This window comes from Leifsonia sp. 115AMFTsu3.1 (assembly GCF_004362795.1).
Taxonomy (GTDB): domain Bacteria; phylum Actinomycetota; class Actinomycetes; order Actinomycetales; family Microbacteriaceae; genus Leifsonia.
The window spans coordinates 12,259-69,929 of sequence record NZ_SNYB01000002.1; the positions used below are offsets into that span (position 1 = coordinate 12,259).

Annotated in this window: 44 protein-coding genes and 1 pseudogene (1 of these 45 running past the window's edge); 23 read left to right on the forward strand and 22 right to left on the reverse strand. The window is 71.1% G+C overall.

Going from position 1 to position 57,671, the window contains the following annotated elements; translation table 11 throughout:
* The 5 genes from AXZ95_RS11030 to AXZ95_RS11050 all read left to right on the forward strand — a co-directional run.
* On the forward strand, nucleotides 1–4,392 hold a 4,392-nt coding region (locus AXZ95_RS11030), incomplete at its 5' end, for a DUF11 domain-containing protein (RefSeq protein ID WP_133638959.1).
* A 58-nt stretch (nucleotides 4,393–4,450) separates the two neighbouring features.
* Nucleotides 4,451–5,383, forward strand: coding sequence for a L,D-transpeptidase (locus tag AXZ95_RS11035; RefSeq protein ID WP_018192760.1), 933 nt, complete (start codon nucleotides 4,451–4,453; stop codon nucleotides 5,381–5,383).
* A gap of 67 nt (nucleotides 5,384–5,450) precedes the next feature.
* Nucleotides 5,451–5,894, forward strand: a complete 444-nt coding sequence (locus AXZ95_RS11040) for a hypothetical protein (protein ID WP_018192759.1) — start codon at nucleotides 5,451–5,453, stop codon at nucleotides 5,892–5,894.
* A 119-nt stretch (nucleotides 5,895–6,013) separates the two neighbouring features.
* Entirely contained in the window at nucleotides 6,014–7,561 is a 1,548-nt protein-coding gene (gene lepB / locus AXZ95_RS11045; RefSeq protein ID WP_018192758.1) for a signal peptidase I, read from the forward strand.
* On the forward strand, nucleotides 7,549–7,905 hold the full coding sequence (locus AXZ95_RS11050; protein ID WP_018192757.1) for a DUF4190 domain-containing protein: 357 nt from the start codon (nucleotides 7,549–7,551) through the stop codon (nucleotides 7,903–7,905). The genes lepB and AXZ95_RS11050 overlap by 13 nt, the downstream gene beginning before the upstream one ends.
* 324 nt (nucleotides 7,906–8,229) lie before the next feature.
* Here AXZ95_RS11050 and AXZ95_RS11055 read toward each other — a convergent pair whose 3' ends face one another.
* From AXZ95_RS11055 to AXZ95_RS11075, 5 genes are all read right to left on the reverse strand, one after another.
* Nucleotides 8,230–9,252: a PD40 domain-containing protein gene (locus tag AXZ95_RS11055; RefSeq protein WP_018192756.1), complete on the reverse strand. Its 1,023-nt coding sequence runs from the start codon at nucleotides 9,250–9,252 to the stop codon at nucleotides 8,230–8,232.
* 98 nt (nucleotides 9,253–9,350) lie between these two features.
* Nucleotides 9,351–10,046 carry a hypothetical protein gene (locus AXZ95_RS11060; RefSeq protein WP_018192755.1) on the reverse strand — a complete coding sequence of 232 codons (696 nt, stop codon included), beginning with the start codon at nucleotides 10,044–10,046 and terminating at the stop codon, nucleotides 9,351–9,353.
* 102 nt (nucleotides 10,047–10,148) lie between these two features.
* Nucleotides 10,149–10,397 carry a hypothetical protein gene (locus AXZ95_RS11065; protein ID WP_018192754.1) on the reverse strand — a complete coding sequence of 83 codons (249 nt, stop codon included), beginning with the start codon at nucleotides 10,395–10,397 and terminating at the stop codon, nucleotides 10,149–10,151.
* 71 nt (nucleotides 10,398–10,468) lie between these two features.
* Nucleotides 10,469–11,509: a Gfo/Idh/MocA family oxidoreductase gene (locus tag AXZ95_RS11070; RefSeq protein ID WP_018192753.1), complete on the reverse strand. Its 1,041-nt coding sequence runs from the start codon at nucleotides 11,507–11,509 to the stop codon at nucleotides 10,469–10,471.
* Nucleotides 11,510–11,586: 77 nt separating this feature from the next.
* Nucleotides 11,587–12,597, reverse strand: a complete 1,011-nt coding sequence (locus AXZ95_RS11075; RefSeq protein WP_018192752.1) for a Gfo/Idh/MocA family oxidoreductase — start codon at nucleotides 12,595–12,597, stop codon at nucleotides 11,587–11,589.
* A 129-nt stretch (nucleotides 12,598–12,726) separates the two neighbouring features.
* Here AXZ95_RS11075 and AXZ95_RS11080 point away from each other — a divergent pair, with 129 nt between their 5' ends.
* A complete protein-coding gene (locus AXZ95_RS11080; RefSeq protein WP_018192751.1) occupies nucleotides 12,727–15,345 on the forward strand; it encodes a hypothetical protein in 2,619 nt (872 codons plus the stop codon).
* A gap of 66 nt (nucleotides 15,346–15,411) precedes the next feature.
* Entirely contained in the window at nucleotides 15,412–16,335 is a 924-nt protein-coding gene (locus AXZ95_RS11085) for a phosphodiesterase (protein WP_018192750.1), read from the forward strand.
* A gap of 195 nt (nucleotides 16,336–16,530) precedes the next feature.
* Here AXZ95_RS11085 and AXZ95_RS11090 read toward each other — a convergent pair whose 3' ends face one another.
* From AXZ95_RS11090 to AXZ95_RS11120, 7 genes are all read right to left on the reverse strand, one after another.
* The gene (locus tag AXZ95_RS11090) at nucleotides 16,531–18,123 is read right to left on the reverse strand and encodes a stealth family protein (RefSeq protein WP_018192749.1); all 1,593 of its coding nucleotides are present in this window, start codon (nucleotides 18,121–18,123) and stop codon (nucleotides 16,531–16,533) included.
* 120 nt (nucleotides 18,124–18,243) lie between these two features.
* A complete protein-coding gene (locus tag AXZ95_RS11095; RefSeq protein WP_018192748.1) occupies nucleotides 18,244–20,091 on the reverse strand; it encodes a protein O-GlcNAcase in 1,848 nt (615 codons plus the stop codon).
* Nucleotides 20,088–21,830: an ABC transporter ATP-binding protein gene (locus tag AXZ95_RS11100; protein WP_018192747.1), complete on the reverse strand. Its 1,743-nt coding sequence runs from the start codon at nucleotides 21,828–21,830 to the stop codon at nucleotides 20,088–20,090. Before AXZ95_RS11100 ends, AXZ95_RS11095 begins: the two co-directional genes overlap by 4 nt.
* Complete coding sequence (locus tag AXZ95_RS11105) at nucleotides 21,811–23,823, reverse strand: ABC transporter ATP-binding protein (protein ID WP_018192746.1); 2,013 nt, start codon at nucleotides 23,821–23,823, stop codon at nucleotides 21,811–21,813. The genes AXZ95_RS11100 and AXZ95_RS11105 overlap by 20 nt, the downstream gene beginning before the upstream one ends.
* 74 nt (nucleotides 23,824–23,897) lie before the next feature.
* A complete protein-coding gene (locus tag AXZ95_RS11110) occupies nucleotides 23,898–24,563 on the reverse strand; it encodes a class II aldolase/adducin family protein (RefSeq protein ID WP_018192745.1) in 666 nt (221 codons plus the stop codon).
* The gene (gene otnK, locus AXZ95_RS11115; protein ID WP_018192744.1) at nucleotides 24,560–25,855 is read right to left on the reverse strand and encodes a 3-oxo-tetronate kinase; all 1,296 of its coding nucleotides are present in this window, start codon (nucleotides 25,853–25,855) and stop codon (nucleotides 24,560–24,562) included. The genes AXZ95_RS11110 and otnK overlap by 4 nt, the downstream gene beginning before the upstream one ends.
* Entirely contained in the window at nucleotides 25,855–26,691 is an 837-nt protein-coding gene (locus AXZ95_RS11120) for a DeoR/GlpR family DNA-binding transcription regulator (protein WP_018192743.1), read from the reverse strand. Before AXZ95_RS11120 ends, otnK begins: the two co-directional genes overlap by 1 nt.
* Before the next feature lie 78 nt (nucleotides 26,692–26,769).
* On the opposite strand from AXZ95_RS11120, the gene AXZ95_RS11125 reads away from it, so the two are divergent.
* The 10 genes and pseudogenes from AXZ95_RS11125 to AXZ95_RS11165 all read left to right on the forward strand — a co-directional run bounded on the left by AXZ95_RS11125 (nucleotide 26,770) and on the right by AXZ95_RS11165 (nucleotide 38,169).
* Nucleotides 26,770–28,260 carry an FGGY family carbohydrate kinase gene (locus AXZ95_RS11125; protein ID WP_018192742.1) on the forward strand — a complete coding sequence of 497 codons (1,491 nt, stop codon included), beginning with the start codon at nucleotides 26,770–26,772 and terminating at the stop codon, nucleotides 28,258–28,260.
* Nucleotides 28,257–29,156, forward strand: a complete 900-nt coding sequence (locus AXZ95_RS11130; RefSeq protein ID WP_018192741.1) for a hypothetical protein — start codon at nucleotides 28,257–28,259, stop codon at nucleotides 29,154–29,156. Before AXZ95_RS11125 ends, AXZ95_RS11130 begins: the two co-directional genes overlap by 4 nt.
* Nucleotides 29,141–30,010 (forward strand): hypothetical protein, encoded by an 870-nt coding sequence (locus AXZ95_RS11135; RefSeq protein WP_018192740.1) that lies wholly within the window; start codon nucleotides 29,141–29,143, stop codon nucleotides 30,008–30,010. Before AXZ95_RS11130 ends, AXZ95_RS11135 begins: the two co-directional genes overlap by 16 nt.
* On the forward strand, nucleotides 30,007–31,479 hold the full coding sequence (gtfA, locus tag AXZ95_RS11140; protein WP_018192739.1) for a sucrose phosphorylase: 1,473 nt from the start codon (nucleotides 30,007–30,009) through the stop codon (nucleotides 31,477–31,479). The genes AXZ95_RS11135 and gtfA overlap by 4 nt, the downstream gene beginning before the upstream one ends.
* Nucleotides 31,480–31,502: 23 nt before the next feature.
* Nucleotides 31,503–33,404 carry a hypothetical protein gene (locus AXZ95_RS11145; RefSeq protein WP_018192738.1) on the forward strand — a complete coding sequence of 634 codons (1,902 nt, stop codon included), beginning with the start codon at nucleotides 31,503–31,505 and terminating at the stop codon, nucleotides 33,402–33,404.
* Nucleotides 33,401–35,263 carry an MBL fold metallo-hydrolase gene (locus AXZ95_RS11150; protein WP_018192737.1) on the forward strand — a complete coding sequence of 621 codons (1,863 nt, stop codon included), beginning with the start codon at nucleotides 33,401–33,403 and terminating at the stop codon, nucleotides 35,261–35,263. Before AXZ95_RS11145 ends, AXZ95_RS11150 begins: the two co-directional genes overlap by 4 nt.
* Before the next feature lie 171 nt (nucleotides 35,264–35,434).
* Nucleotides 35,435–36,490: a hypothetical protein gene (locus AXZ95_RS11155; protein WP_133638886.1), complete on the forward strand. Its 1,056-nt coding sequence runs from the start codon at nucleotides 35,435–35,437 to the stop codon at nucleotides 36,488–36,490.
* A 15-nt stretch (nucleotides 36,491–36,505) separates the two neighbouring features.
* Nucleotides 36,506–36,901, forward strand: a pseudogene (locus tag AXZ95_RS19875) (ricin-type beta-trefoil lectin domain protein); the annotation flags it as partial.
* A 21-nt stretch (nucleotides 36,902–36,922) separates the two neighbouring features.
* Complete coding sequence (locus AXZ95_RS19880; RefSeq protein WP_269209393.1) at nucleotides 36,923–37,348, forward strand: RICIN domain-containing protein; 426 nt, start codon at nucleotides 36,923–36,925, stop codon at nucleotides 37,346–37,348.
* Between the two features lie 59 nt (nucleotides 37,349–37,407).
* A complete protein-coding gene (locus AXZ95_RS11165) occupies nucleotides 37,408–38,169 on the forward strand; it encodes an alpha/beta fold hydrolase (RefSeq protein WP_018192734.1) in 762 nt (253 codons plus the stop codon).
* A gap of 134 nt (nucleotides 38,170–38,303) precedes the next feature.
* Here the strand turns inward: AXZ95_RS11165 and AXZ95_RS11170 are convergent, their stop codons facing one another.
* Nucleotides 38,304–38,798, reverse strand: coding sequence for an SRPBCC domain-containing protein (locus tag AXZ95_RS11170; protein ID WP_018192733.1), 495 nt, complete (start codon nucleotides 38,796–38,798; stop codon nucleotides 38,304–38,306).
* Nucleotides 38,795–39,172: a metalloregulator ArsR/SmtB family transcription factor gene (locus tag AXZ95_RS11175; protein ID WP_051087313.1), complete on the reverse strand. Its 378-nt coding sequence runs from the start codon at nucleotides 39,170–39,172 to the stop codon at nucleotides 38,795–38,797. Before AXZ95_RS11175 ends, AXZ95_RS11170 begins: the two co-directional genes overlap by 4 nt.
* Before the next feature lie 197 nt (nucleotides 39,173–39,369).
* On the opposite strand from AXZ95_RS11175, the gene AXZ95_RS11180 reads away from it, so the two are divergent.
* Genes AXZ95_RS11180 through AXZ95_RS11195 form a run of 4 tightly spaced genes read left to right on the forward strand, consistent with a single transcriptional unit; the run spans nucleotide 39,370 to nucleotide 45,548 of the window.
* Complete coding sequence (locus AXZ95_RS11180) at nucleotides 39,370–40,374, forward strand: ROK family protein (RefSeq protein ID WP_026307333.1); 1,005 nt, start codon at nucleotides 39,370–39,372, stop codon at nucleotides 40,372–40,374.
* On the forward strand, nucleotides 40,367–40,951 hold the full coding sequence (locus AXZ95_RS11185; protein ID WP_018192730.1) for an SIS domain-containing protein: 585 nt from the start codon (nucleotides 40,367–40,369) through the stop codon (nucleotides 40,949–40,951). The genes AXZ95_RS11180 and AXZ95_RS11185 overlap by 8 nt, the downstream gene beginning before the upstream one ends.
* Nucleotides 40,948–43,698 (forward strand): alpha-mannosidase, encoded by a 2,751-nt coding sequence (locus AXZ95_RS11190; protein ID WP_018192729.1) that lies wholly within the window; start codon nucleotides 40,948–40,950, stop codon nucleotides 43,696–43,698. The genes AXZ95_RS11185 and AXZ95_RS11190 overlap by 4 nt, the downstream gene beginning before the upstream one ends.
* Entirely contained in the window at nucleotides 43,695–45,548 is a 1,854-nt protein-coding gene (locus tag AXZ95_RS11195) for a hypothetical protein (RefSeq protein WP_018192728.1), read from the forward strand. Before AXZ95_RS11190 ends, AXZ95_RS11195 begins: the two co-directional genes overlap by 4 nt.
* Nucleotides 45,549–45,616: 68 nt before the next feature.
* On the opposite strand, the gene AXZ95_RS11200 is transcribed toward AXZ95_RS11195, so the two are convergent.
* A complete protein-coding gene (locus AXZ95_RS11200) occupies nucleotides 45,617–45,802 on the reverse strand; it encodes a hypothetical protein (RefSeq protein WP_018192727.1) in 186 nt (61 codons plus the stop codon).
* Nucleotides 45,803–45,890: 88 nt separating this feature from the next.
* Here AXZ95_RS11200 and AXZ95_RS11205 point away from each other — a divergent pair, with 88 nt between their 5' ends.
* Entirely contained in the window at nucleotides 45,891–46,478 is a 588-nt protein-coding gene (locus AXZ95_RS11205) for a CGNR zinc finger domain-containing protein (RefSeq protein ID WP_018192726.1), read from the forward strand.
* A 9-nt stretch (nucleotides 46,479–46,487) separates the two neighbouring features.
* Here AXZ95_RS11205 and AXZ95_RS11210 read toward each other — a convergent pair whose 3' ends face one another.
* The 4 genes from AXZ95_RS11210 to AXZ95_RS11225 all read right to left on the reverse strand — a co-directional run bounded on the left by AXZ95_RS11210 (nucleotide 46,488) and on the right by AXZ95_RS11225 (nucleotide 51,996).
* Nucleotides 46,488–47,045, reverse strand: a complete 558-nt coding sequence (locus AXZ95_RS11210) for a DUF2087 domain-containing protein (protein ID WP_018192725.1) — start codon at nucleotides 47,043–47,045, stop codon at nucleotides 46,488–46,490.
* A gap of 38 nt (nucleotides 47,046–47,083) precedes the next feature.
* Nucleotides 47,084–48,655: a hypothetical protein gene (locus AXZ95_RS11215; RefSeq protein WP_018192724.1), complete on the reverse strand. Its 1,572-nt coding sequence runs from the start codon at nucleotides 48,653–48,655 to the stop codon at nucleotides 47,084–47,086.
* Nucleotides 48,637–49,410 carry an ABC transporter ATP-binding protein gene (locus AXZ95_RS11220; protein WP_018192723.1) on the reverse strand — a complete coding sequence of 258 codons (774 nt, stop codon included), beginning with the start codon at nucleotides 49,408–49,410 and terminating at the stop codon, nucleotides 48,637–48,639. The genes AXZ95_RS11215 and AXZ95_RS11220 overlap by 19 nt, the downstream gene beginning before the upstream one ends.
* A 300-nt stretch (nucleotides 49,411–49,710) precedes the next feature.
* The gene (locus AXZ95_RS11225) at nucleotides 49,711–51,996 is read right to left on the reverse strand and encodes a hypothetical protein (protein WP_018192722.1); all 2,286 of its coding nucleotides are present in this window, start codon (nucleotides 51,994–51,996) and stop codon (nucleotides 49,711–49,713) included.
* Between the two features lie 261 nt (nucleotides 51,997–52,257).
* Here AXZ95_RS11225 and AXZ95_RS11230 point away from each other — a divergent pair, with 261 nt between their 5' ends.
* Complete coding sequence (locus AXZ95_RS11230; RefSeq protein WP_018192721.1) at nucleotides 52,258–53,628, forward strand: extracellular solute-binding protein; 1,371 nt, start codon at nucleotides 52,258–52,260, stop codon at nucleotides 53,626–53,628.
* A gap of 829 nt (nucleotides 53,629–54,457) precedes the next feature.
* Here AXZ95_RS11230 and AXZ95_RS11235 read toward each other — a convergent pair.
* From AXZ95_RS11235 to AXZ95_RS11245, 3 genes are all read right to left on the reverse strand, one after another.
* A complete protein-coding gene (locus tag AXZ95_RS11235; protein WP_018192720.1) occupies nucleotides 54,458–55,711 on the reverse strand; it encodes an MFS transporter in 1,254 nt (417 codons plus the stop codon).
* 134 nt (nucleotides 55,712–55,845) lie between these two features.
* On the reverse strand, nucleotides 55,846–56,820 hold the full coding sequence (locus tag AXZ95_RS11240) for a carbohydrate ABC transporter permease (protein ID WP_018192719.1): 975 nt from the start codon (nucleotides 56,818–56,820) through the stop codon (nucleotides 55,846–55,848).
* Nucleotides 56,820–57,671, reverse strand: partial view of a sugar ABC transporter permease gene (locus AXZ95_RS11245; RefSeq protein WP_018192718.1) — the 3' portion only. 117 nt of this gene lie beyond the right edge of the window; only the last 852 of its 969 coding nucleotides appear in the window; its start codon lies beyond the right edge, outside the window — the gene reads right to left on this strand; it ends in the stop codon at nucleotides 56,820–56,822. Before AXZ95_RS11245 ends, AXZ95_RS11240 begins: the two co-directional genes overlap by 1 nt.

Sequence of the window (57,671 nt, forward strand, 5' to 3'; positions counted from 1 at the left end):
TACGCGCTGACCCAGGCCGACATCGACGCAGGTCACGTGGCGAACACCGCGACCTCGACGGGTACCCCGCCGACCGGTCCGGACGTGACCCCGCCACCCGCGGCGACCGACACCCCGCTGGTGTCGACGTCGAAGCTGACCCTCACGAAGGATGCGGACGCGACAGCGGTCAAGAACCCCGCGCAGGTGGGCGACACGATCACGTACCTGTTCTCCGCTAAGAACGACGGCAACACGACCCTCACCGGTGTCACCATCACGGATGTGCTGCCAGGCCTGTCCCCGCTGACCTACACCTGGGTGAACACTCCGGGCACCCTGCTGCCGGGAGAGGTCGTCACGGCGACCGCCACCTACCAGCTCACTCAGGTCGACATCAATGCCGGGATCGTCACCAACGCGGCGACCGCCACGGGTACTCCGCCGACCGGCACCGATGTCACGACGCCTCCGGCGACGGTGGACACGCCACTGGTGTCCGACCCGGAGCTGACGTTCACCAAGGACGTCGTCCCTGGCGGCATCCAGTCGCCCGCACAGCCGGGTGATGTGGTCACCTTCCAGTTCTCCGCGAAGAACGACGGAAACGTGACGCTCACTGGTGTCACGATCGACGATCAGATGGTCGGCCTGTCGCCCCTGACGTACACGTGGCCGGGTACCCCCGGCATGTTGCAGCCGGGCGAGACCGTCACCGCGACGGCAACGTACGCGCTGACCCAGGCGGACATCGATGCCGGGCACGTGACGAACACCGCGACCTCGACGGGTACTCCGCCGACGGGTCCGGACGTGACGCCGCCGCCCGCGACAACCGACACGCCCCTGGTGTCGACGTCCGAGTTGACCCTGACCAAGGACGCCGATGCGACCGCGGTCAAGAACCCGGCTCAGGTCGGTGACACGATCACCTATCTGTTCACGGCCGAGAACGAGGGCACGACGACGCTGACCGGTGTGGTCATCACTGACGTGCTGCCGGGCCTGTCCTCGCTCACGTACTCGTGGCCGGGCACTCCGGGCACCCTGCTGCCGGGTGAGAAGGTCACCGCGACGGCGACCTACCAGCTCACACAGGCCGACATCAATGCCGGCATCGTGACGAACTCTGCGACCGCGACCGGTACTCCGCCGTCGGGTACGGATGTCACGACGCCTCCGGCGTCCGTGGACACCCCGCTCGTGTCCGACCCGAAGCTGACCTTCGTAAAGGATGTCGTTCCTGGTGGGATCCAGTCGCCGGCGCAGCCGGGTGATGTGGTGACCTTCGCGTTCTCGGCGAAGAACGACGGAAACGTCACGCTGACGAACGTGTCCATCACCGACCCCAAGCCAGGACTCTCCCCACTGACGTATACGTGGCCGGGAACTCCGGGCACGTTGCAGCCGGGCGAGACCGTCACGGCTACCGCGACGTATGCGCTGACGCAGGCCGACCTCAACGCGGGTCACGTGGCGAACGCCGCGACGTCGACGGGAACTCCGCCGATCGGCCCGGAGGTGACCCCGCCGCCTGCGGCGACGGACACCCCATTGGTGGTCGACCCGGAACTGACGTTCACCAAGGACGTTCAGCCTGGTGGCATCCAGTCGCCGGCGCAGCCGGGTGACGTCGTGACCTTCCTGTTCTCGTCGGAGAACACCGGAAACGTCACGCTGACGAACGTGTCGATCACGGATCCGATGCCGGGCCTGTCCGCTCTGACGTACAACTGGCCGGGAACTCCGGGCACGCTGCAGCCGGGCGAGACGGTCACGGCGACGGCGACGTACGCGCTGACGCAGGCAGAAATCGACGCAGGCCACGTGGGCAATGTGGCGACCTCGAAGGGCACCCCGCCGTCCGGCGCCGACGTGACTCCGCCGCCCGCAGCGACGGACACGCCGCTGACGACTTCGGCGACGATCGAGCTCACGAAGGCAGCGGATGCGACCGCGTTCAGCTCGCCGGCGAAGCCGGGCGATGTGATCACCTACACCTTCGTGTCGGAGAACACGGGCACCGTCACCCTGACCAACGTGTCGATCACCGACCCGATGCCGGGCCTGTCCGCCCTGACCTACTCGTGGCCGGGCACGCCGGGCACGCTGGCTCCGAAGCAGAAGGTCACGGCGACGGCCACGTACCAGTTGACGCAGGCGGATATCGACGCCGGACTCGTGACCAACTCTGCGACCACGACGGGCACCCCGCCTACGGGCACCGACGTGACCGACGGTGCGACCGCTGACGTGCCGGTGCCGCCGGCGCCGAGCATCGATCTCACGAAGCTGGCCGATCCGTCGACGGTGCAGACCCCGGCGCAGGCAGGCGACACCGTCACGTACACCTTCGTGGCGGAGAACACCGGCAACGTGACGCTGACCGGCGTCAGCATCACCGACCCGTTGCCGGGCCTGTCCGCTCTGACCTACACCTGGCCGGGTACCCCGGGCACGCTGGCCCCGAAGCAGAAGGTCACCGCCACGGCCACGTACCAGCTGACGCAGGCGGACATCGACGCCGGGCATGTGGCCAACACCGCAGGCACCGAGGGCACCCCGCCCACCGGCACGAAGGTCACCGACGGGGCATCGGCGGACCTTCCGCTGGTGACGGTCCCGAGCATCGACCTGATCAAGGCGGCCGACCTCGCCGCCGTCCAGTCGCCACCCCGGGCGGGCGACACCGTCACCTACACCTTCGAGGCGGAGAACACCGGCAACGTCACCCTCACCGGTGTCGCGATCACCGACCCGAAGCCGGGCCTGTCCGCCCTGACCTACACCTGGCCGGGCACCCCGGGCACGCTGGCTCCGAAGGAGAAGGTCACCGCCACGGCGACGTACCAGCTGACGCAGGCGGACATCGACGCCGGGCATGTGGCCAACACCGCAGGCACCGAGGGCACCCCGCCCACCGGCACCAAGGTCACCGACCAAGCCTCCGTCGACATCCCGCTCACCGTGACTCCGGGACTCGACCTGGTGAAGAGCGCCGAGGCGGGAGCGGTCCAGTCTCCGGCTGCCGTGGGTGACACCATCACCTTCACGTTCGTGTCGCAGAACACGGGCAACGTGACGATGACGAACGTGTCGATCACCGACCCGATGCCGGGTCTGTCGGCCCTGACGTACTCGTGGCCGGGTGCTCCGGGCACGCTAGCGCCGAAGGAGAAGGTCACCGCTACAGCGACCTACCAGCTGACGCAGGCGGATCTCGACGCAGGACACGTGAACAACGCGGCGACGGCGAACGGGACGCCCCCGTCAGGCACGGCCGTGACGACTCCGCCGGCGAGCACGGATACCCCGCTCGTCACCACTGCAGCGATCGATCTGGTCAAGTCGGCCGACCCCGCGCAGATCGGCACACCGGCTCGAGCAGGCGACGTGGTCACCTACACGTTCGTCGCCGAGAACACGGGCACCGTCACGCTCACCGGTGTCACGATCACCGACCCGATGCCGGGCCTGTCCGCTCTGACGTACACGTGGCCGGGCACGCCGGGCACGCTCGCTCCGACGCAGAAGGCCACCGCGACCGCGACCTACCGACTGACGCAGGCGGACCTCGACGCGGGCCACGTGTCGAACACCGCCGGCACGACCGGCACCCCGCCGACCGGCTCGAACGTGACCGATGGCGCAACGGCCGACGTTCCGCTCCAGCCGGCACCCAACCTCACCCTGGTGAAGTCGGCGGGCACAGGAGCCATCGCGAATCCGGCGAAGGTGGGCGACACGATCACCTACACCTTCGTGGCGACGAACGAGGGCAACGTGACCATGACGAACGTGTCCATCGCCGACCCGATGCCGGGGCTGTCGGCCCTGACGTACTCGTGGCCGGGGACGCCGGGCACGCTGGCCCCGAAGGAGAAGGTCACGGCGACGGCGACCTACCAGCTGACGCAGGCGGATCTCGACGCAGGGCATGTGACCAATACGGCGACGTCGACGGGCACCCCGCCGTCGGGCGAAGTCGTGACCACGCCGCCGGCCGGGACGGACACCCCGCTCACCCCGGACCCGAAGCTCGACCTGGTCAAGACGGCCGACACCAGTCGCCTCTCGTCCCCGGCCGCCGTGGGTGACGTCATCACCTACAGCTTCACCGTGAGCAACATCGGCAACGTGACCATCAGCAACGTGGCGGTCGCCGACCTGATGCCGGGCCTGTCCCCGCTGACCTACGCCTGGCCGGGAACCCCGGGCACGCTGGCCCCGGGCCAGAAGGTCACGGCGACGGCGACCTACCAGCTGACGCAGGCCGACCTGGATGCGGGACACGTGGACAACACGGCGTTCGTCACGGGCACCACGCCCGGCGGCGGCAAGGTGACTGCCACGCCACCCGCCACGGTCGACACGCCCCTGCCGCGCAACGCTCTCCCGGGAGTCTCCGGATGATCCGCGCGGGCCGTGAGGCCATGGCGATGCAGGCGCCGTCCTCGGAGGGAGGGATGGGATGACCGAGCTGCCCGAACACCCGCGGCGTGACCGCCGGCGTCGACACCGGCGCCGGCTGGTCATGGCCGTCATCCTCGGGGCGACGGCGGTCGTCCTCGCGGCCGGGGCCGTGGCGACCGTCGTCGCGCAACCGCAGCAGAAAGGCGCCGACCGCGCTTCCGGCTCCTCGACGCACGACGGCGGGGTGGCGGTGCGCGCCGGCGACCATACGGCGCTGACCGCCGAACAGGTCGCGGCACTCCCCGAAGCCCGGTACGACGCGGTCATCCCCGGACTTCTCCCATACGCGAGCTCCGACGTGCCCGTCGTGTCGCACGACGTCTACACCATCGCGACGGACACGCCCATCTACAACGACGAACACGTCGCGGTCGCCCGATTCGCGTTCATGAACTTCACCGGACGCCCGACCGTGATCGTCCCCGTGCGCTCCGACGGCGCGTGGACGCTCGTCATGACACCCGCGCGGCAGAAGCTGCCGTCCCAGTCGAACGGCGCAGCGCCGGCACAGACGGCCGGATGGGTACGGACCGACGCCCTCGACCGGACCACGACGCTCGACCGCCGCGTGGTCGTGTCGACGGGCGAGCAGAAGCTGCGCATCGAGGACTTCTCCGGCGCGGTCGAGCAGACGTTCGACGTCGCCGTCGGAGCGCCGGGCACCCCGACCCCCACAGGAGTGACCGGCTACCTGCAAGAGCGTTACCTCGACCCCCAACAGGGCCAGGCGACCTACCCGATTCAGTTGACATCCCTGCACGCGTCCGCTCAGGACGAACCGTTCCAGGGTGAGGACGGAGGACTTATCGGCATGCACTACTTCCCCTCCCACAGCGGCAGCATCTCGCACGGATGCATCCGCCTGTCCGACGAGGCCGTCACGGCCGTCAACGCTCTGCCCCTCGGCACGAGCGTCACGATCGTCCCCTGAGAGTCCGCTCTCCCGGGGCCCAACCCAGCACCCTGAACAACCGTTCCGTGAAGCAAAGGATCACACCATGACGAAGAGAAGAAACCTCATCCTCCCGATCGCCGCGGCCGCCCTCGCCGTCGCCGGACTCGCGGGCTGCACCGGCACCCCGAGCACGTCGCCGTCGTCGACCAGCGCAGGTGGCAACAAGGCAGCGGCAGGCGGCTCCACGCCGCTGCCGACCATCCCGACCGGCACCGGCGTCATCTCCGCCACGAAGATGGACAGCTGCGAGACGACCGGCTCCAGCGTCACCGCCAAGGGCACGGTCACCATGCCCAAGGACACCGAAGGCGACGTCGTCGTGTCGGTCAGCTGGGTGAACTCCAAGAACTCGTCCGTCTACGGGCGCGGGGTCACCACCGTCAAGGGCGCCGCCGGCGACAAGAAGGAGTGGACCACCACGGCCACCCTCCCCGCCAACGCGGACTCCGTGTCCTGCGTCCTCGGCGCCGTCGTCCCCAAGAAGTAAGGGACCACAACGGCGGCGCTCACATGATCGGAATCTTCGCATTCCGCGTCATGGAGCGCCGCCGGCTCCGTCTAAGTGAGTGAACCCGTGTCTCACCAGCGTTCAGAAAGGGAGGCGAGATGACCGTGATGCCTCGCATCCCGTCGAGGAGGTCGAAGCAGCGACGCTCCTCGTACGTACCGCCGGCGAACCGCTCCAGCGTCGTCCCCGACGCGCTCTCCTGGCGCGAGCAGCAAGACACGACCACGGCCCCGAAAGGTCCGGCGGCCTGGACGGCCGCGAGCATCACCGAATCCGACCGCACCGTCATCGACGCCGGACCGTACGGCGTCATCGACCTCGCCGTGATGGAAGCCGGAGGCGACTTCCACGGCCGCAACCAGCAACTCGGCGTCGTCTGGTGGGACAAGCGCTCCTTCCGCGAAGAAGACGACGACTTCGGCACCATCCAGACCAGCTTCGTACCCGCATCGATCACCGACCACGTCTCACTCGCACCGCCGCAGAGTCGCACGGCCGCTCCGGTGCTTCACGATCCGCGTCACGCCGACGGGCAGGTGCAGACGCCCGGCGCCGCGCCGCTGCCTCCGGAGGTCGCACCGCTGCCCGCCGCTGCGCCCGCAGCCGCCCATATCTCCGTTGCCCCGGCCGCGGCCGCCGTTCCTGCGGCGCCCGCGACGCCCGCCCCGGCACCGGCCGCCACCCGGCAGCCGAGCGAGGATCCCCGGGTCGCTGAACCGCGGCCCACCTCCCGCCGCGCCAACCGACACGCGGCAGCCCCCGCGCAGGCAGTGCCCGCGCAGGCGGCGCCCGATGTCACGGTCCCGCCGATGCCCACGGCGGAGACGCAGGCGTTCGCCCCTCCCGTCTCGGCGAGCAGCCCCATCGCGCTCGACGACTCCGAGCACCAGAGGCACGCGCGGCGGTCCCGCCACGTCGCGCTTGTCCCCAAGACCCGCGGTCGACGGGGGCGCTTGGCCGACAGCAGGCACCCGCGGAGGGCGATGCTGCGCCGCCGCCGCACCCGACGCCGTGTGATCCTCGGCACCCTCCTCGTCGTGGTCGCGTTCGCTGTGACCATCCTCGTCCAGAACATCATCGTCACCCCCTTCACCGTGCCCTCCGTCTCGATGGAGAACACCCTCCACACCGACGACCGCATCCTGGTGAACAAGCTCGCGTACGGCGCAGCACCCATCAGCAGAGGCGACGTCATCGTCTTCAGCGATCCCGGCGGCTGGCTCGACGGCTCGCCCTCCGCGAGTGCGAGCGCCGCGGGTGCAGCGGCGTCGGGCACCGGCGACTACCTCGTGAAGCGCGTGATCGGCATCCCCGGCGACACGGTTTCCTGCTGCAGCACGAACGGTCGGGTCACGGTGAACGGCGTCGAGCTCTACGAGCCCTACGCCATCATCCCCGAAGGACAGCCGGCGTCCGCCGAGTTCGACGTCACCGTTCCTGCAGGAGAGCTCTGGGTCCTCGGAGACAACCGCTACAACTCCCGCGACTCCAGCCACACGCAAGACCTACCCACCAAGGGGTTCGTCCCCATCGTGGATGTGGTCGGCCAGGCAGCACTCAAACTCTGGCCCCTCAACCAACTCGCGCCGATCTCGTCGGCGCGAGAGACTTTCGCGTCCGTTCCGAACCAGACATGTCCCATCTGAAAGCTCGCCCGCTGAGCGACGACGAGGTCGACGGACTCGATGAGTCCGCGGTCGGAGTGCCCGCACCCCACACGGCGTCCGAGTACGTCGCAGACTACGCGCTCCCCACGGTCGTGCCCCGACGGGTCCACCCGGTCGCCGTCGTCGCGCTGATCCTGGCCTTCCTGCTCCCCATCGTCGCCATCCCGCTCGCCCACAAGATCACCCGCACCCTCCAGCACGACGGAGGACGGGGCCGGGCCGTCGCACAGACGGCCATCGTGATCGGCTACCTCAACATCCTGCTGCTCGCCCTGCTGTCGCTGAACGTCGCCGTCGCCGTCTTCCTGCACTCCGCCGTGTGATCGACAGCCCCGCGGCCGGCGGCCGGCGACCGGCAGCCGCGAGACCGGCAGCCGGCAGCCGCGCGACCGGCGACCGACAGCCGCGAGACCAGCAGCCGGCAGCCCCGCGACCGGCAACCGGCAACCGGCAGCCGCGAGACCAGCAGCCGAGCAGACCCGCGGCCGGCAGCCGCGCGGCCAGCAGCCGAGCAGACCCGCGACCGGCAGCCGCGCGAGCGGTAGTCGTGCGACCGGCGGCCGTGCGACCGGCGGCCGCGCGACCGGCGGCCGGCAGCTCGCGGCCCACTGCCGGCAGCCCTCGGCCGCACCCGGCGTCCGCTGCGCTCAGCGCACCACCGACGGCGACCACGCGTGCTCGATCAGCAGCGTCTCCGCGGCCGAACCATCCGCCGGCGCCGAGTAGACGTTGAAGTCCCCGTCCTTCCCCGCAGCGGGCAGGCCGAACAGCAGCGTCCGGTCGTCCAACCACTCGGTCTGGTCGTCGACGTTCCCCTCGAGCGGGAGCACCGTCTCCTTCTCCGACGCGAGGTCGAGCACCGCGAGGGTCCACCGCGGCGCATCCGTCGTCCCGAGGTTCTTCTTGTAGGCGACGCGGGTGCCGTCGGGCGACAGCGACGGACATTCGGCACCCTCGTGGAGGGCCACCAGCGTGCGCCCGCGGAGGTTGCCCTTGACCAGCCAGGTACGGCCGGCCGACGCCGCGGTCGCGTAGAACGTATTGCCGTCGTCGGTGAACGTCACTCCCCAATAGTTGAGGTCGACGGCGGTGTAGGGCTTGGCATCGATGAGGAAGGTGAACGCGTCGAGCGGCCCGTAGTACGTGCCGTACAGCGCCGTGATGATGGTCTGGGTCGAGAACTTCACGCCCTCATACGATTCGCCGTCGACGAACGAGGTCCAGGCGGCCAATTTGGAGTCGGGCGACAGGCGCGTCCGGCTCGGGGCGCCGGGCAGCGGCCAGAACCGTGTCTCCACCCCGTCCGCGTTGTACAGCGTCTCGCGGTAGCCGATCGGGTTCGTCCCGCTCTTGCTCATGCACGACAGCGCCTTGCGGGTCGCGTACACGCGCTCACAGGCGAGGTCGGAGACGGTCCGCTTCGACTGCGGGGACGAGAGGGGAACGGAGGCGACGAGCCCGGAGTCCGGCCCCGGCGCCGTGTTCCGGAACACGATCCGCGGGCCCGAGGGCAGCTTCCACACCGACGCACCGGTGGATGCGGGAGCCGAGGTCGAGGCGGCGGGCGCTGGTGAGGCTCCCGCGCATCCACTCGCTCCGCCGAGCACCGCGGCGATGGCTGCCGCTGTGGCGACAGCCCGCGCGACGCGACGTCTGGTGGCCTTGTTCATCGACGGTCTCCTCCGCTTGAGCGCTCGTTAATAAGGACTCGGGAAGGAGCGGGTGATTACGCAGGAGGACGACATCCACAGGAGGAGTCGCCCACCGTTCAGCCGATCAGCGAGACGGCACGCGCGATCACGAGGGCGAGGAGCGCGAAGCCGGCGAACGACTCCAGCGACATCAGCAGCTTCGCGCGGTGGGTCAGCGGCATGGTGTCGGTCGGGCTGAACGCCATCGAGTTCGACAGCGAGAAGTAGAAGTAGTCGATGTAGTTCGGCACCCAGTCCGCCTGCTTGCTGGATCCGCGCGCCACCTCGTCCACGGCGTCGTGATCCTCGTCCTGCGGGAAACGGAAGTCCGCCAGCGCCAGTCTCGGCCGCGGAACGGTCGCGCGGGCGACCGGGCCACCGCGGTCGAGCACCCAGAACACCAGCGCGAAGGCGATCACGTTGGTCAGCCACACCTGCAGCGACGCGAGCAGCAGCTCGTACCCGTTGCCGTGCTTGTTGAGCAGCCGGACCACCGTCTCCGCGAACGCGATCTGGTTCGCCAGCAGGATGAAGATCGAGAGGGCGATCTCGGCCCGGCGCGACCACCGCGACTCCCGGGTGAGCCGGTGCGGGTTGTAGAGAACGAGCGCGACGACCATGAGCACGCACACTCCGACGACGGCGTACCGCTCCAGCAGGGGGACGACGCTGGGGAGGAACGCGTACGCCGCCAGGGCGACGAGCGTGGCGATCACGGCGGGCCAGCGATGCTCCGGCTGGGCCGACCGCTCCCGCTTCTCGGTCTGGGTCACACGGGCAACAGTACCGCCGGGGCGCGCGGTGGAGCGGGAGGCGGCGCTGGGCGGTGCCGCGACCTCTCCGCCGAGAGAGCCTTCGGCGGAGAGGTCGGACCGTCAGTTGAAGATCGCCCACTCGGAGCGGTCGAGCTTGGCGCGGTTGCCGTTGATGACGAGGTACCACGAACCTTCGTCGCGATGGAGGTACTCCGCGAGGATCGTGGTGTACTTCCACTCGCCGGACACGAGTGACCACCGGATCAGGGAGATCAGCTGGCCCTGTCGCAGGTACGGGACGGCGACGAAATCATCTTGACGATGGGGCTCCAGTGACCGGTTGCGGGCCCCCGTCCGCTGCATGCTCATGCTGAACTGTAACTCCGCGCCCGACCCGCTGGATATACCTGAATTCACCCCAGGGTGAATTTTCTGCGAACTCAGCTCTCGGGCGCGGAGGCGGTCACCAGTTCGCGCACCGAGCGGACCGGCGCGATCGTCCTGTTCTGCGCCGATTCGTAGGCGGCGAGGATGATGCCGAGCACCTCGATCCCCTCCTTCTGCGTGTGGAGGGGGCGCGTGCCGTCGAGGATGCTGCGAGCGAAGTGGCCCACTTCCTCCTGGAACTCGTGCACCGGCGCAAGCTCGAGCACCGCCGGCTCGGACTCGCCGCGCAGCCGGTAGCTGAGGGATGTGCCGTCGCTGGTGAGACTGCCCAGCTCGCCGACCACGGAGAACTTCTCCGTGCCGTCCGCCGGCTGGTAGGCCCAGCTGGTGACGAGGCTGCCGATCACGCCGTTGTCGAAGCGGACCAGCACCTGCGCGGAGTCCTCGCCCTCCATGAACGAGAGACGGTGGGTGGCGAGCATCGCGGTCACCTCGACCGGCGAGCCGCCCGCGAGGTGCAGGAGGAGGTACGTCGGGTGGTAGCCGGTGTCGATCAGCTCGCCGCCGCCGCTCGTGGATGCGTGGGCCCGCCATCCCATGTTCGACGGGTCGAAGTCGTTGTAGAAGCTGTCAGTGGTGCGCACCTCGTAGACCCGGCCGAGCACGCCGGAGCCGATGAGCTCCTTGGCCGTGGCGACGGCCGGGAGGAACAGCTGGTTGTGCGCGCACATCAGGGTGACGCCGGCTTCGGCGACCGCGGCATCCACCTCGGCGGCTTCCTCCGGGGTGAGGCAGAGCGGCTTCTCGCACAGGATGTGCTTGCCGGCGCGGGCGGCGGCGACGATCGCATCCTTGTGCAGGTGGTGAGGCAGGCAGATGTCGACGGCGTCGATGTCGGCCTCGGCGAGCATGGTCGCGTAGTCGGCGTAGACCTCGGCGCCGCTGTCGCCGGCCCGGCGCTCGGCGGCCTCGCGGACCGGGTCGGCGACGGCGGCGAACGTGACGGTCTCCGGGTTGCGGAGGTAGCCGGCGACGTGGGCTCCGGCGATGCCGCCGGCTCCGATGAGACCGATACGGACGGTGTTGCTGGGCATGGTGATGCTCCTTCGGAGAAGTGGATGGGCGTGCTGATGCACGGAATGAGGGGTGGGAGTGGGGATGGTGGGGCGGGTCAGGCGACCGGCGCCGGCTGTCCGGTCAGTGCGACAGCACGGCCGGTGGCGGCGGACTCGTTGGCGGCGACGACCATGCGGGTCAGCTCGACGGCGTGACGCAGGTTGTCGTCGGCGGTCGTGCCGTCGTGGATGTGTTGCACCCACTGCGCGAACGCGCCGGGCCGTCGCTCGGGGAGGGGCAGCTCCTGCCATTCGTCGCCGAACGCGCCGCCCTTCGCGAGAAGGCGCTCGCCGCCGAAGCCGAACATGACCGTCGCGGCGGTGCCGCGCAGTTCGATCGTGAACGCACCCGGCGTGGTGACGACGCTCGCCTCGAAGACGCCGATGCGTCCGCCGGGGAACTCGGCCGTGACGACCGCGTTGTCCTCGACCGCGCGGTCGGTGACGTGCCCGTAGGCCGCCGAGATGGCGAGCGGCTCGGCGCGATGGAACAGCCGCGTCAGGTACGCCGGGTGGCACCCCAGGTCGGTGAGGGCGCCGCCGATCGCGGCCACCGGGTCGGCGAACTGCTCCGGCAGCCAGCCGGCGACCCAGCCGTCGTGCGCGAGGCGCACGCGGGAGTAGGTCAGCTCGCCGAGCGTGCCGTCGTCGAGGATGCGCTCGATGGCGACGGTGTAGTCGTCGGAGAGCCGGGGGAGGGACACCACGAGTGCGACGCCGGCCTCGCGGGCCAGGTCGACCAGTTCCTCCGCTTCGGCGACCGTCGGGGCGAGGATCTTCTCGGTGAAGACGTGCTTGCCGGCCGCGATGGCGCGTCCGATGACGTCGCGGTGCTGGTCGGTCGCCGTGGTGATGGTCACCGCGTCGAGTTCGGGGCGGGCGAGCAGCTCGTCGAGGTCGGCGACGAACTCCACGCCGAACTCGTCTGCGGCCGCGCGGCCGCGCTGCTCGTCGTCGTCCCAGACGGCGACGAGGGTGGTGTCGGGATGCTGCTGGACGTTGCGCACGTAGTCGCCTGCGTGGACGTGCCAGAAGCCGATCGCTGCGACAGCGAGTGGGTGGGACATGCCTGTCAAGGCCTCCTTGCCTGGTATTCGATGCGCGCGAACCACGAAAGCGTACCTTCTGCTCGGGAGCAGTCGATAGTCCCCGGTGCAAATTTCTGGAATCGTTCCCAGATTGGGCATGATCGTGGGGTGAGCTCAACGACGATCACCCTCGACGGCGACGATTGGACCATCCGCGAAGCCCTCGGCGACACGGCCGAGTGGTACCTCGGGGCGCCCCTGCCGGAGGCGGGGAACAACGTGGCCGAGGCGTCTGCGGCGATCGCGGCCGCGCCGGGCTGGCTGCCGGGACGGGTGCCGGGCGCGGTCGTCGACGACCTGCGCCGTGCAGGCGAGCTGCCCGATCCGCGCGTCGGCCGCAACTCCCGCGCGGCCGAGTGGGTGGCTGAGCGCTCGTGGGTGTACCGGCGGGCCGTTGAGCTGGATGCGAACGCAGCTCACGGCGTGGCGGTGTTCGAGTTCGACGGCGTGGACCCGGGAGCCGACGTCTACTGGGACGGAGAGCGCATCGGCTCGGTGCGCGGGCTGTACCACCGCCTGCGGGTGCCGCTGGACGCATCCCTCCGCTCGGCCGGGCGGCACAAGCTGGCCCTACGCGTGCATCCCGCGCCGGACTCCGAGCCGCAGGTCGGACGGACCGAGCACGTGCGCGTTCACACACCGCGTCTCGGCTACGGCTGGGACTTCTCGCCGCGACTCCGCCACCAGGGCGTCTGGAAGAGCGCGCGCCTGCGTATCGGGCGCGCGCTGCTCGGCGACGTGACGGTAAGCGCGTCGGTGGCCGAGCCGTCGAGCCGTGAGCCGGTGCGCGAATCCGGGCCGAATGGTGACGAGATGTCGCACCTGGGCGGGATGGGCCGGGGCGGGGACGGGGTCGTCGCCGTCGCGTGGGAGGCGCCGCTGGCGGAGCGCGGCAACGAGCGGCTCAGCGTCACGGTCACGGTCGCGCGAGACGGACAGGCGGTGGCCGAGCGGCGCGTCCCGGCGGCCGACGGTTCGGCGGAGCTGCGCATCCCGAACCCGGAGCTGTGGTGGCCGGATACGGTCGGCGCCCAGCCGCTGTACACGGTGACGGCCGTCCTCGCGGACGACGAGGGCGAGACCGACCGCACCGAGCGTCGGGTCGGCTTCCGGACCGCCGCGCTGGTGCGGAATCCCGGCGCACCGGCTGATGCCCTCCCGTACACGGCCGTGGTGAACGGCGTGACCGTCCCGCTGCTCGGCTGGAATTGGACGCCCGCCGACGCCCTCTTCGGCTCGATCGACGAGGGCACGGTCGAGCACCTGCTCGGTCTGGCGGCGGCCTCCGGCGCGCGGCTGATGCGCGTGTGGGGCGGCGGGCTGATCGAGACCGAGCACTTCTACGCCACCTGCGACCGCCTCGGGCTGCTCGTCTGGCAGGAGTTCTCGCAGTCGAGTTCCGGGATGCAGAGCGCGCCCAGCAAGGACCCGGCGTTCGTGGCGCTGATGCGCGCGGAGGCCGAGGCGCTCATCCCGACCCGGGTGCACCATCCGTCGCTGCTGCTCTGGGGTGGAGGGAACGAGCTCGACGACCGCGGGGTGCCGCTCTCCGACGACCGCTCGCCCGTGCTGGCCGCGCTCTCCGACGCGGTCGCGCGCCTCGATCCGGGCCGCGGGTGGCTGCCGACGTCGCCGACGGGTCCGGAGTTCCACAACCGGCTGGACCGCATCGAGGCGAACCCCGAGGGGCAGCACGACGTCCACGGACCCTGGGAGCACCAGGGCTTCGTCGGCCAGTACACGCTGGCCAACGCCGGAAGGAGCCTCGCGCACACCGAGTTCGGGGTCGAGGGGATGACGAACCTGCGATCGCTCGAAGCGCTCGTGCCCGAGGCGGATCGCTGGCCCGCGAACCGGACGAACCCGGTGTACCGGCACCTCGGGGAGTGGTGGAACAACGCCGACCAGGTGGTCGAGCTGTTCGGCGGCCGGCCGGCCACGCTCGAGACGCTGAACCGCGCATCCCAGCTGCTGCAAGCCACGGGGCTGCAGTACGCGGTCGAGGCGGACCGGCGGCGCTCGCCGCGCTGCAGCATGGTGCTGCCGTGGCAGCTGAACGAGAGCTACCCGAACGCGTGGTGCACGGCGGCGGTCGACTTCCGGGGCGACCCGAAACCCGCGTACTTCGCGGTCGCACGCGCGTACGAGCGGCGGCGGGCGACGCTCCGCGTGACGCGGGCTGTGTGGGGCGGCGAGGCGGTCGCGTCGGTCGAGGCGTGGTTGTGGGCGGAGGATCCGGTGCCGTCCGGTTCCGTGCTCACGCTGCGGGCTCGCGGGCTCGACGGCGGCGTGCTCGCCTCGCGTGAGGTGCGCGCGGGCGCTGTGCGGCATCCCGAACCCGTCGGGACGCTGGAGGTCGCGACCGCCGACCTGCCCGACGTCTTCGCGTGGGAGGCGGAGTGGCGGGATGCGGACGGCCGCGAGCTCGACCGCGAACGGATGCTCGCCACGGCGACTGCGGACTGGGCCGCGCTCTTCGACGTGCCGGCACCCGTTCTGACCGTCGCTCGTGATACGACCGGAGGCGTGCGCGTGCGCAATGACGGCCCGAATGCCGCCCTGACCGTGCGGTTGGTCGACCCACGGCCGGTCGGTGCGCCCGGCATCCTGAGCGTCGGCGGCGACCCCCGACCGCTGCTGCCCGGGGAGGAGCGGACGCTTGCTGCGACCGCCGGAATGCCCGTGCGGATCGAGACCTGGAACGCCGAACCGCCGGATCTGGCATGAAACGAATGCAGGCGGCACACCGTGAGCGTTCACGATCCGTTCAGACGTAGGTGGTGTGATAGCCCCGTGAAGACGCGAATCGCGGAATACCCGCGGCCGGACCACTTCCTCCTCCACATCAGCGACACCCATCTGCTGGCGGGAGGCGAACAGCTCTACGGCACCGTCGACAGCGAACAGCACCTCCGCGCCCTCCTCGCGGAGGTGGAGGCGTCCGGTGGCAGGCCGGAGGCGATCGTCTTCACCGGCGATCTCGCCGACCGCGGCCAACCCGATGCGTACGCGCGGCTGCGCGCCCTCGTCGACCCGGCGGCCGAGCGGATGGGCGCGCGCGTCATCTGGGTGATGGGAAACCACGACGATCGCGCGTCGTTCCGGCAGGGCCTCCGCGACGAGCTCGGCGACACGTCACCGATCGACGACGTGTACTGGCTCGGCGGACTGCGCGTCATCGTCCTCGACTCCACCGTGCCCGGACACCACTACGGCGACGTCAGCGAGTCGCAGCTGGACTGGCTGGCGGCCGAGCTGGCGATGCCGGCGCCGGAGGGCACCATCCTCGCGATGCATCACCCGCCCATCCCGAGCGTGCTCGACCTCGCCGTCTCCGTGGAGCTGCGCGACCAGTCGCAGCTGCGCGAGGTGCTGGAGGGCAGCGACGTGCGCAGCATCCTCGCGGGGCACCTCCACTACTCGTCGACGGCGACCTTCGCGGGCATCCCCGTGTCCGTGTCGTCGGCGAGCTGCTACACGCAAGACCTCAACGTGCCGGTGGGAGGCACGCGCGGCCGGGATGGGGCGCTCGCCTTCAACCTGGTGCACGTGTACCCGAACACCGTGCTCCACTCGGTGGTGCCGCTCGGGCACTACCCGACGCTCGACTACGTGGACGCGGAGGAGTCGGCGCGTCGCCTGGCCGAGGATGGCATCCGCATCCCTCCGGCGCCGCGTCGCGAGACCCCGACCGAGCCCATCCGCGTCCTCGCCTGACCCTCGCCTCGCCCCGCCCCGTCCGGTCCGAGATTTGCGCCAAATCGTCGTCATGGACGCGCCACAACCGAGATTTGGCGCAAATCGCCGTCAGCACGACCATGCGGAGATTTGGCGCAAATCGTCGTTATGGACGCGCCATAACCGAGATTTGGCGCAAATCGTAGCCACCCCGGGCGGCGGCGGGAGCGCGCCTCAGGTGCCGGGACGCTCCCAGGGAGCCGCGAACGGGAAGTAGCGCTCGAGGAAGTCGGTCACGATCCGCGTCCGCTCCTCGGGGCTGATCTCGGGCTTCGAGCCGTCGTTGAGGCAGAACATGTCCTGATCGCGCCGCTTCAGGAGGCGACGCATCATGTCGGGCGCCTGCCGCAGCGTCGTCTCGATGTAGAGCACCTTCGCCTGCGTCTGCGTCACCGCGCGCCCGGTCATCAGCGCGTAGTAGTGGTAGAGCGAGTTCGTGACGGAGATGTCGGTCGCCGAGCGGAACGGGCTCGCGGCGGTGCGCCGGAAGTCCTCCGCGAACTCGCGCTCCATCTCCCGCAGCACGCTGATGCGCAGCGGGGCCGCACAGTGTTCGAGATGGCGGGTCGTGACGGCGCCGAATCGCTCCCAGAGCAGGCGGCGGTTCACGCGGGCCGCATTCTCGAATCCGCTGCGCGCCGGGTCGGTCTCGCCCAGTCCGATGCGCGTCCCGGCCTCGACGAACTTGGTGATCCCGCCGGGCGAGAAGAACACGTCGGGCGACAGCGGACGGCCGATGAACATGTCGTCGTTGCTGTAGAGGAAGTGCTCCGACAGGCCCGGGATGTGGTGCAGCTGGCTCTCGACGGCGTGCGAGTTGTGCGTGGGCAGTGTGGAGGTGTCCGCGAAGAAGTCCTCGCTCCGCATGATGTGGATGCGCGGATGCTCCGGATCGAGCCACGGCGGCACCGGGGAGTCGGTCGCGATGTAGATGTTCCGGATCCACGGCGCGAACATGTGGACGCTGCGGAGCGCGTACTTGAGCTCGTCGATCTGCCGGAAGCGGGCCTCGTTGTCGTCGCCCTCCCCGACCACGTACGCCGCCATCCGCGCGGCCCGCTGCCGCTGGTACTCCGCACTGGAGCCGTCGACCCACGAGAACACGATGTCGACGTCGAAGGCGATGTCGCTCGCCAGCGGGTCGAACATGTGCTGGAGGGTGCGCCAGCGTCGTCCGTACAGCTCCACCTCGGCCTCGACCGCTTCGCTGCGGGGAAGGCGCGGCCGCATGAGGGCGTTCTCGCGCGGTGCGGTGATCTCGTCGTCGCCGAACCGCCAGAACTCGAGCTGGAACGCGGTGTCGGCGCCATATCGCAGCCGTCCGATGGGCTCGAGCCGCGGACGGTACAGGCGCAGGATGTCGGCCTTGCGGCGCGAAAGGCGGCCGTCGGCGATGAGCAGGTCGTCGCCGTGCTCGTCCTTCTCGGGGTCGATGCTGCGCGAGTAGAAGGGCTCGTCGGCGAACGCTTCGGCGAGGACCGCCGAGACCTCCTTGCGGCGCCGGCGGTCGAGCGCCACGATCAGGCGGTTGTCGTCGTCGCGCACGAGCAGGTACTCGAGACCGGCCGCATCGAGCGCGTCGCGCACGGCGAGGAGGTCTTCGATCATCGACTCCCGCGGCGTGAAGGGGCCGGAGACCAGCGTGAAGAGGCCCTTGCGCTGCACGATGTCGTCGCGGGCGAACCGGGGCGCGCCGGGACCGGGGTCGAGGGTGACGACGACGGGCTCGGGCTGGTCGGAGAGGGATGCGGGAGGATGCTCAGCCATACACGCATTACTCTAGGCCGCTCTCGTGAGAGTGCGTTCCGCGGTCGGAGGCGCGAGATTCGTGCCGAATGTGCGTTATCGACTCGCCATTCCGCACATTCGGCACGAATCTGCGGGGGATCAGGGGAGGAGGGCGCGGAGGGTGGCGAGCAGGAGGTCGCGAGCCTCGGGGGTCACCAGCCACGGCGCGAAGCCGTCGGCCGCGAGGAAGAACGTGGCGCGCGCGGCGGGAGCGGGCGTGCCGTCGGCAAGGGGAGACCCCGCCGGGGTGATGCCGATCACCACGCGGCCGGACTCGGGGTCGCGTGCGACCACGTCCGCGTCTGGTGGAGGGTCCGCGACGGTGAGCTTCGAGCGTCCGCGGTAGACGACCACCTCGCCGTCGAGACCCGCGGCGGCCGGGTGCTCGGCGGCGGAGATGTGGATGCGGTCCAGCGACAGCGGGACGGCCGCGGCCGAGGCCAGCCCCAGCGGGACGAGGTGCCCCCACGCCAGCAGCGGCACGGGACGGGATGCGGCGGCCCGCGCGACTTCCTCGGGCGCGGCGCGCGTGACGATGACGAGGTCGGCGTTCGGGTCGTCGCCCAGGTGCGCGCGCATCCCGGAGCGGCCGAGGAACTCGACGAGCTCGCGGTCGCCCGGCGTCGGGTTGGGGCCGCTAAGCACGGCGACGAGCGAGCCGTCGCCGTGGGTGCGGTGCGCTGCGACTCCGAGGCGTTCGAGGGCCGCGTCGACGAGCGCGAGGACGGCGCCGCGCGCGACGTCGGCGTACTCGGACTCCAGCTCACGTCGCGCGTCGAGGAGCGCCGAGGCGTCGCCGGCCGCGTGGATGTCGGGGGCGGCCAGGACTCGGCACGCGAGCGCTCCCGCGGTACCGGCGGCCCGCGCCGCGACGATCCACGGCTCCAGCTGGTCGGCGAGGTCAGCCGGCACGGAGGTCGCCGCGTGGGTGTCCGCGAGCTCGGAGAGCAGAGCGCCCGCCGCATCCCATCGCTCGGCGTCGACGGCGGCGTCGAGGTCCGGCCAGCGCGGGGCTCCGGGCGGCCAGGCGCTGCACGCGGCCACCAGGGCGTGGAGCCCCGGGTCGTCGCCGATGACGGCCGCATAGGCGCGGTCGGCCGCCGCTGCCGCGTCGTACCCGGCCGGGTCGGCTGCCCACTCGGCGACCGTCTCCAGCGCGAGCCGGGAGGGCGCTGCCTCGACCATCGGATTGGCGACGATGCCGACCAGTCCCGGCGCTGCCTTCCGCCCGGTCAGCGGACCGAGGAAGACGCGCGAGCGGTCGAAGTCGTTGACGGGGAAGTTGTCCCAGAGCACCAGGTCGCGGCCGAAGCTCTCGACGGCTCGGACGATGTCGTCGGCGGTCACCGCGCCGACCACGACGTCCGCGCCCGTCCACAGCAGGCGGGCGTCGGCCGGGAGCGTCTCGGCCAGCCCGACGCGGTACGGCGTCCGCTCGACGCCGGCGTAGTCGGTCGGGCAGAGCAGCACGGGTTCGTCGATGCCCGCCGGGCGGAGGAAGCCGCGCTCGAACCGGGCGGCGACCTCTCCATGGGCGCGGCCGAGGGCCTCCGGTTCGTCCATCGGCACATCGTCGAAGAGGAGGGCGAACGAGCGGATGCCCGCGTCGAGGAGCTGCCGGCACTTCGCCGCGAGCGCGTCGTGCTCCGCGTCATCGTCGAAGCGCATCGAGAGGCCCGGCGAGATCGCGTAGACGAAGAGCACGCCGCGCTCGGCGGCGGCCCGGTTCAGCTCGGCGAGGTCGGCGAGCCGGTCGGCGGGATAGGGCTCGCGCCACTCCTCGCGGTGCCACGGGTCGTCCTTGGGGGCGTACAGGTAGCGGTCGAGCCCGATCGCGCCGCCGCGCTCGAACCAGGCGAGCCGGTCGGCGTGCGACCAGGGTTCGCCGTAGAACCCTTCGACGACGCCGCGCCACGCGAGGGCGCCCGGCCCTCCCGCGGCGCTCACCGACCGCCTCCGTGCCACGACGCCCAGAGTTCCGCGTACGCACCGCCCGCGGCCACCAGTTCTTCGTGGCTGCCCAGCTCTTCCACGGCGCCGTCGCGCACCACGGCGATACGGTCGGCGTCGTGCGCGGTGTGGAGGCGGTGCGCGATCGCGACGACGGTCCGGCTCTCCAATACGCGGTTCATCGCGCGTTCCAGGTCGCGGGCTGCGGTGGGGTCGAGCAGCGAGGTCGCCTCGTCGAGGATGAGCGTGTGCGGGTCGAGGAGCACCAGCCGGGCGAGGGCGAGCTGCTGCGCCTGCGCCGGGGTGAGGACGACGCCGCCGGAGCCGACGACCGTGTCGAGTCCCTTCGGCATCGCGGCGACCCAGCGCAGCGCATCCACCACCCGGAGCGCCCGGGCGAGCTCGTCGCGGCCGGCGCCCGGTTTCGCGAGCGACAGGTTCTCGGCGATGGTGCCGACGAAGACGTGGTGCTCCTGCGTGACGAGGGCGACGTGGCTGCGGAGGTCGTCGAGCGGGAGGTCGACGAGCCGGACACCGCCGACGGTGATGCGTCCGCTGGTCGGCTCGGTGATACCGGCCATCAGGCGGCCGAGCGTCGACTTGCCCGACCCGGACGGTCCGACGATCGCGAGGCGCTCGCCGACGGCCAGGTCGAGGGTGACGCCGTGCAGCACCTCGGTGCCTTCGCGGTAGGAGAAGCGCACGTCTTCGGCCAGCACGTGCTCGTCGACCGGCTGCTCGCCGGTCGCGTGGCGGTCCTCCGGCACGTCGGCGACGCCGATGATGCGCGACAGGGCGGTGGTGCCGACCTGGATCTCGTCCAGCCAGCTGATCAGCTCGTCGACCGGCGACACCAGCTGCATCGCGTAGAGGGCGACCGCGGTGACGGCGCCGATCGTCGCGGCGCCGCTGCCCACGAGGAACGCGCCCCACGCGATGACGACGATCACCGGGAGCAGGAACGCGATGTCGGTGCTCGGGAAGAACCAGGAGCGCAGCCAGAGCGTGTACCACTCCGACTCGCGGCGCTCGCGGAGCGCGGCATCGATCTTGGCGCGCTGCGCGGGGGCGAGGCTGAGCGCCTCGATGGTCCGCACGCCGTCCACGGTCTCGCTGATCGTTCCGCCGAGGGTCGCGTAGGAGGCGAGCTGGCGCTGGTAGCCGGGGCCGGAGCGCCGGAGGTACCAGCGCGCTGCGATCACGAGGATGGGCACGCCGGCGAACATGGCGACAGCGACGGCCGGGTTCACCAGGAACGCCGCGATGACCGTCAGCACGGCCGTGACGCTGGCGACCAGGATGCGCGGGACGCCGAACCGCACGGTCTGGGCGACCGACTGGATGTCGTTGGTGGTGCGCGCGAGCAGGTCGCCCGTCCCCGCCGCCTCGACGGTGGAGAGCGGGAGCCGTGCGACGGTCGCGAGGAACTCCTCCCGCAGCTGCGCGAAGACGCCCTCGCCCAGAACCATCGACTGCCGCTGGGCGAACCGGATCAGCACGGCCTGGCAGACGATGGCGACGAGCAGGATGAGCGCGATCGTGTCGATCCCGCTCGTGACGAGAGTGTGGCCGGTGACGCCGTCGATGATGACGCCGATGAGGGCCGGTCCGGCGAGACCGGCGACCGCGGCGAGGGTGTGCAGGACCAGCACGACGGAGAGGCCGCCGCGATGCTGGCGGATGAGACGCGCGCCGGTCTCCCGGACCGTCCTGGTGCTAGCGATCGGCAGCAGCATCGCCCGTTCCCTTCTTCGTGCGCTTGTCCTTCTTCTTCGGCTTCTTCGTCGTGCGTCCGCTCTCCGGGCGCTGCGCCGTCACGGGATGCGTCGCCGTCCAGAGCGCGTCGATCGAGCCGGTCCAGGCGGCGTCGAGGTCTTCGCCTTCGGCCGGCTCGGCGGCCGAGATCGTGCGCGAGACGATCTCGCGGTAGAGGTCGCCGAGGTCGTCCTCCTGGCGCAGCAGCTGCTGGTGCGTTCCGGTGCCGACGACCCGGCCCTTCCGCACCACGGCGATGGTGTCCATCCGGTCGAGGAGCAGCGGGCTGGCGGTGACGACGACGGTGGTGCGGCCGTCGCGGGCCTCCCGGAGCCGTTCGGCGATCTGCGACTCGGTGTGCGCATCCACCGCGCTCGTCGGCTCGATGAGCACGAGCACCTCGGCGTCGGTGAGCAGCGCTCGGGCGAGGCTGAGGCGTTGCCGCTGGCCGCCGGAGAAGGTGCGGCCGCGCTCGGCGACGCGCTCGTGCACGCCCTCGGGGAGCGCGTCGACGGTCTCGGTCGCTGCCGCCGCGTCGAGCGCGGCGGAGACCCGGCGCATCCGCCCGGTGGAGGTGTCGTCCTCGCGCCAGCGGCCGGCCTCCTCGTCGCGCACGGGCAGCGTGTCGAGGCCGTCCAGCAACCGGCCGCCGAACAGGTGCGGGTTCGCGTCGTTCACGACGATGCGCCGGCGCACGTCGCGGACGGGGACGCGGGTGTGGTCGACGCCGCCCCACAGCACCGGCGCCTCGCGGTGCACGGCGTCGTCGAAGCGGCCGATGCGGGTCGCGATGGCGGCGGCCTCGTCGGGGTCCGCATCCACGATCGCAGTGAACCGGCCGGGCGGGATGACGACGCCGGAGGCGAGGTCTTCGATCGCCGATCCCCACGCCGGCGCCTCCGCGGTCTCGTCGGCGTCCTGCGCGGCGGGCCGCGTGCGGAGCACGGAGAGCACGCGACGGGCGGACACGACCCCGGCGGTGAAGGTCTGCGCGGCCTCGACCGCGGTGCGCAGCGGGAGCACGAGGAAGGTCGCGTAGCCGTAGAACGCGGTCAGCTGGCCGGGCGTGATGGTGCCGTCGACCGCGAGGTGGGCGCCGAACCAGACGATGAAGACCAGGAAGACGCCGGGCAGGAGCACCTGCAGTCCGTCGAGCCAGCTCTGCGTCTTGGCCACGCCGACCCCGGCGGCACGGACCCGCTGCGACTGGTCGGCATACCGCTCGACGAACTCCTGCTCGCCGCCGATGCCGCGCAGCACGCGCAGGCCGACGACCGTGTCGGCGCCGAGGGTGGTGAGGCCGCCGGACTCCTCGCGCCACACGGCCTGCCGTGCGCGAAGCGGCCGCAGCAGCAGGGCGAGCACGGCGGCCACGGCCGGGACGCCGATGACGACGGCGAGCCCGAGCGGAACACTGGCGGACAGCATGATGATCGACACCACGACGAACGCGACCACACCGCCGCCGAGCCGGGCGGTCACCTCGTACATCGCACCCAGGCGCAGGGAGTCGGTGCTCACGGTCGCGACGATCTCGCCCGACGAGGTCGTCGCGGTGATCGCCGGACCGGTCTCCGCGGAGTGGTAGCCGATCAGCCGGGCCACGCCGAGCGACGAGCGCAGCCAGTTGGAGATGGCCATCCGGTGGCGCAGCATCCCGGTGATCGCCTGGACGACGGCGACGATCAGCAGGGCGCCGCACCAGGTCCACAGGCGGCCGGAGTCCCCGGAGACGCCCTCGTCGACCGCGCGGCCGAGCAGGTAGGGCCAGACGGCCTGGCACAGCATCCAGACGACGCCGAACAGCATGCCGGCACCGAGGCTGGCGGGCTGTCGCGCGGCCTGCCACAGCAGGAACCGCGGCACCGACGACAGGTGCCGTTCGGTGGGCCTGGCCGCGGGGATGCGGGCGCCGCGCGGTGTGCGCGACGGCGGACGGGAGGCGGACGGACGAGCAGCGCGGACGCTGGACACGAGTGCTCCTGAGGGGGATCGAGCGGGTGTGGGATGTGGGTGAGGTGCGTTGGGCGGAACGGCGGGACGGCGGTTCAGCGGCCCGGCGGGGTGAGCGCGGCGATCGCCGCCGCGTCGAGCGGGACGGCCGGGGCCTGCTTCAGCAGAAGCGTCAGCTGGGCGGCCGTCTCGAGCTCCTCGACCAGGTCGATGGCCCCGTCGAGGGTGCCGGCCGCGACCACGGGGCCGTGGTTGGCGAGCAGCAGAGCAGGATGCCCGGGCGCGGCCGCCGCCACGCCCGCGGCGAGCTCGGCACTGCCCGGACGCGCATACGGGACGAGCGGCACATCGCCCAGCCGCATCACGCGATACGGCGTCAGTGGAGGCAGCTGGGCGAACCCGCCCTCCGTCGCCGGGAGGCAGGCGACCGCCGTCGCGTACGGCGAGTGGAGGTGGACCACAGCGGTGGCGTCGGGATGCGCGGCGTACATCGCGGCGTGCAGCGGCAGCTCCTTGGTGGGTCGCGGTGTGCCCTCCTGGTCAGCGGGAGTCGCGGCCAGCTGCTCCTCGGTCACGGAGCGCAGAGAGGAGCCGGTCGGCGTCGCGATGATGCGGGAGCCGACGCGCACGCTCACGTTGCCCGAGCTTCCGGGCGACAGGCCGGCCGCCGAGAGGTGGCGGCAGGCGCGGACGACCGCCGCGCGGGCCTCCGCCTCGCGCACATCCCGCTCCCGCAGGGCAGTGTCGTCGGAGCGCGTCATGGCTCCATCTCCCACGCGTCGGTGAACAGCGTCGGGAGGCCGAAGTTGCCCGACTTGAGCAGGACGGCGACGGTCCGGCCGGAGCCTGTGCGGGCGACCGCCCACGGCACGCCGGGGGCGGCCTGCACGCCGATCCGCAGGCGCTCGATGCCCAGGCGGGTGGTCACGGCGCCGGAGGTCTCGCCTCCCGCGACGAGCAGATGACTGACCTCCAGCTCGTCGACGGCCCAGGCCGCGAGTTCGGAGAGGGCGTCCTCCAGAAGTGCCGCGGCCCGCTCGGCGCCCAGTTCGCGCTGTGCGGTCGTCACATCCGGCGACGCGTGCACCAGGACGGGCGCCAGCCGGTCGGTGCGGGCGGCGAGGCCATCGCGGAGGCGGTCGAGGGTGCCGGGGTCGCGAGCGAGGTCGAGCGGGTCGAGTTCGTGGCGTTCGCCGGTGAAAGCAGCGATCTGACCGCGGGTGGCGGCGGAAGCGCTTCCGGCGAGGATGAGACGGCCGGTCACGGGGACGGCCGGGAGGGAGGCGGCGGGTCCCGTGGCGCCGAACTCGCGGACCGCGACGCGCGCCAGCGCGGTCCCCACCCCTGCGCCGCCGCCCGCGACGACGGGACGTTCGGCGGCCACGCGGAGGACGGCCGCCGCGACGGTGTCGAGGTCGTCGTCGGTGAGGGCGTCCACGAGGGTGTGTCCGTCGCCGATGCGGTCGACGACCGCGTCGGCCCCGCGCTGCACGTCCAGCCAGCGCACCAGGGAGACGGGCGCGGAGGTCTGCGGGGCGAGCAGGCGGACGACGTTCGAGTCGCGCATGGGCGTCAGCGGGTGGTCGCGCATCGGGGACTCGGCCAGCGGCACCCCGCCGGCGAAGAGCACGCCCTGGTACTGGGTGCGCGCGGCCTCCGGGGTCGCGGGAGTCCCGATGGTGACGGCGGTCGGCGCATCGGCTGTGGCGCCTTCCGCAGCGACGGCCGCGAGCGCGTCCGCGATCGGCCCGATGTTGCCCTCCGGCGTCGAATCGAAGGTCGAGCAGTACTTCTGGTACAGCAGCGTCGCGCCCGCGCCGACGAGGAAACGGGCGGCCTCCGACGAGGCGGCGACCGCGTGCGCAACGGGCGCGGTCCGTACCTTCAGGGCGACGACCGCGCACGACGAACCGGCCGGGGCGAACACATCATCCGGCGATACGTCCGAAACCGGGGTGCCGAGCAGCACGCTCGCCGGGAGCCCGGCTTCGGCGACGCGTCCCGCCAGGTCGCAGGCTCCGGTGACGTCGTCGGCGACAGCGCCGAGCCGCATCACGAGACACCGACCCCCGGTGCGTCGGTGGTGGCGTCGGTCGCGCGGGAGGTCAGAGAGCCCGGCGCGACGTGCTCGCCGGCGACGACGACGGTCGCACCGGCGTCGCGCAGCGCCTGCAGGTCGTCGGGGTCGGCGCCCGGGTCCGTGAGGATCACATCCACCAGGTCCAGGCCGCCGACGCGGATCGGGGCGCGCGCTCCGAGCTTGGAGTGGTCGACCAGCAGGATGGTGGTGCGGGCCGCGCGGGCGAGCTCTTGCTTGAGTTCGGCGTCGAGTGCGTTGGCGCAGAGGATGCCGGTGGTGTCGACCGCCGTCGCCGAGAGGACGGCGATGTCGACGGAGTAGTCGGCGATGGTCCGGCGTGCGGTGGCGCCGGCGAAGGAGCGGGTCTCGCTCTGGTACACGCCGCCGACGGCGACGAGCTCGACGTCGGCACGCTCGATGGCGGCCTGGATGACCGGCGCCGAGTGGCTCACGATCGTGGTGCCGGGCCGCAGCATCCCGGTCAGGGGTGCGACGGAGGTGCCGGCGTCGAGGGCGACCGTGACGGCGCCGTCGAGAAGGTCGAGGCAGGCCTCGGCGATGGCGTGCTTCTCGCCGCTGCCGGTGACGGCGCGCTCGTCGAAGGGACGCCCGTGGCCGAGGTTCGGGAGGCTGGCGCCGCCGATCACCCGCCGGGCGAGCCCCTCCCCTTCGAGTTGCCGGAGGTCGCGGCGGATGGTCATCTCGGAGACGCCGAGCTCCTCCGCGACGCGCGACGACGACACGTAGCCCTCGGCGGAGAGCCGTCGGAGCAGCTCCTCGCGGCGGGCGGGGGCATCGGTGTAACGCACCCGTCCATCCAAGCGGCTGCCCCGAACGCTTGTCAACAAACGCACAAATCTTGACGTGAATGTTCAGAAGTGAACAGAATGGAGCACGTGACCTCCGCCTCTCTCGCCGCCCTCGGCGTGGACGTCGGCACCACCAACACCAAGGTGGTCCTGGCGCTGCTGGGCGATTCCGTGCGCGAAGAGCGGACGCTGACCGTCCCGACGCCCGGAAGCGGCGCGGGGCTCCAGGCGGTCGTGCTGGGGGCGATCCGGGAGATCGCCGCCGACAGCCCGTACCCGATCGCCGCGCTCGGCGTGGCCTCGATGGGCGAGACCGGCTGCCTCGTCGCCCCGGACGGACGCCCCCAGGGCGACCTCCTGCGCTGGGCCGACGGAGACACGGCGACCGCCGACCGCCTGGTCGCGGCCGCCGGCGCCGAAGCGCTGTACGCGGCGACCGGCGTGCCCGCCCCGTCCAAGTCGCCGCTGACGCATTGGCTGCGGCTCGCGGCAGACGGGGATGCGCGGCTCGCCGACGCGCGCTGGCGCGGCGCCGACGGGCTGATCGTCGAGGCGCTCACCGGAGAGGCGGCCACGGACCACACACTCGCCGCCCGCACCATGGCGTATCGCCTGCCCGAGCGCGGGGGAGCGCTCGCCGCATCCTTCGACCCGGAGCTGCTCGCGCTCGCCGGCGTGACCCCCGAGCGCTTCCCGCGCGTCGTCGAGCCGGGCGGTATCGCCGGGACCCTGACCGTCTCGGCGGCCGCCGCGCTTGGCCTGCCAGCCGGGCTGCCCGTGGTCGTCGCCGGCCACGACCACGCCGTCGGCGCCTGGGCCGCGGGAGTCCGCGAACCGGGCCAGGCTGCCGACTCGGTCGGCACCGCCGAGGCGCTGCTGCGGGTCGCCGACGACGTCTCCCGGCAGGGCGCGCGCCGCCACGGGATGAGCCTCGCGCGCACCGTGGACGGTGCCCACGAGACGCTGCTGGCGGGCAATCCCACCGCCGGTGCGCTGGTGGAATGGGCGTTCGCCGAGCTGCTGCCCGGGGCCGATCGCCACGATGTGCAGGAGCAGGCGCTCGGGCTCGCGGGCGGCCCGGTCGAGGCCGTCCTGCTCCCGTACCTCCGCGGGCGTCAGTCGCCCGCGCCGGACCCCGCCGCGACGCTGCGCCTCGTCGAGCTCGCCTCCGCGGGCGACGCGCGCACCGCATCCACCGGGCTGGCCGACCCCGCCGCGACGCTGACCGCGGTGCTCGCCGGACTCGCGCTGCAGCTGGCGTGGATGGATGCGGCCCAGACCGACCTCGCTGGCCCGCGTTCCGCCGACCTCGCCGTGCTCGGCGGTCCGGGTGCGGCCAACGGTGCCTGGTGGCGGCTCAAGCAGCGTTTCGTCCCCGGCGCGTTGCGTCGCGTGGACGCTGCGGAGCCGGTCGCCACCGGCGCCGCGATGCTGGCCGCCCACCGCGTCACCGGCGTCACGACCTCGCTGCCCCTGCGCAGCGCCGACAGCGCCGCGTCCGCGGGCGATCCGGCACTGCTGGACGCCTTCGTGCGCGCGGCCACGCTCCACGACAAGGAACACGCATGACCGACACCACCTCCCGCCCGGCGCTCGACCTCGACGCCATCGCCCGTCCCAGTGGCGGCCTCGCGATGGTCGCGATGGATCAGCGCGAGAGCCTCCGCCACATGTTCGACCTGGCGGGTGCCGGACGCCCGGCGGACGACGTGCTCATCCGGTTCAAGCTCGACGTCGCCGAGGCGCTCGGCCCGCTCGCGTCCGGCTTCCTGATCGACCGGCACTACGGATTCGAGGCCGTGCGCGACGCGCTCCCCGCTGAGACGGGCCTCATCCTCGCCGCCGACGCCCTCACGCAGGAGGACGGCGGCCCGGTCGAGGAGACCGCACTCGACGAGGTCGTCCTCGACCAGACCGATCTGGCCGGCGTATCGGCGCTGAAGCTGCTCGTGATCTGGCGGCGCGACGCCAAGCGCGAGCAGCGCGTCCGACTGGTCGAGCGGTTCGTCGCCGAGTGCCGTACGCGCGGCGTGCTCTCCGTGCTGGAGCCGGTCGTCCGGGCCACCCCCGAGGAGCTCGACGCCGGCAACTGGGATCTGGATGTCGCCATTCGCGAGGCCGCGGAGGAGCTGTCGCCGCTCGGCCAGAGCCTCTACAAGGTGCAGGTGCCGATGTCGGGCACCGGTGATGAAGCAGCGCAGCGCGACGCGAGCGAGAAGCTCAACGCCTCCATCACCGGGCCGTGGGTCGTGCTCTCGCAGGGTGTCGACCGGCCGGCGTTCCTGCCCGCGGTCGAGGCGGCGTGCCAGGCCGGTGCGAGCGGCTTCCTCGCCGGACGTGCCCTGTGGAGCGACGTCGTCGGCCGCGATGACGTGCCGTCGGCTCTGCGCGAGCTGTCGGTCCCGCGTCTCGAAGCGCTCATCGAGGTCGTCGACCGCGAGGCCCGGCCGTGGCGGGAGGCGTGATGATCGCGGGGCTGCTGCACACCGTCCCGGCGCTCGCGCCGACGTTCGACGCGCTCGTCGCCGATGCCGTTCCCGGTGCCTCCCGTGAGCACGTCGTCGACGCGTGGATGCTCGAGACGGCCATCGCCGAGGGCGTCACGCCCGCGGTGCGCGAGCGCGTCGCCAGGCACCTGCGTCACCTCGCGGACTCGGGCGCGGACGCGGTGCTCGTGACCTGCTCGTCGGTCGGCGAGGCCGCGGAGGAGGCGGCTGCTGCGCTCCGCATCCCCGTCATCCGCGTCGACGCCGCCATGGCCGCCGAGTCCGTCCGTCTCGCCGCCCACGCCAACAGCTCCGGAGTTTTTCGGCCTGACACGCCGTCCGAGGGCGGAAAAACTCAGGAGCTGGCGGCTGGGGGGATCGCGGTGCTCGCGACGAACACCGCGACGCTCGGGCCGACCACCCGGCTGATCGAGCGGGAGGCGGCGGCGCGCGGCGTCGCGGTCGACGTCACCGCGACGGTCGTCGAGGGCGCTGCGGCCGCACGGGCCGCCGGCGACCAGGCGACCCACGACCGGCTCATCGCCGACGAGGTGCGCCGGCTCGCGGAGAGCGGAACGGCCTCCGTCCTCGTCCTCGCCCAGGCCTCCATGGCCCCGGCCGCCGAATCGGCCGGCGTCGACCTCCCCGTGCTCACCTCCCCGGCCGGCGGCGTCGCCGGCCTGCGGGAGGCCCTGACCCCGTCGGACCCGGGAACGCCGGACGCCAGCGCGAACCGGCCGGCGCCTCCCGGGTCCGGCGGTACCTCCGCCGCGGCGAGCCAGGCGGACGGGACCCCGGCGAACGGGACCCCGGCGGACGGAGCCCGCGCATGACCGGCGTCGACCTGCTCGCCTACGCGGACCGCCTCGGCGGCGACCTGCCGCGCCTTCGGGCCCTGCTCGAGGGCCCGCTGCGCGACTTCGCCGGGGTGCACATCCTGCCGTTCTTCGTGCCCTTCGACGGCGCCGACGCGGGCTTCGACCCCATCGACCACGGCACGGTCGACGCGCGTCTGGGCACCTGGGACGACGTCCGTGCCCTCGCTGCGGAGCGCGAGGTGACCGCCGACCTGATCGTCAACCACGTGTCGAGCGACTCCGCCGAGTTCGTGGACTGGCTGGCGAACGGCGAGCAGTCCGCCCACGACGGGATGTTCCTCACCTTCGACGCGGTCTTCCCCGACGGCGCGACCGAGGACGGCATCACGGCGTTCTACCGCCCGCGGCCCGGCCTGCCGTTCACGGCCTACCGGATGGCCGACGGCCGCCGCCGGCTGGTGTGGACCACCTTCATGCCGACCCAGGTCGACCTCGATGTCGCCAACGACCGGGCCCGCGCGTACCTGCGCCGCATCCTCGCGACCCTGCGGTCGGGCGGCGTCACCACGGTCCGTCTCGACGCGGTCGGCTACGCGGTCAAGACGCCCGGCACCGACAGCTTCATGACCCCGGAGACGCTGGAGTTCGTCCGCGAGATCGTCGCGATGGCCCGCGACGAGGGGCTCCGCGTGCTCGTGGAGGTGCACGCCCACTACACGCAGCAGCTCGCCATCGCGCCGCTCGTCGATTACGTCTACGACTTCGCGCTCGCACCGCTGCTGCTCCACAGCCTGGGCACGGGCACCTCCGATCGCCTCGTCGAGTGGATGCGCATCCGCCCGCAGAACGCGATCACCGTGCTCGACACCCACGACGGCATCGGCATCATCGACGCCGGACCCTCCGGCGATCGGCCCGGGCTCATCGACCAGGGCGAGATGGCCGCCATCTTCGAGCGCGCCGCCGTCGCGACCGGCGGCCACTCGACCGTCGCCTCCGTCATCCCCGCGTGGATGAGCCTTCCGCACCAGATCAACGCGACCTTCTTCTCCGCGCTCGGCGCCGACGCGCGCAGCTACCTGCTCGCCCGGGCGGTGCAGCTCTGGCTCCCTGGCAGACCGCAGATGTACTACGTCGGGCTGCTCGGCGGTCTGGATGACGTCGCGCTCTTCCAGCGGACCGGCCAGGGCCGCGACGTCAACCGTCACGTGTACACGCCCGACGAGCTGGAGGTCGCGCTCGCGAGCGAGGTGACGCGCGCGCAACTCGCGCTCGTCCGCCTGCGCTCGACGCATCCGGCTTTCCAGGGCGAGTTCCGCTACCGTGTGGAGGCGGACGGTTCGCTCGACCTCGAGTGGGTGCTCGGCCACGAGCGCGCCACCCTCACCGTCTCGTTCGCCCCCGAACCCGGGTTCCGCATCCGTCTCGCGGGTGCCGGCGGCCAGCTCACCGCCGACTCCGTGCCCGCCCTCGCCGCTCTCTGACCCCTCTTCCCCCACCGAGGACCATGCAGACCATCCAGGACATCACCGTCACCCGCAGCGCGACCGAGGTCGTCCTCGTCGCGCCCGCCTACACGCTCGGCGTCGCGCTCACCCGGCCGCGCGCGACCATCGCCGGCCCGAACGGGGAGCTCTGGAGCGATCTGTCGCTCCTCGCGAGCGTCGACCGCGTCGGCCTCCCGGACGAGTCGTCCGGGCCGACCGCGGTCACCGTTGAGGAGCAGGAGGACGGCACGGTGCGCGTCACCGTGCTCACCGATTCCAGCGCGTGGGCGACCAAGGCCGTCGTCCTGCACTGCACGCCGAGCGAGGTCCGCGCCCGCGTCGAGGTGACGACGGAGGACGACGAGGCCCGGATCACCGACCTGACGATCTTCGGCGGTCAGGCGGCCCTGCCGACGGGGGCGGCCGGCACGTTCCGCTCGGGCATCCGCTTCCCGTCGGTCTTCGTGCCGACGCCGACCGAGCCCATCCAGGTCGTCCGCGCCTCGAACACCCAGGCGCAGCTCGGCGTCGTCGGCGACGCCGAGCCTGGCCGGCTGAACGGCATCTTCTCGCCGCCCCCGCTGGTGTTCGGCCTCGGCCGGCCGTCCATCGCACCGGACGCGCCGCACGGACCGACCGACATGCCCGTCGGCGACTGGCTCGGCGTCTCGGTGGTCGCGCCGATCGCGCAGCTGGGCTTCACGACGTTCCGCTACGACGCGATCGACGGCGGCTTCTTGTTCCGCCTCACCTACGAGGGCCACACGCGGGTCCGGGCGGGTGGATGGGTGTCCCCCGAGTTCGTGCTGCGGCCCGGCGGCGCACCGCTGAGCCTCATCCGCGACTACCGCGACGACCTGCTCGAGCGCGGCTGGGCCGAGGAGCCGAGTGCCGGCGCCGAGTGGTGGCACGAGCCGATCTTCTGCGGCTGGGGGGCGCAGTGCGCGCTCGCCGTCCGGATGAGCCACGAGGGCGAAGCGCTCGCCACCGACAACGCGGATGGCTTCGTGCTGCCGGCCGGTGCCGCCTTCGCCCCCGACCTCGCCCGCCAGTACCTCTACGACCGGTGGCTGAACCGGCTCGCCGAGCGCGACATCCACCCGGGCACCGTCGTCATCGACGACCGCTGGCAGGCCGACTACGGCACCAACACGGTCGACACCGAGAAGTGGCCGGACCTCCGCGGCTGGATCGACGCGCGGCACGCCGCCGGTCAGCGCGTCCTGCTGTGGTTCAAGGCGTGGGACCCGGCCGGCCTGCCGCCGGAGCTGGCGGTGCGCGACGCGTTCGGGCGCCCGGTGGCCGTCGACCCGTCGAACCCGGCCTACCTCGACGCGCTGCGGGAGCAGGTCACGGGGATGCTGTCGGCTGACGGACTCGACGCCGACGGCTTCAAGGTCGACTTCACCCAGCGCGCGCCGTCCGGTGTCACCCTCCGCACGCACGGCGACGACCTGTGGGGAATCAGCGCGCTGCACGCGATCATCGCGACCATCCACGAAGCGGCCAAGGCGGCCAAGCCGGATGCGCTGGTCGTGACGCACACCGTGCATCCCTCGTTCTCCGGGGTCACCGACATGGTGCGCCTCAACGACGTGCTCGAGGACTCGGTCCACGGCGACCCGGTGCCCGTCGCCGACCAGCTGCGCTACCGCCACGACATCGCCGCGGCCGCCCTTCCCGGCCACCCGATCGACACCGACCAGTGGCCGATGCCGAACCGCGACGAGTGGCTCGCCTACTCGCGCATCCAGCCCGAGCTCGGCGTTCCGGCCCTGTACTACGTGGAGTCCATCGACAACAGCCGCGAGACGGTGACCGACGCCGACCTGGATGAGATCGCCGGTCTCTGGAGCGCCTACCGGGCGACGCGTGCGAGGCGTGCGGGCGAACCCGCCGAGAAGGAGCCATCCGCCGTATGAGCGCGTTCACCGAGGTCGCCCCGGGCGTCCACAGGTTCACGGACACGTGCAACGTGTACGTGGTGATCCCGCCGGCCGGTTCGGCCGGCGGTGCGCGTTCCGGCGCCGAGAGTTCCGGCGCCATCGCGATCGACTTCGGCTCGGGCGACGTGCTCGACCACCTCGGCGAACTCGGGCTCGCGACCCTCGACGCGGTGCTCATGACGCACCACCATCGCGACCAGGGGCAGGGCCTTCCGCGCGCGGTCGAGGCCGGCATCCCGATCTTCGTGCCCCCGGTCGAGCAGGACCTCTTCGCCCGCGTCGACGAGATGTGGTCGGCCCGCGCGCTGTACAACGACTACAACCTGCGCCAGGACCGATTCTCCCTGCTCGACCCCGTGCCGATCGCCGGGACCGTGCCCGAGTACCGCACCGCGCGATTCGGCGGCGTCGACGTGAAGACCGTCCCGACGCCCGGCCACACCATGGGGTCGGTCACCTACCTCGTCGACAGCGGGGATGCGCGGGTCGCCTTCACGGGCGACCTCATCTACGCGCCGGGCAAGGTGTGGTCGCTCGCGGCCACGCAGTGGTCGTACACCGAGAACGAGGGACCGGCGATGAACGTGCTCTCGTGCCTGCTGCTGCAGGAGGAGGAGCCGACCATCCTGCTGCCGTCGCACGGCGAGCCCATGCCCGAGGCCGTCGACGCACTCGACCAGCTGGCCACCCGGATGAGCGGCTACGTCGACTCGCGGCGCACCCACCCGTGGGATCTGCGCGACTGGCTGGAGCGCCCCTTCGTCCGGCTCACCGACCACCTGCTGCTCAACCGCACCGCCAACTCGTGCGTGTACGTGCTGCTCAGCGACTCCGGCGCCGCGCTGTTCATCGACTACGGCTACGACATGTCCACCGGCTGGCCCGCCGGCACCGACCGCGCCGCACGGCGGCCGTGGCTGGCATCGATCCCGGCGCTCAAGCGCGACTTCGGGGTCACCTCGGTGGAGGTCGTGCTCGGCACCCACTACCACGACGACCACATCGCGGGGCTGAACCTGCTGCGCGACGTCGAGGGCACCGAGGTGTGGCTGCCCGAGAACGTCGCGCCGATCATGGCCGACCCGATGCGCACCGACCTTCCGTGCCAGTGGTTCGAGCCCATCCCGGCCGACCGGGTGCTCGGTCTCGGCGAGACGGTGCGCTGGCAGGAGTACGAGATCGTCACGCACGAGCTGCCCGGCCACACGCTCTACGCCGCCGCGTTCGAGTTCGAGGTCGACGGCGTGCGGGTGCTCGCCACCGGCGACCAGCAGACCGCGGAGGGGCGGCTCGGGGTCCAGCGCGAGATCCTCAACTACCAGTACCGCAACCGGTTCCGGCGTGACGACTTCATCCAGAGCGCAGCGCTCTACCGTCGCGTCGCCCCCGGTCTCATGATCACCGGGCATTGGCAGGGTCGCGAGGTGGACAAGGACTACCTGCAGCTGCTGACCGAGCAGGGCGACGAGCTGGCCGCCATCCACGACGGGCTGCTGCCGGACGACGGGATGCTGCCGCCCGCCGACGGCAACCTGGTGCTGGTGGAACCGTTCTATCAGCGCGTGTCCCCGGGCGCGGAGCTCGACTACGAGGTCGTCGTCGTGAACGCCTACGACGAGCCGCGCGAGGTGGTGGCGCGGCTGGTGACGCCCGCGGGCTGGAGCGACCCGGACGCCGCGTCGGTCGTGGCGGAGGCGGGCGAGACCGTGCGGCTGCGGTTCTCCGTGCGGGCGACCGCCGACGTGCGCAAGCGTCAGCGGATCGCGGCGGACGTCACGATCGGCGCCGCCCGCTACGGCCAGGCGGGAGATGCCGTGGTGGACACGGTCGTCTAACGTACCTTATATACACATATAAAGCTTGGATTCGGTACTCCTCTCCGTGTAACGTCCTGTCTACCGACCAGGAGGATGTGCATGAGGGACCGAGATCGGGTGTTGGGGTTTGCGCCGACGCGGCTGAAACGCGCGGTCGCCATGGCGTCGGCCACAATCGCGGGACTCGCGATGCTCGTCCCGATCGCCGTCGCCGAGACCCCCGCGGCAGCGTGGGAGGCGCTGCCCGCCAACGGCGTCTCCCGGTGCGAGACGCTTCCGGACACAGCGGTGTTCAGCATCGTGCTTGAGTCGGTGCCCCAGGAGTTTCAGTCCAGCCTCATCAAGGCGGCTGCCGAGTGGGATGAGTGGTCAGGGAGCACTGGAGTCGGCGTGAAGGTCGTCCCCTCCGAGTCGTCCGCGCGGCCCGGGAGCCACATCGTCCCGGTCCGCGTCTATAGCTCCATCCCCGAGGCACCCACCGGACTCGCCGGCGCGTCGATGCGTTGCGTGGGCTCGCCGTCCTGGCTGTCCGGTGGGCAGATGGCCATCAGTACGGCCCGTCTCGGCGGCAAGAGCGAGACGTACAAACGGGAGATCTTCCTTCACGAGATCGGACACCTGCTGGGCGTCGGGCACAACACCGGTCAGTGGGCGTGCGCCACCGTGATGCTGGGCACGGCGAACTACTGGTCCATGTCCGGCAACGGCGCTGGACCGTATGTCGACGATGTGGCCGCCGTCGTGGCGATCTGGAAGCCACAGCAGACGCCCAGTCTGCCCGCGGAGTCGCGGATTTTCCCGAAATCCGTCGGATCGGGTAGTCAGCTGCTGTCGAGCTATGCGTCGACCGCCGGGTATCGTCGTGCCGTCTCCTTTGGAAGTCCCAATTCGCAGGGATATGCAGACTGGACCTTCGTCCCAGACAAGGGTGAGACCGTCCAAGGATGGGGCTGGTTGGTGAACTCCGCTTCCGGCCTGTGTCTGACGGAGGGCTCGAACTCTTACACGCACATGGGTTACTGCGACAATCGTGCAGCGCAGTGGATGGTCGGAGTCTTCTCCGAACGGATACACCTGGAAAGCAGGGCAACACGACGGTGTCTGTCCACCGAGGGCGGGTACGCCCGATTGGCTCTCTCGTGCGGCGACAGCTCCACGCATCTGAAAGCGGAGAAGACATCTACGGCGCGCGCGAAGCGCTCGATCCCCGACGCGCTCAATCCCGCTGACGCCATCGTCGGCTGAGGCTCGAAGCGGTGCGTCACGGTCACGGGTGGCGCGCGGACCGCGGGCGCGGGGCTCTCGATCCGGACCTGCGACGGGTCGGCAGAGCAGAAGTGGATGTTTCACCCGCTGGACGGCGGCGGGTACCTCCTCGGTGTGTACCCGCAGTTCGTCGACAACCCCGTCGATGAACCGTCCCCCGAATTGTGCGCGCAGAGCTCGGGCGGAACGGTCTCGCTTGCGCCCTGCGATCTCGTGGCGACCCAGATCTGGAGGCTGCCTGCGAACGGGACCATTCTCAACCAGTGGACGGGAACCTGCCTCAACGTGAGCGGAGCTGCGACGGGCGATGGCGCGCCGCTGATCCTGTACTCGTGCGGCACGGCACCGAACGCGGCGTGGAGTGTTCCCGAGGCCCTCCGCACGACGGCCATCTCCCTCGCGTCGGTCGCGATGACGACGGGTGGTGTGCTGGGAACCGCCGCGGCCCCGCCCGGAGACGCCGACCAGCGGGCACGGGGCGTCCTCACGCATGACTCGACGACGGACGCCGCCAAGTGGGGATATGTCGAGGTTGAGGGTACCGGCGGGGGTGTCATCCAGAACCTTGATTCCGGCATGTGTCTGCGGTGGCGCGGAAAGGGCGCGCAGGTCGGGCTGGATCAGGCGTGCGACGGCGCCGACTCGAGCTACCGGTGGGGGCCGACAGTCACGGCGACCGGTGCTTGGACCCTGCAGAGCCAATACAGCGGCGAATGCCTCGACCTCTGGGGTGGGTCATCGACCGACAGCACGCCGATCGGGACCTACGCGTGCACTGGCGGGACGAACCAGCTTTGGCGTGCGGTGCCGTACGCTCCATTGCCTGTCTCGCCGTGATGGGTTCCGCACCGCTTGCTGCTCTCGACACCTCGACGGCCCTCCGCTAGCCTGCGGGCGTGGAACGCATCCCCCTGTATCGCGAATGGCACGGCGACCCGGACTCGCCGCATCCCCCTCTGCTGCTGATCCACGGCGGCGGTTCCACGATCGAGTCGAACTGGGGGATGCTGCTGCCGCTCCTCGCGCCGACGCGGTCGGTGCTCGCGGTCGAGCTGCAGGGGCACGGCCGGACGACCTCGGGTGACCGTCCGGCGAGCTTCGAAGGCTCGGCGGATGACGTCGCGGCCGTGCTGGACGAGCTCCGGCTGGGCCCGGTGGATGTGCTGGGCTTCAGCAACGGAGGTCAGGTCGCTCTGCAGCTGGCGGCGCGGCATCCGTCCGCGGTGCGGCGTCTGATCGCGGCCTCGGCCCCGGTGCGTCGAGCCGGGATGGTGGACGGCTTCTGGGACGGGCTCGCTGCCGGGACGTTCGACGACCTGCCCGCGCCGTATCGGGAGGCCGACCTCGCGGTCAGCCGCGACCCCGATCATGCGCGGCGGATGTTCGACCTCGACCGCGCGCTGATGCTCGGGTTCCAGGACTTCTCCGACGAGCTGCTCGCCTCCGTGTCGGCGCCCACGCTCGTGGTCGGCGCGGATCGTGACGTGGTGCGGGCGGAACACTTCGTCGAGCTGGCGTCCCTGCTGCCGGACGCGCGCCTCCTCATCGTCCCCGGCATCCACGGCGACTACCTGGGCGAGCGTCTCGCCGCCGCGGGCGACCCGGGCCCGCTCCGCCGCACGCTGCCGCACCTCCTCGCCTTCCTCGACGCCCCCTGACCTCGCGGGGCGTTCCGTCGCTCGCCCCTCTCCGCCCCCCGTCGAGTACGCACAAACTGCACGCCCGCGGTGCTCGGGGCGTGCAATTTGTGCGTACTCGACGGTGGGTCGGATGTCGGCGGGGATGGGATGCGTCAGCGGGTGACGTCGGCGGCGAGGAGGTCGTCGATCTGGGAGACGGCCTCGCGCATGCCCTCCTCCATGCCCATGGCGACCATCTCGTCCAGCTGCTTCGTGCTCGCGAACTGGGTGAGTTGCGTCATACGGGTGCGGCCGTCGCGCTCCTCGAGCGTCGTCGTCATGCGGACGGGCTCCCCGGGCGCCGGGTTGCCGTCGTCGTCGGCGAAGCCGTCGTCGAGCGAGATCCGCACCGGAGGCTCGATCTCGACGAACCGCCACCAGCCATGGGCTTTCGTGCCGTCAGGCCCGGTCATGTAGTAGGACGCCCGTCCCGCCGGCTCGAACTCGAACACCTCGAACGTGGCCGGCCAGGTCGGCGGTCCCCACCACCGCTCCAGCTGGCGCGGGTCGGACCACAGCTGCCACACGCGCTCCGGCGGCGCGTCGTACTCGGTGACGAACGTGAGCGTCAGCGCATCCACGTCCTTGTTCGACTCGATGAAGGTCATCGCTCGTTCCTCTCTGGTTCGGTGGTGCTCAGCGTGGTTCGGGCCTCCTCGGCGAGGATGCCGTCGATGGCGCGATCGCGACGGCGCCAGATCTCCTCGTAGGCGTCGAGCAGCCGGGACGCCCGCCGGATCGTCTCCGGGTCGCCCGACACGACGCGCTCGCGTCCGCGGGTCCGCTTGCGGACGAGTCCCGCCCGCTCGAGCACGGCGACGTGCTTCTGCACGGCGGCGAAGCTCATGTCGTACCGCCGGGCGAGCTCGCTCACCGAGTGCTCCCCCTGCAGCGATCGCGCGACGATATCCCGTCGGGTCGCATCCGCCAGTGCCTGGAAGATGCGATCGACCTCAGCATCCGTCAACTCATCTACAACCATTTGGTTGTACGTTACGCTTTGCGCCCGCCTCGCGCAATCCCCCGAATCTCGCGAGGCGCTCAGGCTGCGAGCGACGGCTGCGGACGCGCCCAGCGAACGCGCCGTGTTGACCCGCCTGCCCGCGGCGTCCTAGTATCTGTGGGAACGATCCCACACGATCCACCGACGCTGGCGCGGTCGTGCACCCTCGGAAGGACATGATGGCAAACGGCCTCCGCGCCGTCCTCTCGCTCGACATCGGCGGCACGAAGCTCGCCGTCGGTGTTGTCACGGAAGACGGACGAACCCACGCACTGATCGTCGAACCCACTCGTCGGGAGGAGGGCCCGGGTGCGATCGTTCCCAGGCTGTTCGACATGGGTCATCGCGCGATCGCCGAATCCGGCCTCGAGGTGGAGGCGGTCGGCATCTCCTGCGGCGGTCCGCTCGACGCCAAGGCCGGTGTGCTGACCGGCCCGCTGCACCTTCCCGGGTGGATCGACCTGCCGATCGTCGAGCTCGCCGAGCGCGAGTTCGGCATCCCCGCCGTTCTCGAGAACGACGCGACGGCCGGCGCCCTCGGCGAGTTCCGCTACGGCGCCGCGCGCGACGCCGACACCATGGTCTACCTGACGATCTCCACCGGCATCGGCGGCGGCGCGGTCATCGACGGCCGCCTGCACCGCGGCGCGGCCGGCAACGGCGGCGAGTTCGGCCACGTGATGGTCCGCACCGGCGGCCGTCCGTGCCTGTGCGGGCGCCGCGGCTGCCTCGAGGGATACGCCTCCGGCACCTCCATCGCCCAGCGCGCCCGCGAGGCCGTCGCCGAGCGCGGCGCCGGCTCGACGCTCGCCCAGCTGCCCGTCGTGCGGGCGGAGGATGTGGTCGCGGCCGCCGCAGACGGCGACGCCCTCGCCATCGAGCTCTGGGACGAGACGGTCGACGTGCTCTCCGTCGCCCTCACCGACCTCGTCAACGTCTTCGAGCCCGACCTCGTCGTGCTCGGCGGCGGGGTGACCCGCTCCGGCGACGCCCTGCTCGTTCCCGTGCGCGAGCGCGTCGCCGCCGACGCGATGCCGCCCGCTGCCGCCGCATCCACCGTCGTGCTCGCCGCCTTGGGCGACGTCGTCTGCGTCGTCGGCGCCGGTGCCGTCGCGTTCGACCGCCTCGACCAGCTCGCCGGTGCGGGCGCAGGCGTCCGGAAGGGAGACCACCGTGGCTGAGTGGATGCGACAGCAGCTGGAGGCGCACATCCAGGTCGCCGAGCAGGGCGAGGCACTGCTGCCGGCCCTGCGTGAGGTCGGGAAGCTGCTCTGCGACGCGTTCGCCGAGCGCGGCATCCTGTACACGTTCGGCAACGGCGGTAGCGCGGCGGATGCGCAGCACTTCACCGGTGAGATCATCGGGCACTACAAGCGCGACCGTCGGCCGCTCGGGGCGGTCACGCTCAGCACCGACCCCACGACGATGACCTGCATCGCCAACGACTACTCGTACGACGACGTCTTCTCGCGCCAGGTGCTCGGTCTCGCCCGCCCGGGCGACGTCGTCGCGGCCTTCACGACGAGCGGCCGGAGTGCGAACATCGTCTCAGCGCTCGAAGCGGCGAAGTCGGTCGGCGCCACGACGGTGCTGTTCGGCGGAGGCGACGGCGGCCCGGCGAAGGAGTTCGCCGACTACGCGCTGCTGAGCCCGTCCACGACCACCCCGAGGATCCAGGAATTCCACACGTTCATGCTCCACGTGCTCTCCGAGATCGTGGATGCGTGGGCCGACGGCGACGAGGAGTACGCACTGTGACCACCCCCGAGCAGGCAGCCGTCGATTCCGGACTTTCTCCGGCCGACACGCCGCGTGTGGGCGGAGAAACTCCGGAACAGATCGCGGTGGATGCGGCGCAGGAGCCTCGCGAGAGCGCATCCGGGAACGAGGTCGCCGGCGAGACGGGCGCCCCCGACGCGAACGGCAAAGCCCCCGTCGCGAACGCGCCCGCCGGCACCCAGCCGCGCGACCTCCCGCCAGCGAAGCGCCCGACGGCGACCCCGCAGCGCACCCTCCACATGATCGGCAACGCGCACCTCGACCCGGTGTGGCTGTGGCCGTGGCAGGAGGGATACCAGGAGGCGCGTGCGACCTTCTGGTCGGCCATCCACCGCATGGAGGAGTACCCCGACTTCGTCTTCACCTGCGACCAGATCGTGCTGCTCAGCTGGGTGGAGGAGTCCGACCCCGCGCTGTTCGAGCAGATCAAGCGCCGTGTCGCCGAGGGCCGCTGGGTCAACGTCGGCGGCTGGTGGGTCGAGCCGGACAACAACATGCCGATGGGTGAGAGCTTCGTGCGCCAGGGTCTGTACGGCCAGCGCTACCTCGAGTCGCGCTTCGGGAAGCCGTCGACCGTCGGGATGAATGTGGACCCGTTCGGTCACAACGCGATGCTCCCGCAGCTCCTGCGCGGCCAGGGGATGGACTCGTACACGTTCCTGCGGCCCGGCCCGCACGAGTCAGACCTGGCTCCGAGCCTGTTCTGGTGGGAGGCGCCCGACGGCTCGCGCGTGCTGGCCTACCGCATCCCGTTCGAGTACTGCAGCCCGCCCGGGTCGGTCGACGGCCAGACCGAGAAGGCGCTCGCCTCCCTCGACCGCACGGTCGGATTCGGCGAGAATGCGACCGCGATGGTGTTCTACGGCGTGGGCAACCACGGCGGCGGCCCGACCATCGCGAACATCGAGTCGATCCACCGCTACGACCGCATGGGCTCTTTCGGAAGGATGACGATGTCGTCACCGCGAACGTACTTCGACGAGGTGCTCGGCCGGGGCGAGGTGTTCCTCGACACCCTCCCGGTGCGCCGCGACGACCTGCAGCACCATGCGCCCGGCTGCTATTCGGCGCACTCGGGGATCAAGGCGTGGCAGCGTCGCGCGCAGTTCGCCGTGCTGAACGCCGAGCGCTGGGCAGCGGTGGTCGCCGCGACCGACGGCGTCGACTACCCGCGCGAACAGCTGGAGACCGCCTGGAAGCAGGTGCTGTTCAATCAGTTCCACGACATCCTGCCCGGTTCGGCGATCGAGCCGTCGTACGACGACGCACGTGACCAGCTCGGCGAGGCCGTCGCGATCTCGAAGCGCATCATCACGCGGGCGCACAACGTCCTCGCCCGCCAGGTGCAGGTCGACCGGGAGGACGGCACTCAGCCGGTCCTGGTCTTCAACCCGCACCCCTGGCCGGTGTCGGTGGATGTGGACTTCCAGTACGGCGCGCAGCGCGCCGGCGTGCACGTGGTCGACGAGAACGGCGAGCCCGTCGCCTTCCAGAACTCGCAGTCGACCGCGACGACGGACGACGTCTCGCGCGGCGCCGTGGTGTTCCGCGCCGACGTCCCGGCTCTCGGCTACCGCCTCTACCGCCTGCGTCCCGGCGCCGGCCCGGGTGCAGCATCCAATGCCCTCACCGTGAGCGCCGACACCCTCGAGAACGAGCACGTCCGCATCCGCATCGATCAGGAGACCGGCTGGATCTCGTCCTACCTGGTCAAGGCGACCGGCGTGGATGTGATGGCCGGCGTCGACGGCGCCCAGCACACCCAGATCAACGACGACCCGACCGATACGTGGGGCCACCGGGTCATCTCGTACGCCTGGCCGGGCGCGACGATGGAGCTGAAGCGCATCGTGGTCCGCGAGACCGGCCCGCTGCGGTCGCGCGTCCGGGTCGAGCGGGCGTGGGGCGCATCCACTCTGGTGGAGGAGCTCATCCTCGACCACGATTCGCCCGTGCTGAGGGTCAACGTGACGCTCGACTGGCGCGAGCAGGCGCACCTGCTGAAGCTGCGCTTCCCGACCGTGCTCGACGACCCGACGGCGACGTACGAGATCCCGTTCGGTCACCTGGAGCGCCCGGTCGACGGCGCCGAGGAGCCCGCGCAGTCGTGGGTGGATCTGACCGGCACGATCGACGGCGCCGCCGCCGGTCTCACGGTGAGCACGACCAACAAGCACGCCTACGACGTGTCGCCGGGAACCGCCGACAACGGCGAGCAGCCGAGCATCGGCGTGACCGCCGTCCGCAGCCCGGTCTACTCGTGGCACGACCCGCGCCTGCTCGACCCGGAGGGTATCTACTCCTTCCAGGATCAGGGCGTCCAGCGGTTCAGCTACGAGCTGGTGCCCCACGCGGGCGATTGGCGTGAGGCCGACCCGATCCGTCGCGCGCTCGTGCTCGGCAACCCGGTGCGGGCGATGCAGGAGTCGTTCCACGACGGTGTGCTGCCTCCAGTGAACTCGTTCGCGAGCGACGCCGGCGCTACCGTCATGGTGACCGCGCTGAAGGGCACCGAGGACGAGACGGACGCCCCCGGCGGCGCGGACGTGGTGGTGCGGGCCGTCGAGACACGCGGCGAGGGGGGACGCTCGCGCATCGAGCTCCCGCTGCTCGGGCGCACCATCGAGGAGGACTTCGGCCCGTCGCAGCTGCGCACCTTCGTGGTGCCGGCCGACCCGGCCCAGCCGGTCCGCGAGGTCGACCTGATCGAGCGCCCGCTGCCGTGAGCGCGCGCCCCGAGGTCCGGGCGACCGTCGTCGGTCCCGCTTCCGCGGCGGCCGAGGTGCAGCTGGAGTGGAGCGAGGCGGAGCCCGGGTGGCGGCTCGCGGTGCGCGTGACGTACACCGGCGCGGAGCCGGCCGACGGGTCGGTGCTGGTGGAGGCTGCGGTTCACGGCGCTGATGATCCCTGGTGGCTCATCCCGGGCGCCTTCTACGGCGAGAACCGGCCGGCCGAGAACACCCGGGCGTTCCCGCGCTTCGAGATCGGGGCGAGCACGCCCGAGCAGCACGCGGCCCTGGTGAGCGACGCCTGGGAGTTCCGCGCCGACCGTGCGGCGACGCCGGCGGTGTTCGCCTGGGCGGGGCCGGACCGTGGAGGAGTCGCGCTCGCCGCGGCCGAGACCTCCGCGCTCGGACTCACCGGCGTCGGGCTCGCGCACGACCAGGAGTGGGGCGACGCGACGGTCAGCCTGCGCTTCCCATACCGCGAATACCCGGTCACGTACTACGGCGACGACCGCCCGCGGCCGGCCGACGTGGCGACGCACCGCTTCGTCCCCGGCGAGACCGTGGAGCTCGCGGTGCGCGTGTTCGCGCTGGACGCATCCCGCCACGCCTACGCCCCGATCCTCCGCGCGCTGCACGCCGAAGCGGCTGAGCACACGACCGAGAATCCGTGGGTGGATGTGGCCACCGCCGCCGACCTCACCGCCGCCGGCCTGCTCGACTGGCACTACGACCCCGACCCCGGCGTGCTGCTGGAGACCGTCGGCTTCGACCGCGAAGTCAGCGGCCGGGACGGGCTCAGCGTCGACCGGCAGGCAATGCACGTCGGCTGGGTCAGCGGCATTCCGTGGGCGTACGCGCTCCTCGCGCACGGGCTGCGGACCGACCGGCCGGCCGCGGCGGACGCGGCGCGTCACGTCATCGACTTCATCACCGCATCCCTGTCGCCCTCCGGAACCTTCTGGGGCGTCTGGTACCGCGACCACGGCTGGACGCAGAGCTGGACCGAGCTGAAACGCGGACTCCACTCGCGCACCCTCGCCGAGGCGACGCTGTTCCTCGTCCGCGCGCAGGCGCTCGACCCGCACGAGCAGTGGGAGCGCGCCATCCGCTCGAACCTGGATGTCGTCGTCGGCCGTCAGCGCGACGACGGCAACCTCGGATCGGTCCACCATGCCGAGACCGGCGAGGTGCTGTCGTGGTCGGGCGCTTCGGGCCTGACCTGGATCGCCGCGCTGGTGGAGGCCGCCGGACGCGACGACCGCTACCTGCCCGCAGCGCTCGCAGCCGGGAAGTATTACGAGCAGTTCGTCGACCGGGAGTTCCTCCACGGCGCCCCGGAGGACGTGGACCTCGCGCCGACGTCGGAGGACGGTTACGCCGCCGTGATGGCCTACGTCGCCCTGCACCGTGCGACCGGCGATCGGCACTGGCTCGACGTGGCGCGGCGCGCGGCCGATTGGATGCTGACCTTCCGCTACACGTACGACGTCACCTTCCCGGCGCACACCCTGCTCGGGGCGTACGGCTTCCGCACCCGCGGCGCCGACAACGCATCGCCGTCGAACCAGCACCTGCACGCCTACGGGCTCGTCTGCACGGCCGAGCTGCGCGAGCTCTCGGCGGCCCTCAGCGACCCGCACTACGCGGAGCGCGCCGACGAGACGCTGGCGTGCTTCCGCCAGTTCATCGCCCGCGAAGACGGCGACTTCAACGCCTACCGCGGCATGGTCAGCGAGCGGTACTACCAGACGGCGTGCTTCCAACCGAAGGGGATGCTGCTGACCCTCTCGCACGCCTGGAGCGTCGGCGTGACGCTGCTCGCCTGCGAGCAGACGCTGGCGGACTGAGTGCCGAGGTGCACGTCGTGGTCGCTATCCCGCCCGAATAAGCGCCACGAGTCGCACCTCGATGCCGCTCAGCGGTGGAGGCCCCAGAACGCCCACGGCGACACGTGGTCGATCCACGGATCGCGAACGGCTCGGGGTCGCAGCCGCCCCGCCCGCAGCGCCCGGCAGTGGATGCGCATCCACCTCCCGATCCGCTCGGCCGGGATCTCCGGCCGATGCCCGACCGCGATGATCTGCTGTGCTGTCCGATCCACGATGACCTCCTACACCGGCTAAGCGTTAATGCCGGTGTCAACACCATGCCCACTGTCGGGACACCTGTCAAGGGCGTATGGTGGTGTCATGGGTCGACAGACGGATCTCGCGTTCGAACGGGAGAACGAGATGATCCCCGCCCAGCTGCGGCTGGTGCGGGACTTCGTCAACACCGTCGAGTACCAGGAGGACGAAGAGGGCTGGGAGAGCCCGGACGACCTCGCTGCGTGGCTGCGGGGCCGCGACCTCCTCGGGGAGGGCGTCGCCGCCACCGAAGACGACCTGGCACTCGCGAAGACCGTGCGCGAGGGCCTGCGCTCGGTGCTCGCCACGCACGCCGGCCACGACGCCGATGCCGCTGCGCTCCGCAGCCTCGACGACGCGCTCGCCGAACTGCCGCTTCGGCTGTCCTTCGGCGGCTCCGAGTCATTCGCGCTGGCGCCCGCGACCGACCGCGGCGCCCGCGCCGCCCTGGCCGGAGTGCTGGATGCGGTGCGCGCCTCACGCGAAGACGGCAGCTGGTCACGGCTCAAGGTCTGCGATCGCGTCACCTGCCGGTGGGCGTACTACGACTACTCGAAGAACCGGTCCAGCCGGTGGTGCACCATGGCGGGCTGCGGGAACGCGGTCAAGATGCAGAAGGCGCACGCGCGTCGCGCATCCACGTCGGCCTGAGCGGTCAGGTCAGGAGTCTGCGGGTACGTCGGCCCGGGCGTACTCCGACCCTGAGCGCGTGCGCACCAGGATGCCCGCATCGACGAGATAGCGGCGCAGCGTCACGGGATCGTCGCCGAACCGTGTCAGGCGTTCCGTGAGTTCCCGTTCGGTGACGGTCTCGCCGTCGGCGAGCACGCGGTCCCCGATGTGGGCGAGCAGCGCAGCGCGGTCGTCCGCAGCCGCGGGGAAGCGGTCGATCCGGCCGTCGGGACGCAGGAATCGCTCGACTCCCGTGCGGCGCGACTGCAGCGATGCCGACGTCGCGAGCAGCTCGCGGAAGGCCGTGTCGACCGGCTCGTGGACACCGTCGGCGCGGCGCACCAGGCCGACGCTCTCGAGCAGCGCCAGTGCGCGCCGCTGCCGCGCCGGACTCATTACGGTTGCCGGGGCGCCGTCCGCGATGAGCTGCGCCCACACAGCGCGCGCGTCTCGGTTGGCGAGCGCGGCGACCACGGGCCGCCAGTCCGCGGGCCGCTGCCCGTCGGCCGGCGTCCCGTCGGCGCTCGCGCTGTCGTCCTGCTCCACGTTCCCAGTCTCCCGCACGGGTCCGCCGTGTGGGCGCCTCAGGCGTCCTTCCGCAGCTGCAGCAGCAGCTCCGGGGCGCGCGCGTCCAGCACGCGGCCGCCCACGCGCACGCCGACGACGAGCAGCACCACGCCGAGCACGATCCCGGCGGCGAGCCCGAGCCAGCCCCAGATCGCCTCGCGGGTCACCAGAGAGACGATCAGCAGCACGATCTCGGGCAGGCACAGCACGGCGATGACGCCCCACGCCGCGAACGTCGGCCCGAGCAGCGAGATGTTGCTGCCCGGCCGCGACCGGAACGGGTTGTCGCCGGGCTCAGGCACCGGGAAGACGAACCGCGCCGAGGTCACCGAGCAGACGGCGACGCCGCTGAGCAGCATCCCGAGCGACAGCCCGAGCAGACCGGGTGCGGGAAGCCAGTCGCCCTCGACGGCCGTGGCGCCGACCGAGACGAGGACGACGGCGGGAATGGCGAAGGTGAGCAGGGCCGCCGCACGTCCCCACCGATCCGCTCGGCCCGGCACGGCCTTCGACACATGGAGCGCGAACGCGGTCGAGTCGTACGACACATCGGCGATCATCCCGATCCCGAGGGCGAACGCGATCACCGGCCCGGCGGCGAAGAAGTAGCCGTTCGAGTGGTTGATGCTCGAGTAGAACCACATGATCGCCGGGAGCAACGGGATGACGAGCAGCTGCCGCAGGTACCGCGGATCGCGGAACCAGTAGGTCAGACAGCGCGCGGCGATGGCGCCGGCCGGAGTCCCGGGCAGGATGCCGAACAGGCCCGACTTGCCGGGCGCACGCACGCGCGACGAAGCCCGAGCGGGGGTGACCAGGGAGCGCGCGAGCCCCCAGCGCCAGACCGCCCAGAGCACCGCGAAGGTCGCAACGGCGATGAGCAGCCGCAGCAGCGCGCCGAGCGGGTCGCCTGCGGCGACGGCTCCGGGGACGGCCCACACCGCGCCGAGTGGCGACCACCCGAGACCGGCGGCGACCGCGGGCAGGGCGTCCGCCGACGACCGCAAGCCGCTGGTGATCCCGATGATGATCGGGCCGGCGAGGATGAGCGGGATCAGGATGAGGAGCCCGCTGGCCTCGCGGAAGCGGCGGCCCGACGACAGCCCGCTCGCGATGGAGGTGACCGCGCGCGACACGACGATGCAGGTCGCGGCGCCGAGCACGCCCGTGACGAGGGCGATCAGCGCGATTCCCGGCGAGTGCAGCCAGGGCAGGGCGGTGCCGAGGGATGCGAGAGTCGTCGCCGCGCCGGCCACACCGACCGCGCCGCTCAGCAGCATCCCGATCATCAGCGGCCGCAGCGCGATCGGATAGACCGCGAGATGGCCCGGGTCGAGCGTCTGCTCGACGCCGGAGAGCAGCAGTGGCAGCACCGCCCAGCCGAGGACGGCCGCCGAGCCCGCGAGCACCACGGCCGTCGTCGCGACCTCCGCAGGAGCGAACGACAGGCCGACGAGCGCGCCGAGCACGACGAGGAGGCCGACGGCCCCGTAGATCGCGCCGATGATCACGGCCACCAGCTGCCCGGTGCTGCGGCGGAACGAGTTCTTGAGGACGAGCAGGCGCAGCCTTACGAGTGTCGCAACCACTCCGGCCCCTCCCCGACACGGCGTCCGCCGACCAGCTCGACGAACCGGTCCTCGAGCGTCGAGCCCGCGCGCACGTCGTCCACCGAGCCGGCCGCGACCACGCGTCCTGCCGTGATGACGGCGACGTGGTCGCACATCCGCTCCACCAGGTCCATCACGTGCGACGAGACCACCACGGTCCCGCCGCCGTCGACGTAGGTGCGGAGGATGTCGCGGATGTTCGCCGCCGAGACCGGGTCGACCGACTCGAACGGCTCGTCAAGCACGAGCACGCGCGGGGCGTGCACCATCGCGGCGGCCAGGGCGATCTTCTTCGTCATGCCCGCGGAGTAGTCGACGACGAGCGTTCCGCCCGCCGACTCCAGGTCGAGCAGCTGCAGGAGGTCGTGGGTGCGCTGCTGCGCGGTCGGGCGGTCCATCCCGCTCAGGAGCCCCGCGTACTCGACGAGCTGCTGCCCGGTCAGCCGGTCGAACAGCCGGACGCCGTCCGACAGCACGCCGACCATCGCCTTCGCGGCGAGCGGGTTCTTCCACATGTCGACGCCGTGGATGAGCACTTCGCCGGCATCCGGACGCAGCAGGCCGGTCGCCATGCTGAGCGTCGTCGTCTTGCCCGCGCCGTTCGGTCCGACCAGCCCGTAGAAGCTGCCGGACGGCACGTCCAGATCGATCCCGTCGACCGCGACCTTCTGCCCGAACCGCTTGTGCAGCCCGCGGATCCTGATCGCGAGGTCGTCGTCCTCCGCCACGCGCACCCCCTCACGTCGTCCGTGCCGCCCGCACGTCGGACAGCCCGTGCGAACCACCCTATCGGCGGGCTCCGACGCCGTGTCCAGGAGTACGGGCGATCCGACACGGCGGATCCGGCGGATGCGGCGGGGCGGACAGGACGCGGCATGCCGCGCGCGCCCCTGGTCGCCGTCGGCACGCCGCGCCTGTTCTCCGGCGGGGGAGGGAACGCCCGCCAGGGAGTCGTCCGGAGGCCGGGATGCGATCGGATGGCGGATCCGCCCGGTTGTGAGGGCCTTCCCAGGTTCGGCCGAGGGATGCGGCGGTCAGCTCCCCAGCGGTCCGGTGTACGAGCGCGCCTGCAGCGGCAGCGCGAGGTCGGCGCCGAATGCCGCGACCTCCGCGCGCAGGTCCGCCGCGTCCGATCCCTCCGCCGTCTCCACCGGCCGGAAGCGGTAGTGCAGCGTTCCGGTGAACTCCTGCCGCGCCTGGAAGTTGGTGAAGTGCAGGTTGTTCATCACCCAGCTGTTGATGTGCCCCGCCGGCGCATCGAGGGTGCGCGCCCATTTCCCGGTGTGGAAGCCGCCGAGCTGGACGAGCGGCGCATCCACGGTGCCCCAGAGCAGGGACTGGCCGCCCTCGGCGCTGCGCACACCGACCGCGTGCTGGACGGAGTACCAGTCCTTCGACGTGTCCGGCAGCTGCTCGCTCTCGGCGGCGAAGACTGCGCCGGCGGTCTCCAGTAGGAACTCAGGGCGGTCGACCGCGAACGGGAATGTGACGAACAGGCTCTCCGGACCGAAGTGCTCGGGCTTCGCGATGTGCACGGCGAGGTCGATGTCGTCGAGGTCGCGGTAGAGGGTGAGCGTGTGCGTGGCCGCGAGGCTGCTGGGGAGCTCGCTCGACCAGCGGATGCGCGCGTAGGCGTCCGTCTCGGTCACCTCCGGAGCCGAGGTGGATGCGGCGTGCGAGCGCTCGAACTCCGGGCCGGGGAAGCCGGGGTTGAAGTTCTTCGGGTTGTCGAAGATCGCGTGCGAACGACCGGCCGCGGTGACCGTCTCGGCGACGACGGCCCCGAGACCGTGCGGCGTGTGCGCATCCACCAGCTCCCGGCCGGTGCGGACGTCGACGAGCGAGACGACACCGCCGCGCTCCGGGTCGACCGTCGCTCGGAAGCGCCCGGCCTCGATGGTCGTGCCGCTGGTGGCCGCGGGCTCCTCGGCGGGCGCGGGCAGCACCACGACGGACGACGCGGGCACGTCGGCGACTAGCGTCACCCTGGGTGTCCCTCCGACCTCCGCCTCGACGGCCTCCCGGCGCGGACGGTCGGTGAGGTTGGCGACGAGCACGCCGTCCGCCGGCTCGGGATCGCGGCCGGACGCCGCGAGGCGGTACAGGGCCTCGACGCTCAGGTCGCGGGCGAGGTCCCAGGCGCCATAGGCGAAGCCGGCCTTCGCGTTCCAGTGCGAATGGCTGAAGTGCGAGTGCGGTTTGGAGTAGGTCTCCCACGAGCCCCAGGTGTGCTCGCCGAAGAGCAGGAGTTCTTCATCCACTCGCTCGAACGTCGCCGCGAGCTCGGCGTCCTCGCGCACGCGAACCGGACCACGCCGGTAGCCCAGGACCGTGGCGAGCGCCGGCTCGCCCTCCCCGCGCGCGCGGGCGAGGTCGAGGGCCGCGCGTGCGGAGAGCGCGAACCGGCGCGCCTCGCGGTAGACGGCGACCTCCCGGGCGGTGGAGCCGTGACCGTGCGACCACCAGTCGGCCCACTCGCCGCGGAGCACGGGCAGGTCGGCGGGCGCCTGCGCGGCCAGCGCATCCATCGCCGTGTCGATCGTCGCGGTCTCCATCGGGATGCCGGGGTGCCGGTCGTTCCAGTGGCGCACTACCTCGGTGAAGAGCGCCGTCGGCCAGCGGTTGTCGTTGCCCGCGTGCACGACCGCCGTGTCGAACGGGTAATCGTCACGCGCGTCGAGGCGCTCGACGAACGCGAGGATGCGCTGCTCGGCGAGAGCGACATCCCCGTCGACGATGCCCCACTCCTCGCCGAAGCCGTAGTGGGTCGAGAGCAGGGTGAGCACGCGGCGGCCGGACGGCGCCTCCCACCAGAACAGGCTCGGCTGCTCGAGCGGTGCGCGGCCGTGGTCCGGGTTGAGGGCCATGACGAGGCGGTCGATCCCGGCGTCCAGCATCGCATCGGCCACGCCCCAGGCGATGCCGTTGACGTCGCCGTGCTGCTCGGTGCAGACCGGGATGCCGGCGTCGTGGATGCGCTGGAGCGACCGATAGGCGGCCTCGAACTCGGCGAGGTCGGGCAACTGCGTCATGTTGAGGTAGCCGCCGGTGACCGCGATGGTGCCGTCCGCCGCTAATTCGCGCAGGCGCGCGACCTCCGCGGGCGTCGCCGTGCGGAGGAACTCGAGCACCGGCCGCGCCACCTCGAAGGTCCAGCGGAAGCGGTCGGGAGCGTCCGGCGCGGCCGTGTCCTGGTCGGCCAACCGGAGCACTTCGCGCACGATCTGCGCGTGCATCCCGTCGATGATCCGGGGGCTGTTCGTGTAGCCGACATCGTGGTGGGTGTGGCCGAGCAGCAGTAAACGGCGGATGCGGGGCATCAGGGCCTTCCTCCGGGGTAGATGTGGCATCGTTGCCATACGACCCTAGGGCTTGAGCCGTGCGGCCTTCAAGCGTAAGAAACGATCAAGTAACGAAAACCGACTCCGGGGACCCGGTCCCCTTGTGAAGAGCGTCACCCCTGCATTAGCGTGCGATGTGGGAAGGTTTCCATACTGTCGCTCAGACCCCGGCAGTAGGGGATCCCGTACCTCTTCGCACGGGCGAGGACGCCCGCTGCGACACCACTGAAGGGAAATCAGATGAACAAGAGGCACACCGCCTTCGCCGCGCTGGCACTCACCGCGTCGGTGGCGCTCCTCGCCGGTTGCAGCTCCAGCGGCGGCAGCTCGTCCGGCGGGGACTTCTCCAAAGACGCCAAGGGCAGCCTGAACGCCTGGGGCTTCGACAACGCCGACGACGTCGGCACCTCCCGAATCGACTACGCCAAGAGCCAGCTCAAAGACGTCACCATCAAGATCGACCAGACGCCGTTCGACGCGCAGAAGTTCACCACCCGCGTCGCCGGCGGCAACGTGCCCGACGTCGTCCAGATGGACCGCAACTTCGTCGCCACCTACGCGGCGCAGGGCCTCATCCAGCCGCTCGACCAGTGCTACAAGGTGCACGACGTCGACCCGACGTCCACCTACTACCCCTCCGTCATCGACGACGTCACATACAAGGGCAAGGTCTACGCGGTCCCGCAGTTCTACCAGCCGCCGGCGATCATCACCAACGAGCGCGTCATGAAGGCGGCCGGAGTGACCGACGCCGAGATCGACACGTCCAAGCCGGACACCCTCGTCGCGGCGATCAAGAAGATGTACAAGTCGTCCGGCGGCAACCCGTCGGTCCTCGGCTTCGACCCGGTGGCGGGCGGCCAGGCGGGCCTGTGGATCCTCGGCTACGGCGGCCAGCTCATCGGCAGCGACGGCAAGCCCACCCTCGACGACTCGAAGAACGAGAAGGGCCTCGAGGTGCTCAAGCAGATCACCGACGCCCAGGGCGGCTACGCCAAGGTGAAGAGCTTCACCGACTCGTTCGACACCTTCGGCGAGAACAACCAGTACGTGAAGGACCAGGTCGGCGCGCAGGTCAACGCCCAGTGGTACGTCAACGTGCTGACCCCGTTCGTCGACAAGGTGGACATCGGCGCGGTCCCGTTCAAGGGTCCGGACGGCCAGCCGTTCACGGTCGCCTCGGGAACGTCGTTCGTCATCCCGACCGGTGCCAAGAACAAGGACGCCGCGTGCGCCTGGGCGCTCAACCTGACCAGCCTGCAGGCGTGGGAGGCGGCGGGCGCGGCCCGTGCCGAAACGCTGAAGAAGACGCCGGGAGCGATCAACACCGGCCTCTTCACGGGTTCGCCGGAAGCCGACAAGACGCTGCGTGAGAAGTACGTGAAGCCGTCCGGCAACGCGGGCTTCGACAAGGCGATCTCGACCTACTACGACGTGGTGGGCAACGGAAAGTCGTTCGGTGCGTCGCCGGCCGGTCAGCAGATCCAGACGGAGCTGCAGAACGCCATCCAGTCGGTGCTCCTCGGCAGCAAGTCGCCGAGCGAGGCACTGAAGGATGCGCAGGCCGCGGCCATGAAGGCCTACGACCAGTCGACCAAGAGCAGCAAGTAACGCGCTCGCACAGGGGCGGTCTCCTCGCGGAGGCCGCCCCTTCTGCGTGCCCACGTCTCGTGCCCCTCGCCTCGCGGCGAGGTGCACGTTGTTGCGGGCTCCTGCGGCGTGTCGAGCGCAACTACGTGCACTTCGCGGCCGGGCATATGCGGGATGCGCCCGCCGGGCTGCGAGTACGTGCCGCAACTCGCCCCGCTTTCGCGCATCCACTCACGTCTCGCGCCGGTCCGCCTGGCGTCGAGGTGCACGTAGTTGCGGCCGCCTGCGGCGTGTCGAGCGCAACTACGTGCACTTCGCGGCCGGGCATATGCGGGATGCGCCCGCCGGGCTGCGAGTACGTGCCGCAACTCGCCCCGTTTCCCGCATCCACTCACCTCTCGCGCCGGTCCGCCTGGCGTCGAGGTGCACGTAGCTGCGGCCGCCTGCGGCGTGTCGAGCGCAACTACGTGCACTTCGCGGCCGGACAGATGCAGGATGCGCGCGCCGGGCTGCGAGTAGGTGCTGCAACTCGCCCGCTTTTCCGCATCCACTCACCTCTCGCGCCGATCCGCCTCCCATCGAGGTGCACGTAGTTGCGGTCGCCTGCGGCGTGTTGAGCGCAACTACGTGCACTTCGCGGTCGGGCATATGCGGGATGCGCCCGCCGGGCTGCGAGTACGTGCTGCAACTCGCCCCGCTTTCCCGCATCCACTCACCTCTCGCGCCGGTCCGCCTCGCGTCGAGGTGCACGTAGTTGCGGCCGCGTGCGGCGTGTCGCGCGCAACTACGTGCACCTCGCGGGCGGACAGGTGTGGGATCCGCGTGCCGAGCGCGGGAGCGCGTGGGGGCGCTACGCGTCCGCGGCGGCGGGCAGGTCCGCGACCTCGCGGACGTCGCGCAGCGACGCCCACAGGATGACGGGGCACGCGAGGAGGAGGATACCGGCGACGATGAGCGTCCAGCGGGCGCCGATCGTGTCGCCGAGCAGACCGCCGACGATCGCGCCGACGGGGAAGAGGCCCATCACGACGACCTGCATGGTCGCGTTGACCCGCCCGAGGACGCGATCGGGGCAGATCTGCTGCCGTACGCTCACCTGGGTGATCGCGTAGACGATCTGCCCGAACTCGCCGGCGGCGATGCCGAGCACGATCAGGAGCGTCCACCATCCCGGCTGCGCGAAGGCGCCGAGGAGCGACAGCGGAGCCGTGACGGCGAGCGACAGCCAGACGATCCGCACCGACCCCACAGCCCGCGACAGGCGCGTGGTGAAGGCGGCGCCGACCATGACCGTGACCGAGCCGACCGCGATGACGAGGCCGATCAGCGCGGGGGAGAGGCCGAGCGTCCGCGACAGGAACACCATGTTGACCGCGGACGCGATCGCGAACGAGAAATTGCTCAGGGCGCTCGCCAGCGCGGTCGACCGCAGCACCCGCGAGCGGAACACGAAGCCCAGACCCTCCGCGATCTCCGTCCGCATCCGCCGACGGTGCTCGGGAGCCGTCGGCTCGTCCTCCCGCGCCCGGATCCCGAGCAGGCACAGCGCGGACGCCGCGAAGGTGCCCGCCTGCACCAGCACGACCGTCGCCGCGCCGATCAGCGACACCAGCACTCCGCCGAGGGCGGGGCCGGCGACCTGCCCGGAGGCGCGCACGAACTCGAGGGAGGAGTTGCCGGCGAGGACCCGCTCCCGTCCGATCACGGACGGCAGGTAGCTGCGATACCCGACATCGAAGAACACCCGGGCCACGCCGGCCAGCAACGAGACGACGAGCAACTGACCCATGGTGAGCAGCCCGAGAACCGCAGCGAGAGGGATGGTCGCCAGCAGCACCGCACGAACCAGATCGCTGGCGACGAGGAGCGGCCGCCGACGCATCCGGTCGACCCACGCCCCGGCGGGGAGCCCGAGCACGGCGAACGCCACGGTGGATGCCGCCCCGAGCATCCCCACTTCTAACGGCGTCGCGTCGAGGCTCACCACGGCGAGCAACGGCAGGGCCACACCGGATACCTGGGCGCCGAGCTGGCTGGTGGTCTGCCCGATGAGCAGCAGACGGAAGTCGCGGGATGCGAACAGCGAGGGAGAAGGAGATGTCACGACGAGTGGCCTTTCGAGTCCGGAACAGGTGGTCCTCCCACCCGCCGGCTCGATCCGAAAATCGTCGCTAGGGGGGTTAAACGTTACCGGGCGCGGTGGACGATGTCCAACCGCGCCCGGTGTCCGGGATGAGGTCAGCCCTTGCGGCCCTGCGTCGCCACGCCTTCGATGAAGTACCGCTGGCCGAAGCCGAACAGCAGCAGCATGGGGAGGGTCACGATGAGCGCGGCCACCATCACGTACTGGTAGTCGCCGTGACCGCCGTTGGTCGGACTGAACGTGGTCATCGCGTACGAGATGCCGAGCGGCACGGTGAAGCCGTCGACACCTCCCGCGTTCAGGTAGATCAGCGCCGCCTGCAGGTTGTTCCAGCTGGCCTGGAACTCGAACAGGAAGATGATGATGAACGACGGGATGCTGAGCGGCATCGCGATCTTCGTGAACAGCTTCCAGTAGCTCGCGCCGTCGAGTCGTGCGGCCTCGAACAGCTCCCGCGGGAGCCCCATGAAGAACTGCCGCTGCAGGAAGATGTAGAACGCCGAGCCGAACAGGTTCATACCGAACAGCGGAAGCCAGGTGCCGATCAGGCCCAGGTTCTTCCAGATCAGGTACTGCGGCACCATGGTGACCGCGCCGGGCAGCATCATCGTCGCCAGCACCAGGCCGAACAGCAGCGTCCGTCCGGGGAACTTGAAGTACGCGAACCCGAACGCGACGATCGAGCTCGAGATCGCGACCAGGCCGGCGGCGAGGACCGCGATGATGACGCTGTTGCCGATCCACGAGAGCAGCGGGAGTTGGTTCCACACCTCGACGTAGTTCTGCGGCGTGAACGTCTTCGGCCACAGCGAGTTGTCGAACACCTCCTGCCGCGGCTTGAGGCTCGCGGCGAGCAGCCAGGCGAACGGGTACAGGAACAGCAGCGCGAAGGCGATGGCGACGATCCAGAGGACCGTCTTCCCGATGATCGTCCTCGGCTTGTACCACCGGCCGCCGACGGGCTTGTCGCCGCGCCCGTTGGGGGTGCTGCCCTGCAGCTGGGCGGCATCCAGCTCGGAGGCGAGCGGGGCCAGGGCCGCGGCGGCAGTGGACTGGGTCGCGGAGGACATTACTTGTCTCCTTCGTAGTAGACGAGGCGGTTGCTGACCTTCACCTGGATGAGCGTGATCAGGAGGATGATCACGAACAGCAGCCAGGCCATCGCCGCGGCGAAGCCGAAGTTGAACTGCCGGAAGGCCTGCTGGAAGAGGTACACGCCGTAGAACAACGACGAGTCGGGGGAGGCGTTCGTCTGATCTCGCCAGAACAGCAGGTAGGCCTGGTCGAACACCTGGAGGGCCGCGATCGTGAGCACGACCACGTTGAAGAAGATCGCCGGGGAGATCATCGGGATGGTGATGGTGAAGAACTTGCGGATGGGTCCCGCACCGTCGAGCGAGGCCACCTCGTAGAGGTCGCGAGGCACGTTCTTCAGTGCCGCGAGGAAGATCACCATGGTGCCGCTGACGCCCCACAGGGTCATCAGCACGATCGACGGCTTCACCCAGTTCGGGTCGATCAGCCACTGCGGGCCCTCGATGCCGAAGATGGCGAGGAAGCGGTTGATCGCTCCGGTGTTGCCGTTGAGCAGCAGCAGGAAGATGGATGCGGTGGCGACCGCCGGGGTCATCTTCGGGAGGTAGTAGATGGTGCGGAAGGCGCCGGCGCCGCGCCCGACCCAGTTGAGGAGGAGGGCGAGCAGCAGCGCGAAGATGATCTCCAGCGGCACCGCCATGACGGCGTAGAACAGGGTGTTGCCGAGCGAGAGCGCGACCTTGGGGTCGTTGAACAGCTCCGAGTAGTTGTCGAAGCCTGCCGGCGTCGCGCTGTTCGTCGCCAGGTTGTAGTTGCTGAACGAGATGAAGAGGCTGTACAGCATCGCGCCGAGCGTGAACACGAGGAAGCCGATGATCCACGGGCT

What these genes read in the sequence shown, in the direction of transcription:
- AXZ95_RS11035 (WP_018192760.1), top strand. Translation starts at nt 4,451, where the DNA reads ATGACCGAGCTGCCCGAACACCCGCGGCGTGACCGCCGGCGTCGACAC.
- AXZ95_RS11040 (WP_018192759.1), top strand. Translation starts at nt 5,451, where the DNA reads ATGACGAAGAGAAGAAACCTCATCCTCCCGATCGCCGCGGCCGCCCTC.
- lepB (WP_018192758.1), top strand. Translation starts at nt 6,014, where the DNA reads ATGACCGTGATGCCTCGCATCCCGTCGAGGAGGTCGAAGCAGCGACGC.
- AXZ95_RS11050 (WP_018192757.1), top strand. Translation starts at nt 7,549, where the DNA reads ATGTCCCATCTGAAAGCTCGCCCGCTGAGCGACGACGAGGTCGACGGA.
- AXZ95_RS11055 (WP_018192756.1), bottom strand. Translation starts at nt 9,252, where the DNA reads ATGAACAAGGCCACCAGACGTCGCGTCGCGCGGGCTGTCGCCACAGCG.
- AXZ95_RS11065 (WP_018192754.1), bottom strand. Translation starts at nt 10,397, where the DNA reads ATGAGCATGCAGCGGACGGGGGCCCGCAACCGGTCACTGGAGCCCCAT.
- AXZ95_RS11070 (WP_018192753.1), bottom strand. Translation starts at nt 11,509, where the DNA reads ATGCCCAGCAACACCGTCCGTATCGGTCTCATCGGAGCCGGCGGCATC.
- AXZ95_RS11075 (WP_018192752.1), bottom strand. Translation starts at nt 12,597, where the DNA reads ATGTCCCACCCACTCGCTGTCGCAGCGATCGGCTTCTGGCACGTCCAC.
- AXZ95_RS11090 (WP_018192749.1), bottom strand. Translation starts at nt 18,123, where the DNA reads ATGGCTGAGCATCCTCCCGCATCCCTCTCCGACCAGCCCGAGCCCGTC.
- AXZ95_RS11100 (WP_018192747.1), bottom strand. Translation starts at nt 21,830, where the DNA reads ATGCTGCTGCCGATCGCTAGCACCAGGACGGTCCGGGAGACCGGCGCG.
- AXZ95_RS11110 (WP_018192745.1), bottom strand. Translation starts at nt 24,563, where the DNA reads ATGACGCGCTCCGACGACACTGCCCTGCGGGAGCGGGATGTGCGCGAG.
- otnK (WP_018192744.1), bottom strand. Translation starts at nt 25,855, where the DNA reads ATGCGGCTCGGCGCTGTCGCCGACGACGTCACCGGAGCCTGCGACCTG.
- AXZ95_RS11125 (WP_018192742.1), top strand. Translation starts at nt 26,770, where the DNA reads ATGGAGCACGTGACCTCCGCCTCTCTCGCCGCCCTCGGCGTGGACGTC.
- AXZ95_RS11130 (WP_018192741.1), top strand. Translation starts at nt 28,257, where the DNA reads ATGACCGACACCACCTCCCGCCCGGCGCTCGACCTCGACGCCATCGCC.
- gtfA (WP_018192739.1), top strand. Translation starts at nt 30,007, where the DNA reads ATGACCGGCGTCGACCTGCTCGCCTACGCGGACCGCCTCGGCGGCGAC.
- AXZ95_RS11145 (WP_018192738.1), top strand. Translation starts at nt 31,503, where the DNA reads ATGCAGACCATCCAGGACATCACCGTCACCCGCAGCGCGACCGAGGTC.
- AXZ95_RS11150 (WP_018192737.1), top strand. Translation starts at nt 33,401, where the DNA reads ATGAGCGCGTTCACCGAGGTCGCCCCGGGCGTCCACAGGTTCACGGAC.
- AXZ95_RS11155 (WP_133638886.1), top strand. Translation starts at nt 35,435, where the DNA reads ATGCTCGTCCCGATCGCCGTCGCCGAGACCCCCGCGGCAGCGTGGGAG.
- AXZ95_RS19880 (WP_269209393.1), top strand. Translation starts at nt 36,923, where the DNA reads ATGACGACGGGTGGTGTGCTGGGAACCGCCGCGGCCCCGCCCGGAGAC.
- AXZ95_RS11170 (WP_018192733.1), bottom strand. Translation starts at nt 38,798, where the DNA reads ATGACCTTCATCGAGTCGAACAAGGACGTGGATGCGCTGACGCTCACG.
- AXZ95_RS11175 (WP_051087313.1), bottom strand. Translation starts at nt 39,172, where the DNA reads ATGGTTGTAGATGAGTTGACGGATGCTGAGGTCGATCGCATCTTCCAG.
- AXZ95_RS11180 (WP_026307333.1), top strand. Translation starts at nt 39,370, where the DNA reads ATGATGGCAAACGGCCTCCGCGCCGTCCTCTCGCTCGACATCGGCGGC.
- AXZ95_RS11205 (WP_018192726.1), top strand. Translation starts at nt 45,891, where the DNA reads ATGGGTCGACAGACGGATCTCGCGTTCGAACGGGAGAACGAGATGATC.
- AXZ95_RS11225 (WP_018192722.1), bottom strand. Translation starts at nt 51,996, where the DNA reads ATGCCCCGCATCCGCCGTTTACTGCTGCTCGGCCACACCCACCACGAT.
- AXZ95_RS11230 (WP_018192721.1), top strand. Translation starts at nt 52,258, where the DNA reads ATGAACAAGAGGCACACCGCCTTCGCCGCGCTGGCACTCACCGCGTCG.
- AXZ95_RS11240 (WP_018192719.1), bottom strand. Translation starts at nt 56,820, where the DNA reads ATGTCCTCCGCGACCCAGTCCACTGCCGCCGCGGCCCTGGCCCCGCTC.